Consider the following 45,058-nt stretch of genomic DNA (forward strand, 5'->3'; position numbering starts at 1 on the left):
GTGGTAGTTCAGTTGGTTAGAATACCGGCCTGTCACGCCGGGGGTCGCGGGTTCGAGTCCCGTCCACTCCGCCATTTGATATCATGATTAAAATTAGTAAGTGCATTACCCCATGCACATACCACTGCGGAGTGGTAGTTCAGTTGGTTAGAATACCGGCCTGTCACGCCGGGGGTCGCGGGTTCGAGTCCCGTCCACTCCGCCACTTGTTATTTCCTCAATAACAAGCTTATAAAATCCTTGATTAAATAATTTAGTAAAACATTCTTTGGCTATCAGCTATCAGCTATCAGCTATCAGCTATCAGCTATCAGCTATCAGCTATTAGCTATCAAACACATTCCTTGCACGAACCTGCTAATATTCCTTATTATCCGTATCAATACCTATATCAATCTGCCGATGCTCTGGGTAAATGCTTATGCATTGCGCTGTATCTCTCTTCTCGTAACTTTTACCGCAGTTAGCTTAACGCCAGGTTTAACCCCAATTCGCTTAATTAAGTAATCTATTTTGATGTAAGAAAAGCATGTCGATAATAAGGAATAATTCGTTATTTAGTTGTTTTCGGCAAATGATCCTGCATTGCTCTATCTCCTGCATCCATGCAGTCGTATACCAGAGATTTTTAACACTGCTAGGCAGGCTCTAAGTATTATTGCTAATTGGTATAGTCATTAACTTAATAGTGTTGTACTTGTAGAGCTCTTGAGAGGGTTTAAGTTTTTACAGGAGTATAGAGATGAATTAAGGGTATTTAATCAATACAGAGCTTTTAGGGTTGGTTAGATGTCAGAGCTGCCTGTTATACCAAACTGTATAATTATTTAAACAATCTAACGAATTAAACTACTCCATCACGTTGTTAAAACTTTTTATTGTGCACAAAAAAGCCAGCATGTTATATGCTGGCTTTTGGTCTGTAAATGCTTAGCTTAGTTAAGCTGCATCAGCTTCTTTTTTAACGCTATTACGCGCGGCTTTGCCTGCAAGTAAGTCAGCAGGGTCAAAGTCGTCAACGTTAATAACATCTAAACGAGATTGCTCAACAGCAGCTAGTTTATCAGCCTCTGCTTGGCTTAATATGCCTGCTTCAAGCCCCATTTGCGCTACCTTATCAAGCTGGAAGAATGGCAGTTTAAGGCCTTTCTCTTTACATACTCTTTCGAATAATGGCTCAACGTCTAGGATGTCTTTAAGCGTTTGCTCTTGACGGCCCACAAGGTTAAGCGGCTCATTTTTTAAGTATACGTAGCTTGCTAAACGGTTACGCGTTTCACTAGGTACTTGTAGTAGTTGCGCTAGTTTATGCTCAAGTTGGTCAGTTGGTTTACGAACAGGGCGACCAAACGGGAATAACAATACTTTTAACACGGCACGCAGTGGAGCCGAAGGCATGTTATTAATTAAATCAGCAAGTGCACGTTGGCAATGGTAAAGGTGATCTTGGCAACTCCATTTTACTAGAGCAAAATCTTCTTTTTTACGGCCTTCGTCGTTGTAACGCTTAAGCGTTGCAGACACTAAATATAAGTAACTAAGTAAGTCACCTAAACGTGCTGAAATACGTTCTTTACGTTTTAGTGAACCACCAAATACTGCCATGCTAATGTCTGACATAAGAGCAAGTGATGCACTAAAGCGTGACGCTATACGGTAAAATTCAGCAGTTTCGTCGTTGTATGGCACACTTGTAAAACGAGCGCCGGTAAGTGCAAGCCACTTAGTACGTACAAGGTTCGACATAGTAAAACCAATATGACCCATTAGCGCTTTATCAAATACGTTAAGCGCTTCTTCGCGGTCTTCAATTTCGCACGCACCTAGCTCGGTAAGTACAAATGGATGACAGCGAATTGCACCTTGACCATAAATAATCATATTACGGGTCAAGATGTTTGCACCTTCAACGGTAATGGCAATAGGTGCACCTTGGTAGCCACGACCTAAATAGTTATTTGGCCCAAGCATGATGCCCTTACCGCCAAGTACATCCATTGCATGAATAGTTGCATCACGCATTTGCTCTGTAAGGTGGTATTTAATAATGGCAGAAACTACCGATGGCTTTTCGCCTAAATCAACCGCACCCGTAGACATACTAACCGCAGCATCAGAGCTGTAAGCGTAACCAGCAAGTTTTGCTAGTGACTCTTCAACACCTTCCATTTTACCAATAGGTAAACGGAACTGACGACGAATACGGCTATACGCACCCGTTGCAACGGCAATCATTTTAATGCCACCGGCAGAATTTGACGGCAATGTAATTGCACGACCAACCGATAAACACTCAACCAGCATGCGCCAGCCTTGACCAGCCATATCTGGACCACCAATAATATAATCAAGTGGTACGAAAATATCTTTACCGCGAGTAGGACCATTTTGAAATGGTACGTTTAGCGGGAAATGTCGACGACCAATTTCAACTCCAGGAGTGTCCGTTGGAATAAGTGCACAGGTGATGCCTGGCTCTTTATTGTCGCCAATTAGCCCATCAGGATCTTGTAACTTAAACGCAAGACCAAGTACGGTAGCCACTGGGGCAAGTGTAATGTAACGCTTATTCCACGTTAAACTAACACCCACAACTTCCTCACCATTCCATTGCCCTTTACATACCACACCGTAGTCTGGAATTGAGCTTGCATCAGAACCCGCTTCTGGCGAAGTTAATGCAAAACATGGAATTTCTTGACCGCTCGCTAGGCGCGGTAAGTAATGATCTTTTTGCTCTTTTGTACCATAGTGCTGTAATAATTCACCTGGGCCTAAAGAGTTTGGTACACCAACAATTGACGAAAGTAATGTTGATTTACTTGTTAGTTTTTGAAGTACACAAGACTGTGCAAATGCAGAAAACTCTAAACCGCCATATTCTTTTTTGATGATCATGGCAAAGAATTTATTATCTTTTAGATATTGCCATACATCTTGAGGAAGGTCGGTTAGTTCGTGCGTTGCTTCCCAATCGTCCAACATGCTACATACTACTTCAACAGGGCCATCAACAAAGGCTTGCTCTTCAATAGTAAGTTTAGGAACTGGGTATTGGTGAAGTTTTTTCCAATCTGGGTTACCGCAAAATAAGTCAGCTTCCCACCACGTCGTACCGGCATCAATAGCTGATTTTTCAGTATCAGACATGCTTGGCGTTACTTTTTTAAACGTAGCAAAAATAGGCTTGATGATATATTGCTGACGAAGGCCAGTAACAGAAAGAGGAACCGCGATGATCAAAAAGATCAACCAGCTAATTAAACCAAAAGCACCCGCAAAGGTACCAATTAATAAAGTTATAGCCGAAACACCAAGTGCTGTGTTCCAACTTGCTCTGTGGTAAACCGCAGTGCAAAGCAACGCGATTAGAACCAGTGTAAATATGAGTGTCATTTTTATTCCTTAATAGAGGTCAGACCACCTCACTTAGAGTAGCGCTAGTAACAGTAATTTTCAAGTACATAACGATGTTAAATTGTAGTAGAAAGTAACTTAAATACGATATTTAATTACCCGACAGAGGAACACTCAATAACTATCGTATAGTCAAAGCATTAGCCGTAAGTAGTGTTAACGTAAAAATAAATAAATCTAATAGCAAAATGACACTTTTTAAGTAAGTATAGCCGTTATAGCGGGCTGCAATTTAGTGTACGCTTAATACACAAATATTCGCTATTTATTTTAATGTATGGTTTTTAAGGGTTATTTTATTAATGTGTGAATTACTTGGCATGTCAGCCAATGTGCCTACCGATATTTGTTTTAGTTTTTCAGGCCTTTTAGAGCGTGGTGGTAATACAGGTCCTCATAAAGATGGTTGGGGTATTACATTTTACGAAGGTAAAGGCTGTAGAACCTTTAAAGATCCTGAGCCGAGTTATCAATCTGAAATTGCAAAGCTCGTTAAAGCATACCCCATTAAAAGTGTCTCGGTTATTAGCCATATTCGCCAAGGTAATCGCGGGCGAGTATGCCTTGAAAATACTCATCCTTTTACGCGAGAGTTATGGGGGCGTGAAATTACTTACGCTCATAACGGGCAGCTATCTAATTATCATGATTTAAAACCGCAGTACTATCGCCCAGTGGGTAACACCGATAGCGAACTCGCTTTTTGTTGGTTGCTTGATAAAATTCGCGAAAAATACCCAAAGCGTCCAAGTAATATGGCGTCGGTTTTTAGATACGCGGCTAAGCTTTCGCAAACTCTGCGTGAAAAAGGGGTGTTTAATATGTTATTGACCGATGGGGTGTTTGTTTTAGCGTATTGCACTAATAACTTATACTACATAACGCGCCGTGCGCCATTTGGTAAGGCAACGTTGATTGATGCCGACATGGTGGTTGATTTTCAACAAGAGACCACACCAAACGATGTAGTAACAGTTATAGCTACAAGGCCTTTGACGAATGATGAGCGCTGGCAAAAAATGGAGCCTGGGGAATTTGCATTGTTTAAAATGGGTGAGCTAATTTAGCCCACCTATTTTAAATACTAACTTAACTTAACTTTGGTTTAATTAAATTTAGTTAGCTTCTTGAGGTTGCTCTGCTGTTGCAGGCGCAACAGCTGTAGGCGCAGTAACAGTAAATGAATTCATTTGAACTTCAAACTGCTCCATACCTTTTTCGCCTTTCCACATACGTACCAGCATGTAATCCATTTCTGGCGCAAACCATGCAATTGCTTGGCGTTTATCGTTATCGTATAAACGCTTCACTTTAATGGCTTCTACATTACCGATAGGTAAGGAGATCATCTCTTTTTCAACAACTTCAAAGTTGTAGTCGCGGCGGTTACCTTTTTTGTCTATGAGCGGGAATGAAAAGCTTGTTTCGCCTTTTTTCAATCCTTCGCGCACTTGCACTTGGTACGAAATAGCATCCTGAAATTCATCAGTCCATTCGCATTTAAGTGGGTATTCACTAGCGCTGCTAGTCACTACTTTGTTTGTTGTATCAAAATCAATTTTGTAATCTTTATCTGGGCCTGTACCGGTACGAATCATGTTGTAATGATGCGGGGTAACCTTGCCATCTTTAAAGGTAAACTCTGATGTTTCTTCACGAGAGTCAGAGAAAATCATCCACTCAATATTGCTGTGGTATGTAAGTTCATAAGTATCGTCGCCCGTTTTTTTGAGCTCACGAACAGCCTCACCATGATTTTTACCTTTGCGTAAAATATCGTAATTAGCTTGATACTGGGTCAATTCGCCTGCAATTAGGCTAGTTGGAAGTAAAGCGCCCGCACATAACAACAGGGCACTTATTTTTTTATTGTGGGTAGTGCGCGCCGTGTGCAGGAAGTTGTTTTTTGTCAAGAACTGCATAATCTGCTTCCATAGTAAGTCTGTGTTCACTGAACCACTTGACCACCAAAGGATAAATTATATGCTCTTGCTCATGCACGCGTTTTGCTAATGTTTCTGCTGTATCATCCTTGAGTACAGGTATTTGCGCCTGAAGAATAACGGGACCGCCGTCTAATTCTTCAGTAACAAAGTGAACACTTACGCCATGAACATCGTCTTTTGCATCAATTGCTCTTTGGTGGGTATTCAGCCCCTGATACTTAGGCAACAAAGATGGATGAATGTTCAACATTTTTCCAACATATTTTTGCACTAAGCCAGGAGTAAGAATACGCATAAACCCAGCTAATACAACTAGATTTGGCATAAAAGAGTCGATAACGTTCATTAATTGTGCATCGTATGCTTCGCGCGAGTCAAAATCTTTATGACTGAGCACTTTTGTAGCAATACCTGCTTGTTTTGCACGCTCTAGGCCATAAGCGTCTGCTTTATTACTAATAACAGCCGCTATATGTCCGTTTATCTCGCCACGTTCGCAGGCATCTATGATGGCTTGTAAATTAGAGCCACTACCTGAGATTAAAACTACCAGACGAGTCGGTGCCATTACTTAGCACCACCTACAATTTCAACTTGCTCTTCGCCAGCTGCTGCATCTTGAATTTCACCAAGGTGCCATGCATTTTCGCCCAAGTCTTTTAGCATTGTTAAGCTTTGCTCAAGTTTGTCTGCAGGGACTACTAAAACCATGCCTACACCACAGTTAAATGTACGGTACATTTCGTGTGTAGTAATGTTGCCGTTTTCTTGTAACCAATTAAAAATTGGTGGCCACTGCCAGCTATCACCTTTAACTACAGCTTTTGCCGAAGCGGGTAATACGCGTGGAATGTTTTCCCAAAAACCGCCGCCAGTAATATGCGAAAGCGCATGTACGTCAACGTTTTTGAATAACTCAAGTAAAGGTTTTACGTAAATACGCGTAGGCTCAAGTAGAGTTTCGCCTAATGTTTTACCTTCAAAGTCAGCGCTGGTATCAGCTTTTGACACTTCAAGTACTTTACGAATTAAAGAGAAGCCATTTGAATGAGGACCACTTGAAGCAAGTGCAATAAGCTGATCGCCTGCTGCTACTTTTGTGCCATCAATAATTTTTGATTTTTCTACAACGCCTGTACAAAAGCCTGCCATGTCGTAGTCTTCACCATCATACATACCTGGCATTTCAGCTGTTTCGCCACCAATTAGGGCACAACCTGAAATTTCACAACCTTTGCCAATACCTGTAACTACGTCAGCTGCTGTGTCTACATCTAGTTTACCAGTTGCATAGTAATCTAGAAAAAACAGGGGTTCAGCACCTTGAACAATTAAGTCGTTTACACACATTGCAACTAAATCAATACCAACCGTATCGTGTTTTTTTAAGTCGATTGCTAAACGTAGTTTAGTACCAACGCCATCTGTGCCTGCAACTAATACTGGTTGCTTGTAGCCTTCAGGAATTTCGCAAAGTGCGCCAAAACCACCAATTCCGCCCATTACTTCAGGACGACGAGTTTTTTTAACTACGCCTTTAATACGCTCAACAAGTGCATTACCAGCGTCGATATCTACGCCCGCGTCTTTATAGCTTAGAGACTGTTTTTGTTCGCTCACAGGTTTTCCTCAAAATAGTTGTTTTGGGTTGCTTAGAAACGCGCGTATTTTACAACAATTGCAAGGTCGCGGCTAGCTCAAATGTAATTTTGAAATAATTAACAAGGACACTTGTCCGCTGTTTGTTGTTTAAATAAACAAAAAAACGCCCGTAGGCGTTTTTTTAGTATTAAAGGCGTTAAATTAACAGCTATGCTTTTGCGGTTAATATGGCTCGAAGTGGAGCGGGGTAGCCTTCAATTGTTTTACTTGTATCGTTTGGATCTAAAAAGTCGATTAACGATTCGTTTTCCATCCAGTCGGTTTTGCGTTGCTCTTCAAGCGTGGTAATAGCGCAATCTTTTATTTGCACATCTTTAAAGCCAACGCGTTCCATCCACAGTTTTAATGCTGCAGTACTTGGAATAAACCAAACGTTGCGCATTTTAGCGTAGCGGTCGGTAGGGACTAATACCGTGTTTTCGTCGCCTTCAATTACTAGGGTTTCAAGTACGAGTTCGCCGCCTGGGCGAAGCTGCGCTTTTAACTGCGCTAAAAAGTCGATAGGTGAGCGACGATGATAAAGTACACCCATCGAAAAAACAGTATCAAACGCTTTAAGCTCGGGTAATGCTTCTACGCCTAGTGGCAGTAAATGTACGTTTTCGTCTGGGTTGTAGTGTTTAATTGCCTGAAACTGACATAAAAATAAATCAGATGGATCAATACCCACGACAAACTCTGCGCCTTCACCGCGCATACGCCATAAATGATACCCTGAGCCGCAACCAATATCTAAAACAGTGCGACCTTTTAATGGCTCAATATGAGGAAGGAGTCTGTCCCACTTCCAATCACTGCGCCACTCTGTATCTATTTCAATACCGTGCACACTAAATGGGCCTTTGCGCCATGGCATCATGCGTTTTAATAAATGCATGGCTTGCTTTTGCTCGCCATCACTCATCTCTCCTGGCGCGCCAATTTCTACCTTTGTAGAAATATCAACATGGGAAGTTGCCACCTCAGGCAAGTTTTTAAGTACTTTTTGCCATTTAGGCAAATCACCATGGCTAGCCTCGTTTTGCCAATGTTTTAATTGAGCAGGGAGGGTTTCTAGCCAGTGACTAAGTGGGCTTTGTGCGATAGCTGCGTAAAATTGGTTAAACCATTGAGACATGGATGACTCTCTTTATTTAATTGCTACCATTGAGCAAAAATTAAAACATTGATACCACACTTGAGTTTGGCTAAAACCAATATCCTGTAAGCGAGTAAAGTGAGCGCTTAGTGTATCTGGGCGCATAACGTTTTCGATGGCGGTACGTTTTTGGCTTATTTCAAGCTCAGAGTAGCCATTGTGACGTTTAAAGTCGTGGTGCAAATCAATCAATAAATTGTCGCATTGCTCGTTTTCGGCTTTAATTTTTTCGCTTAGCAGCAATACACCACCAGGTTTTAAATTAGCGTATATTTTTTCAAGTACGGCTTGGCGCTGTGCGTGTGGAATAAATTGCAGTGTAAAGTTCATTGCTACTACTGAGGCGTTTTGAATCTCAAGCTCGTTAATATCGCCCAAAGTAACAGTAACCGGCACATCTGATTTAAAACCTTGTAAATGTACCTTACAACGCTCAACCATAGCTTGAGAGTTATCTACCGCTATTATATGGCAGTTATCGGTGCGAATATTACGGCGCATGCTAAGCGTGACTGCGCCAAGAGAGCAGCCTAAATCATAAAGATTTGAGTTACTTTGTGCGTATTCACCCGCAAGTTTACCCATAGTGCTTACAATGGTGGCATACCCAGGCACAGAGCGCTGGATCATATCTGGAAAAACTTCGACTACATTTTGGTCAAAGCTAAAATCTTTTACTTGTTGCTCAGAGGCATAAATACTGTCTTTTATGGTCACGAAGGCAGTCTCTTTGTAAATAATGGCGCTATTTTAACATTTTATACTGGATAGTCAGTGATAAATTCAGTAGCTTGACTAGAATTATGAATAATAAGTACAAAAGAGAAGATTAAATGAGCAAAAGTAAGGTCATCAGCACAGACGATATATTAGCAACCCTTTGTCATTCAGTGACAGGTGTACTCACATCAGCCAGCGGCAATGGTATTAGCTACTCAGCCATGGTGCAAAAAATAACACGTACATGTATGCGACCAGATATTGGTTGTTTTGTTTTATTTGACGGCGGTTTTACAGGGCTCGTAATTACCAACTTTACCTCGCAAGCGGCGATGGAAATTTATGGCGATTACATGCGCAACATGGGGATGCCAGAAGATGAAATAGCGCATAGCCATTTATCAGACGACGTATCAAACGTACTAGGCGAGTTGATGAATCAAATTGTTGGCGACTTTACGTCTAAAGTGCGTGAGCAATTGCATACCTCTATTACGCAAAACCAGCCAAAAATGATGGCAATAAATAAGCAAGTTCAAATATCGGTAGATACCACAATGGATCGCCCGCAAGCCCGCCGCGTAACATTCACCACAAGTAAGCAAAATATTTTTTACTTGGAATTAGCGATGGATAAAACAGAGTTCATTAAATTACATGACTTTGATATTGCAGAAGCTCTAGACCCAGATGACATAATTGAAAACGAAGCACGTAAAAAAGCGGACAAAGAAAAATCATCTAAAGTAGTAGAACAAGATGATGGCGATGATGATTTTATGGCAGGCCTAGGGCTTTAAGTCTATTTACGTAGGTTGGGTTGAGAGAAACGAAACCCAACGACTGCTCAGCTATTAATCTTTAGTTATGAGTGTTCAGGTTAGTGATTAAAATAAAAGCGCGATTTATATCGCGCTTTTGCGTCATGTTAGCTTTATTTGAATAAGTAAACCTACTCTTTAAACTTATATCCCACACTATAAACCGCTGCTATTGGGTTTAGCCCTGCTTGAATGTCGTTAATCTTTTTTCGTATATTTTTAATATGTGTATCTATGTTGCGATCGGATATGTCGGTTGTATCGCTGTATACGTTATTAATAATATCTTCGCGGGTAAAAACACGCCCTACGTGGCTTATAAATAATAAAAATATTTTAAACTCGACGGCGGTAAAGCCAATGCTTTTGCCGTTTAGGCGTGCTTCGTAATCGTCTTTATGTAATTGAAAATTATTATGATTGATGATGTTGGTTTTAGGCTGGCTGGTCCTTCTTAGTACGGCTTTTATGCGTGCTATAACTTCTTTGGGGCTGAAGGGTTTGCATATGTAGTCATCGGCGCCGATCTCTAAACCCTGCAAGCGGTCTATTTCTTCACTTTTTGCGGTAAGCATAATAATAGGCACACTTGAAAAGGCTCTTATTTGCTTACATAGCTCTATGCCATCAACATCTGGCAGCATTAAATCAAGAAGTATTAAATCTACTGCGTTTTGTTTTACAAAACTAACTACACCTTTGCCACTATTAAAGTGCTCAGTTTCGTAATTTTGTTGCTTAGCATAGGCAATAAGTACCTCTGCAATGTTTTCTTCGTCTTCAACGATAAGTATTTTTTGTGATGCCATTATTTTAACCTAAAAGTGTCAGCGTTATTTTAACTTCTAGCCCACCGAGTGGTGAGTTGTGCAACGATATTTGACCGCCATGTGCTTCTACTATTTGTTTGCAAAGTGCAAGCCCTAAGCCCGAGCCGCCGTGCTCTCGGCTTCGAGATTTTTCAACGCGATAAAAACGCTCAAACAATTTTTGTAAGTCGTTTGGTAAAACACTTGGGGCTGAGTCTTGTAAAATAAGCTCAATGTTATTGTGCGTTTTGTTGGCAAGTATTATTACTTGCCCACCTTTATGCGTGTATCTGCAGGTATTTTCTAACAGGTTTGAAAATAATTGTATAAGGCGTTCTTTATCACCATTTATTATACATTTACCGGCTTTGGCTAAGCTTTTGCTATCTACATTTAATTCACGCTCTTTAAAGCGAGCGGTGTAGTTTTCAATTGATTGCTCAAAAATGTTTATTAAATCAATGTGTGCATTGTTATAGGTTAAATTAACGCTATCTGTTTGTGCTAGTTGGGCTAGGTCGTCAACAATGTGGCTTAAGTTATCTACTTGGTTTATGAGTAAATTAATGCGCTTTGTGTCGGCTGTAAATACACCATCTTGCACAGCTAACAAGTGCGATCGTAGTACGGTAAGCGGGGTTCTTAATTCGTGGGATGTGTCTGACACCCATTGAAACCGCATTTGTTGGTTTTGCTCAAGCGTGTGGGCTAAGGCATTAAAGTTGTTGGATAGGGTACCTAGCTCATCTTTACTAGAGGGAATTATTCTGCTAGCAAAATTTCCTTTTGTTAACTCATCTGTGCCAGTCACTATTTGCTTTATTGGTTTTATTAAATGGCGAGATAACACAATAGCCATAATAAATGCGAGCGCAATAACGAGTAACGTGATCATAAAATAGTTATGAAATTGCGCTGCTAAAAACGCTTTAGCTGGGCTACTTTGCACAAGTTTTGAAGGTACTAAACCTATCCAGCCTATAACGTTATTGTTTAATAAAATTGGCTCTATATGTGGGTTGTCGTTTAAATTCGCTCTACCAACAACAACTTTTTTATTTTGATCATATAAACTTATACGTTGCCCTGTTTTAAGGGAACCCGCAGGTAAGTGTACCCACAATAAAGAGGGCGTTGCTTTACTGCTATTTGGTTTGGGTGGGGTGCTTGTGTGTTTATTAGTTTTAGGTTCACCTGGCTTTTTTTGCGGCTCTACAATAGAGCGCCATAATTGCGTGTTTTGCGTAATAGGTTGCCAACTGCCTAATTCGCTATAAAGCTCAATAAGTTGCTGCTTAACCATTGCGACATGCTTTGTTTCTTCTTGTTCAACAAAGTCGTTAAACCCTGACGAAAAGGTCATGTATATAAACACAAACATAAGCCCAACAAGGGCGATATTAGTGATAAAAAAAGCTAAAAAGAATTTATGTATTAATTTCACTGATTGGCAAATAGTAAAAATCATGTGTTAATGTACCAAGCAGTATTGCATATTGATTATGTGCCTACAATTAGCGTATTTGGGGAGTTGCTTACTAAAATCCTTTTTAAGTAAGCTTTTTAGATATGTTGATATTTGGACTAGAACTTTATTTTTGCGGTATCGCCAGCACCCAGTAACTTATATTGTGGTTTTACAAAGCTTGCGTGTACTGCACCTAAACTTTTAGGGAACGATATGGCAAGCTCATCTACTGTTGTAAATGTGTGCTTCGCTTGAAAAACAATTTCTAGGTCGTGCGCTTCGTTGTTGTTGCTGGTGGTAAAAGCGACGCGTTCAAACACGATAACCTGCTGATTTACACGTAAGCTCGTTTTTTGTTTAAGTGCATTTTTTACAAACTCTTCCTGTTGCTCTGCACTTAAGTTTGTAGGCATAAGCTTATCAATATCGCCCATAAGCCATGCTTGCTCGCTTTGCAGCGCTGAAATTAAATGCTCAGCATTAGTTAATACTTTAACCTCAACTTGCCCGTCTCTTAAAATTACTTGGGCTGTTGTGTTTTTTAATACATGGGCGCTCACTTGAGCGCTCATACTTGTTAAAATACACGCTAGCATTAGCCATTTTGATTTTTTTAAAAAATACATAATTACTACCTTTTATTGAGGCGGTTGACCTTTTTGTTTATTGAGGTTGCTCAATAATTGCTTTACAAATAAGGGTGTTGTCGGTTTCTAAGTCTTCGCCCCATATGAATTTTGCGTTTTCATCCCAGTTAATGTCGTCGTAACCGTCTTTTGGTCCTACATCGGCAAAGTTGTGCTCTACTGCATTAGCCCAATTGGTATCGTCAAAGTTACTTTGCAGCCAGTTAGTTGGTGCTTCTTTTGACATAAACGTACAAACGTCTTCGCCCGCAACTGGGTTTGATTCGCTTTCGCATAATTTGTTGAGCGGCGCTTTGTGAAGTATTTCGCATTTAAAGCTTTTATCGCTTACGGCAACTACTTTATTTGTATCGGTGTCGGTAAGCTGCATAATAAAACCGCCATCACCCATTTGCTGATTTTTAGCGCCGATGTATTCAAGCCCAGTGTCGTTTTGCTTAAAGTCTTTAATTATTAAATTAAGCTCAATAGGGTAGTTTGCAGAAAACGTAATACTTTCGGCATTAAATGAACGCTCTGTGGTTATAGGCACAGAATCTTCAACAAGTAACTGCTCGCCTATGTAGGCTGTAAACCAGTTATCAGCCCATGCTTCTAGCTTTAAGTTATGCTTGCCCGTAATGGCAGGATTTGTATTTTGCTTAGTGACTGTTGGAGTAAGGTGATTTGGTTGCGGACCTCTACAAAATGTACCTGTTTGAACTTTGCCACCATTACTGATGGTTTTTTGTTTAAAGCTATAGCAGTCTTTTCCCTGTGATGCAGGGCTGTAGGTAGTAAAGTAGTTTTCACCTTTGTATGAGTAGCTCATTGTACGGCTGCCGTTTTCAGAGATTGTGTGCGTTAGGTTTTCAACGCCTCCTTGTGGCGGGCGCAAATCGGCTCTTATACCTTGAGTATCGCCACTAAGTGGTGCAACTCTTGGTAATTTAGCTGTATCTACTTCACCTACTAAGCACTGAATAATATACGGCGGCGTAGCTGATGTTTGGTAGCGATAGCCAAATGTGTCGTCGGTTTGCCCGTTACATACATCAAGGTCACCTTTGGCAATTGCACTGCCGTCTGGGTTTTTACTGCCATACAGCGGGTAACCATCGTAAGCCCAACCAATAATGGCATCGCTTGATTGGTTTTTCATTGTGTCAATCATACACGTTGGCGATACATGATAATGGTAGTCATCACCTCGTCCTGCGTGTCCGCCACATATATCTAATTGTCCGAGTGCTAAAGTGTCGTGTTTTTCATCGTAGCTATTTACGTCCAACTCACCTTGCGAAGAATAGTCGTATATTGGTACGCCGTTAACGGCAACACCTACGGCTGCATCAATTGTTGTTATTGTTTTTGCTTTTTTAGGATTTAGCTTTATAGGTGCTACGTAGTCTTTAGCTGGAACAGGTATTTGCTCGTTAGTACCTGTAATACCAGTCATTACTTCATGATCAGGATAAGTAGATGAGGCAATATAAGCATATTGTTCATCGCACGTAACAGATACGCTTTGATCAAACCCTGCATTACTTACTGATTGTGTAATAGCATCGCAACGAGGTGATTTTACGTTAGCGGTTAAATATGATTTATCAGGCTTTGGTTGCTCATTTGGTTTTGGTCTTGTATTAGGTTTGTGTTCGGCGCTACTGGCGCTTCGCGAGTATTTAACCGTCATACTTGCAGTATCGAGCGTAATATCTTTTACAGCAGCGAGTAATGCTGAGCGATCTACTTTTGTATCGCTATTAAAGGTAACCGGTGCAGATAACGCGTACACAGTATAAGTATAGCTTTTTTCACCCGGACCTTTAGAGCAAGGCGGCGCATATTGGTTTAAATCGTTTACGCTATTAGAGCCTACTTCACCGAGAGTTTCGCCCGCTTTAATTCGTGTTTTATCGGCGGCAATATTGTACATGGTCCAATACCAATGCATTCCCTCTGGCGCTTTATGATCCATAATTAATGCATAATATTTGGTTGCCTTAGGTGCTCCACTCCAGTTAAGTGGCGGGCTAATGCTTTGCCCATCGCATGTATAAGTAATAGGCAAATTACCGCCATCACTTACTTTTGAGCTGGTTAGAGTAAAATCATTGAGGTTTGATTGTTCAAGTGATTGGCTGTTTTGCTCGTTGCAGGCACTTAAGGTTAAGCAGCACAGTGCACTGAGTAAAATGGCATGGGTATTTTTCATCATTTAAAAACTCCAAAGATTAAATTAACTTTTAAGAGTGTAGTTCTCAAATGTAGGGCAATTATGTAGTTTTAAACTTTTTTATTTTATTAAGGACGAGGCGTTAAGTTGTGAGCTGCTTACTTGGATAAGAGAAGATATTGGGTATGAGCGTTTGGTTATGAAAGGAAATATTAACTTAAGCATGGCTTTATTTTCACTCAGTTAAATAACGCTAAAATCCTTATTTAAAATAAGGATTTTCTCCCATTGCGACTACCACACAAAAAATTCTTAAATCTAACTCTAGCTGGTGGTAACTCGGCTCCATATGGCAGCAAAGTTGATAAAAACCTTTGTTGTGGTCTTTTTCTTTAAAGTGGGCGAGCTCATGTACCACTAACGCTTTTAATAACGGCTCGGGAGCGCGGAGCAAGTCGCTGTTTATCGCTAAATCGTGTTTACGGGTTTTACCTTGCATTCGATACGTATGTGTACCGAGTGCATTGGTGACCATATCGCCTTGCTTTTTAAACGCCGCACGGCCAAATGGTGGCGCATTTTTTAAATATTGTTTTTTAAGCTCGGTTGCATAGCTATAAAGTAGTTTATCGCTGGTAATAGTGTGTGCTTGCTGATACTTTTTAAGTAAGTAGTCACATACCTTTTTGTTATTTATAAGGCTTAATACTTGCTCAACAATGTTAGCTGGGTAGCCGGTAAAGTAACGTGCGTATTCACTCATTATTATTTCTCTGTCGTTTTACTTTTAAAAAAGTGCTGGCTGGTGGGCTTCTTTTTCGCCAGTAAATGGGTTTAATGCTTTGTGATCATAACCAAGGTCTTTACAAAACTGCCTTGCTAATAATGGCGCTTCTCGGTTATCTGCCGTATGAAAAAACACATAAGGCGTTTTTCCTTCATCAAGCCATTGTTTTACTTTACTCAGCCACGGTTTATAAAAGGGTTTATAGTCGTTTTGTAAATCGGCGATAACAAAGCGCGCCATGGGCTCTGAGCCAGTAGCTATTGCATGTACCGGTAAATGCGGCTTTTTTTGCTGTGCATCTATTAGCGCTTCGGTTGTTGGTTTTACCGCAAATAGGGCGCGAGTATCCATCGATATACGATTTATGTTGTTTGCCATTAATAATTGGTTAAGCGCTATTTCGGCTTCACCCTTTTGAAAAAAAGCAGTATGACGTACCTCTACACCGTAATTAACCTCTTTTGGTAACAGGCTAATAAATTGGGCTAGCTTGGGTAAGTCACCAGGGCCAAATGCTTTAGGTAATTGCAGCATGATTTGCCCGGTTTTTTCTAAAATAGGGGAGAACAAGTTAAGCCAATCAGTAAGCTCGGTTTGAACATTAGTAAGATGCAGCTCGTGGCTAAAGCGACGATTAAACGTAAATTTAAAATCATCGGGTACGCTGTTTGCCCAGCGCAATACGGTACTTGGCGAAGGGTCGGCGTAAAAGCTGGTATTGCCTTCAACTGAGTTAAAATGTTGGGCGTATTGGCTAAGCATATCGGCGTTTTTACATTGGCTTGAAAATAAATTGCCTTTCCATGCGTTGCTCGACCACTGAGGGCATCCAATATATAACATATAAATGGCTGATAAATTACTTCGTGGCGCAAGTGTACCAAATACATGCGGTGGTTGCTGCAAATTAACATTACAAAGCTAAACACACGCCCTAGCATCTTAATGTTAGTTGAGTATAATGCAGGGCTTCATTTGATTATTTTTAGATTGCTAGCGGCTTTATTTGTATTGTGGTGACCTGTTTTTTAAATCACACGCCTTAAAACAAATAAATATAACCGTTTAAGCCTTTTATCTGACAGGAAAACTATGCGCTCTATATATTGCGGACAGCTAAATAAAACTCACGTAGATCAAGAAGTTGAACTATGTGGCTGGATCAACAAACGACGTGACCTTGGTGGACTTATCTTTGTCGATTTACGCGATAGAGAAGGTTTAGTACAAGTTGTATTCGACTCTGACATTGAAGAGTTAATGAGTTCAGCTAACACACTTCGCCAAGAATTTTGTGTTCAGCTAAAAGGTACTGTACGTGCACGCCCTGATAGCCAAGTAAATAAAGATATGGCAACAGGTGAAATTGAAGTTTTAGGTACTGAGCTTACAATTATTAACCGCTCTGAACCGCTTCCACTTGATTTTAACCAAGTAAACTCAGAAGAGCGTCGTTTAAAATACCGCTACTTAGACCTACGTCGTCTAGAAATGAGTGACCGTATTAAATTACGTGCTAAAGCAAGCAGCTTTGTTCGTCGCTTTTTAGATGAAAACGGCTTTTTAGACATCGAAACACCTGTACTTACTAAAGCAACGCCAGAAGGCGCACGCGATTACTTAGTGCCAAGCCGCGTTCATAAAGGTAGTTTTTACGCTTTACCACAGTCTCCACAGTTATTTAAGCAATTGTTGATGATGTCGGGTTTTGACCGTTACTACCAAATTGTTAAATGTTTCCGTGATGAAGATTTACGTGCCGATCGTCAACCAGAATTTACCCAAATAGATATAGAAACCTCGTTCATGAGCTCTGATCAAGTACGTGGTATGACTGAAAAAATGATCCGCGAGATGTGGCAAACATTGTTAAACGTTGATTTAGGCGATTTTCCAATCATGCCTTACAGCGAGGCAATGAGCCTTTACGGTTCTGATAAGCCAGATTTACGTAACCCAATGAAGTTAGTTGATGTTGCAGATTTAGTTAAAGACGTAGAGTTTAATGTTTTCTCAGGTCCAGCTAACGACGAAAAAGGTCGCGTTGCTGTATTAACTGTACCGGGTGGCGCTAAGCTTTCTCGTAAACAGCTTGACGATTACACTAAGTTTATTGGTATTTACGGCGCTAAAGGCATGGCGTGGATGAAAGTAAACGACCACACTGCGGGCGCTGAAGGCGTTCAATCACCAGTGGCTAAGTTTTTAAGCGAAGACGTAATCACAAAATTACTTGAGCGTACTAATGCTCAGTCTGGCGATATTATTTTATTCGGTGCCGATAAGCGTAACACAGTAAACGAAGCAATGGGCGCACTGCGCGTTAAGATTGGTGTTGACTTAGAAATCACTAACCTTAATAGTTGGGCACCACTTTGGGTTGTAGACTTCCCAATGTTTGAAGAAGATGACGAGGGCACATTACATGCTGTGCATCATCCATTCACTGCACCAAAAGATATTACTGCAAGTGAGCTTGAAGCAAACCCTGCTGCGGCTATTTCAGATGCCTACGACATGGTATTGAACGGCTACGAAGTGGGTGGCGGTTCGGTACGTATTCATAATGCAGATATGCAAGAAACTGCATTTAGAATTTTAGGTATTAACGAGCAAGAGCAACAAGACAAGTTTGGCTTTTTACTTGATGCACTTAAATACGGCACACCACCACATGCTGGTTTAGCATTTGGTCTTGACCGTTTAGCAATGCTTTTATGTGGTACCGATAACATTCGTGACGTTATTGCTTTCCCTAAAACAACACAAGCGTCGTGTTTATTAACTAACGCGCCTAGTAAGCCTAATATGGATTCGTTAGCTGAGCTTGCAATTAGTGTTGTGGAAAAAGCGATACCTAGCGAAGAGTAATTTTTATTTAGCTTATTGAGCTAAATTTAAAAACCCTTAAGTTATATGCTTAAGGGTTTTTTTGTGGTTAAATTTGCAGCAGAGTGTATTTTAACCGAACAGACGAAAAAGGAATTATTATGTCGATCAATGCAACCTTATTTGGTGAGTTCTTAGTTTTTTTTATTGTGCTGAGTATTCCTATTTTTGCTGTAATTAGCTACAAAATAGGTAAGCGTAAAAGTACTATGCCTGGGGTTTTAGCTTTTGTGGGTGGCTGTTTAGCGCTATTTCCACTATTTGCTTTGATTTTTATTGCAGTGCTTGCGCTTAAAAAAGATTTACCTAAAAATAGCGTCTATGCCCATTAAAAACTAGGTTAATAGTGTCAATTTCAAATAATAATCACTACTTCGACGAGCAATTTAATGCTTTGCTGCACGAAGAGCAACTAACTGAAAATTCTGAGTTTGAAGAGTGCACATTTACCGATTGCGACTTTTCAGGCGGGCAGTTTAAAAATTGCCGATTTATAGAATGCAGTTTTAAAAACTGTAATTTATCGTCACTTAAATGGAACTACAGCTCGCTTGAAGATGTAAGTTTTAGCCACTGTAAATTAAATAGTCTGCAATGGACTGACGTAGATTGGCCAGCGCTTAGTATTAACGCACCGGTGAGTTTTAATTATTGCGAGCTCAGTAATAGTTCTTTTTTTGAATTAACCCTCAAAGCCCTCAAACTAACACACTGCTTTGCCAAAAATGTTGATTTTAGACATGCTGATTTAAGCGGTAGTGAATTTACAGGAACAGATTTTCGCGATAGTGAGTTTTTTCAAACTAACTTAACAAAATGTGATTTTGTAGGTGCGACAGCGTTTAATATAGATTTGAATAATAATATTTTAGCGAATGCTAAGTTTGATCGCTTCGAAGCACTAAACTTGCTTACCAGCCTTAATATAGAACTATGTGATTAATTTAGTTTAATATGATTACATATCTAGAAGCGGCAGCTTGGCTGGGCTTCTAGATACTGCGTGACTGCGTAATTAACGGCTTGGGCCATTTTTATTACGTGCACTGGCAAGCTGTCTTGCGATTTCTAATAACGCAGGTGAAATATCTTCAGCGCCATCTTTAATTAGTTTTGTAACGTCACCTGACGAAAACAAACCGTCACGTGGTGATTTAATACCTAACTCACGAACAAAATCCTTCGTTTTACCTGTGCTGCCTGTTTCAATAAACTTAAAAATAATACGTTCATTGTTGTTTTTAGCAGGGATTTTTAGTGTTTCGATTTCGTCATGTATTGCAGTTAGTTTGTCTTCTAAAATTTCTATACGTTCTTGAATGCTATTGTATGATTTCATTTATTGGATCTTTTACTAAATATATTTAAACAATGGCGGCTATTATCGCATAGTTTGACAATAGAGAATGCAAACCTATAAAGTAAAAATTATTTTTAATTAAAAACAATAATTTATATAAGTTTACATATGCAAAAAACACTTAAAAAGCTTTTTATATTAAGCGCACTAGCTCTAAGTACATCAGTAATAGGCGCAACAAGCTATGCAAACGATGGTGTTATAACTGATGAAAGCCGTAATCGCACTATTCCTATCAATATCACACTACCAAGTAACAATGCTAAGTGCACTGAACAAGTAAAATGCCCTGTAGCGTTTATTAACGCAGGTTACGGGATTAGCCATAACGGGTATACGTTTGCCAGTAATGCGTTTAGTCAGCGCGGATACTTAACAGTAGCAGTTGCACATGAATTAAAAACCGACCCTGACCTTAATCGTGAGCAGCCTTACTTAACAACTCGCATGAAAAACTGGCATCGTGGCGTAGTAACGCTTAAGTTTTTAGTTAATGAGCTAGCGAGTAAATACCCAGCGTACGACTTTACAAAACTCACCTTATTTGGGCATTCTAATGGCGGTGATATTTCCGCATTATATGGCTCTATTTATCCAAACGAAGTTAGCACTATTATTACGCTCGATCATCGTCGCATGTTGATCCCACGCAATAAAAATATACGCGTACTTACACTTCGCGGTAGTGATTACCCAGCTGATGCAAATGTGCTGTTAAACGATTCAGAGCTGAATAAGTTTCCCGTTACGCAAATAATGATAGAAAAATCGCGTCATAACGATATGTACGATGGCGGGCCAAAATGGCTGGTGGATAGAATGAGTAAAGAAGTAGAGGGATTTTTAGATAGTAAAAGTTAGGTATATAAAAGTTAAATCATAGCGCAGTGTTACCTGCGCTATATTAATTTTACGGCAGTTATTCTACCAGTTCACTAACAATAACAGGGTTATTATGTAGTGTTTTATGCACTGGGCATTTGTCGGCTATTTCGAGTAAACGCTGACGCTCTGGCTCTGTTAAGTCGCCACGTAAGGTGATTTTACGGGTAATTGCTTCAAGGTTACCTGTTTGCTCACAATCGTCGCAATCTTTGTTGTAATCGCGAGTGTGATCAAGCTCTACTTTTACATGCTCCAGTGGTAAGTTTTTACGTGTAGCGTACATACGCAGTGTCATGGCCGTACAGGCACCAAGCCCCGCTAATAAGTGATGATACGGATCGGGGCCTAAGTTTTTACCGCCTACTTTAATTGGCTCATCTGCAAGCCAAGTATGATCTTTTGTACTTACGTGCTGAGTAAATACATGGTCTTTTTCTTCAACAAGTACATTACCACCCGTTAAACTTGCCGTGTATTTAGTTTTGTCGTACTTAACATAACGGTTTGCCCACGTTGCAATTATTTGTGCAGCGTAGTCGGCATCGTTTTTATTTGTTAAAAGGTGATCGGCGTTATCTAGGCTAATAAAGCTTTTAGGATGCTTAGCTGATGCATAAATTTTTTCAGCTTCACTAATATTTACAGTCGCATCAATAGGGGAGTGCATTACTAATAATGCGCGCTTAAGTTTACTTATGTGGCTTTTATCGTACTTGGCTATATCGTCAATAAATTGCTTTTTAATGGTAAATTCACGACCAGCTAAGTTAACTTTAGCTTCACCTGCTGCGTTAATTTCATCAAGATGTGCTTCAAAGTTATGCGCTACGTGCTGCGCATCTGACGGTGCGCCAATGGTTGTAATAGCCGATACTTCAGGAATATGCTCAGCAGCAGCAAGTACCGCAGCGCCGCCTAAACTGTGGCCAATGAGTAGTTGCGGCGGAGCAAAATGTTCACGTAAATGATTTGCCGCAGATACTAAATCTTGAATGTTTGATGAAAAGTTACTGTTAGCAAAATCACCATCACTATTACCTAAACCGGTAAAGTCGAAACGTAGTACGGCGATACCTTGTTGTGTGAGTGCACGGCTAATCCGTGTAGCTGCTGCAATGTCTTTACCGCATGTAAAGCAGTGTGCGAATAGCGCGTAAAACTTAACGTCACCAGAGGGAAGTTCAAGTTGGCCGGCAAGTTCTAAATCGCCGCTTTTAAAAGATACTTTTTGTCGCATGGGGAGCCTTATTTACACAAATAAAATATATTCTAATAGTAGACCAGAGATAGTTACTAAACCTTGCAAATTCAACGTTTTTTTATAAGTTGATCTTGATCAAGCAAAGTGACGGTGACCATGTCTTGAGGACATATGTCCTTATGTTTTTGAGGTCATTTGTCTATCCTCACACAGCGCTATAATGAAGGCTTTGCTACTTTATATAAGTAATTTAGCACTATTAAAAGCAACTCACTTCACACAACCTATTCACTGGAACGTACAATGCAATTACCTACTGTTGATTATAAAGCTCCCGATGCGGCTGCACAATTTGTTGAATCGTTAAGAAATACTGGATTTGGCGTTTTAAAAAACCACCCAATCCCACAGTCTTTAGTTGAGTCTATTTACAAAAATTGGCAAGACTTTTTTAACTCAGAGCAAAAGCACGACTTTTTATTCTCTAAAGAAACTCAAGACGGTTACTTTCCGCCTTCAGTATCAGAAGTAGCGAAAGGCTTTACAATAAAAGACATTAAAGAGTACTTTCATGTGTACCCTAAAGGTCGCGTTCCTGCCCAGCTTGAAGCTGATGTACGTCAATACTACCGTTTAGCAAGTGAATTTGCTGGCACATTGTTAAGCTGGGTTCAGGCTGAAGCACCAGCTGATGTACGTGCTAAGTTTTCAATTGATTTAAAAGACATGATTGCCGATTCTGAGCAAACATTGTTACGTATCCTACATTATCCACCAATGACGGGTGATGAAGAGCCTGGTGCTATTCGCGCAGCAGCCCATGGCGATATTAATTTATTGACTGTATTACCAGCTTCTAATGAGCCTGGTTTACAAGTTCAAAAAACAGATGGCGGTTGGTTAGACGTGCCATGTGATTTTGGCAGCTTAATTATTAATATCGGCGACATGCTACAAGAAGCGTCGGGCGGGTATTTCCCATCGACAATTCACCGTGTAATTAACCCAACGGGTAAAGCATCTACTAAATCGCGTATTTCATTACCGTTATTTTTACACCCGCATCCAGATGTTGTGCTTTCAGAGCGCTACACGGCAGATAGCTACTTGCAAGAACGTTTGCGTGAGTTAGGTGTTAAGTAACTCTAATACTTAGAGTAATTAAGTATAAACAAAAAACGGCCTATGGCCGTTTTTTGCATTTTTAAGCAACTTAATCACAGGTTTAATTTTAATAAACTATGCTCAATTGCCTGCAACGTAAATAATGGCATGCATTCTTAGCTACTACAGGTATAATGCGCGCAACTGGCTAATGTAGCCTTATTTAAAAGAGAGTTTATATGAGTTTTGAAGGTTTAGGTTTATCACAGTCTTTGGTTAATGCGGTTTTAGAAAAGGGCTATGAAACGCCAACGCCGATTCAGGCTCAAGCAATTCCTGCAATTATTGAACGCCGTGACGTTATGGCAGCAGCACAAACAGGTACAGGTAAAACAGCGGGTTTTACATTACCACTTATTGAGCGCTTGTCGTCGGGCCCTAAAGCTAAAAGTAATCACGTACGTGCACTTATTTTAACGCCTACACGTGAACTTGCTTTGCAAGTAAGCGAAAACGTTGAAGAGTACGCTAAGCATTCGGATGTGAGCTCATTTGTAGTTTACGGTGGCGTTAAAATTAACCCACAAATGCAGCGTCTTCGTAAAGGTGTTGATATTTTAGTAGCAACGCCGGGTCGTTTAATCGACTTACATAATCAAAATGCAGTTAAATTTGATAGCGTTGAAGTGCTTGTACTCGATGAAGCTGACCGCATGTTAGACATGGGCTTTATTCACGACATTAAACGCTTAATTGCTAAAATGCCTGCTAAACGTCAAAACTTGATGTTTTCGGCTACATTTTCAGATGAAATTCGTGCATTAGCAAAAGGGTTAATTAATGACCCAGTTGAAATTTCAGTTGCTGCAAAAAATACCACAGCTAAAAGTGTTACTCAGTGCGTTTACGCGGTAGATAAAACACGTAAAACAGCATTGCTAAGCCACTTGATTCGCACTAACGATTGGCAACAAGTATTAGTGTTTAGTCGTACAAAGCACGGTGCTAACCGCTTAGTTAAACAACTTGAACGCGATGACATTGTAGGCGCGGCTATCCATGGCAATAAATCACAAGGCGCACGTGTTAAAGCACTTGATGGTTTTAAAAGTGGTGAAGTACGCGTATTAGTAGCAACAGACATTGTTGCACGTGGCTTAGACATTGTTGAATTACCGCATGTTGTTAACTACGACTTACCAAACGTATATGAAGATTATGTTCATCGTATTGGCCGTACAGGCCGTGCTGGTGCGTCGGGTCATGCGATTTCGTTTGTAACGGTTGATGATGCTGTTGATTTATACGGTATTGAACGCTTTATTGGTGAGCTTATTCCACGTGCTGAAGAAGACGGTTTTGAGCCTATTAACCCAGTAGCTGAACGCGCATTAGATGCTCGCCCACTGCCGGCTAAAAAGCCTAAGAAAAAGCAGCCTTTTAATAAGCCTAAATCTGATAGCAGCAAGCCTAACAGTAAAAAGCCGAACAATGGTGGTAATGGTACCGGCCCACGCCGTGGTGGTTCTAAAAAGCCAGCTGCTAAAACAGATGACAGCGCGCAAAACCCATGGGCAAAGCGTGAATCTGTTGGCGGTAATGGCCAGCGCCGTCGTCGCACAAATAACGATTAATTCATTATTAATGATTATATTGGCGTTTAATTAATTTAGAACTTGGTTAAAGGTTGATACAAAAAACGCGCTCCCTTCTTTAATTTAATAGAAGCAGCGCGTTTTTTATTGCCTGTAATTTGTCCTAGCTGATTAAATAGTTAATGCCCAAGCCTACAAATAAAGTAACACTTACGCTAAGTAGTGTGCCAAGCATAACGTACTCGGTAAGTTTTTTATCTTTGCTTGCACTTAAATCGCCAAACCTAAATACTGACTTTGCCGCAAGTAAAAAACCAAGCCCTGCAAATTGGTCAAGCAATATAAAGCTCAGCATAAGTACGCGTTCCAACATACCTATGCTTTGCCCTGCAAGTGGTAAGCTACCAGTACTTGAAAAGTTACTTGTTAAACGCTCTAACATCATTCTTATAAATACTGCGCTGGGACTCAAAATAATTAAATAACCGCATACCACCCACAGTATGTTGGGATCAGTGAGCATATTATTAATTGCAGCCATAAAGCTACTGTTATCAGTTAGCCAAATACTGAGCGCAATAATAACGAGTATGTGCGCTATTTGATCTAGTAAAAAAGGCACCACGCCTTTATTAGAATACGATTTAGCTATATCAATAAAGTAATGGCTCAGCATAATGCTCGCCGTGGCAATTAAAACACAGCTTAGTTGCTGCCACCCGAATGTGTATTCCCACAGGGTAATAATGAGTGCACTTGTTACACCATGCACTAGTACATGAAAATAAAGCTTACTGGCTTTAAAGTGACGGGTATTTCTGTCGTTTACCCAACTCATAGGTTGCCAGTAAAAATCAGCGAGTAAGTGGCCAATAATAAGCGCGACCAGTAAAAGTGAAAACGCCATTATTCACCTCCTTTAATTATATTTTTTATAACGTGTTGTGTGTGCTTAATAAAGCGCTCTATAAGTTGGTAGTGCGCTAAATTTAGTAGTTTGGTTACATTTTCGCGACTTGTTTTAAGCTCTTTAGCCAGTGCCGCGTGGCTGTTGTCTGGTGATGTTAAATAGACATACAGGGCATTTGCTTGTTTTTGTGTGATTTTAGTGAGCAATACGTCGGCAAAGGCTAAATTAAGATTTAAGCTTTCATCGAGCTGCTGCTCGTTAATATTAAAAACAAAGCGTTGATTGCCTATTTTATCAAGGCCTTGCCCCGAAAGCGTAAAAGCAGAACCGGTTGCTGTTTTTATATCGCTGCGTGGGTTATCTATTTGCCCAAGTGCCAAGCTTTGTCGTAGTTCATAACCTGACGATTTAAGGTGTAAATATACAAGTATGGCATTTTTAAAAAGGAGCTCAGGATTATTAACTTGTAACTGAAAGGCATCGCCTCGGTATATATTCCAAAGGGTTTGCTCACCCGAAATGTTTCGCAAACTTTGCTCTAGTTGATAAAGCATGGCATCGTATTGCTGCTTAGGGATTGTTTGCGATTTAATAATATCGCCGCTGATCACACCAATCATAAAAATCTCAAAATGGTTACTTTTTAATATGTAACCAATATTGGTTACATAAGGGTATGTAACTAATTTAGGTTACTTAAATATAAATTGCAAGGTACACTTATTTTATAACGTTACTTCTATTGCTATTAATCCTCACTAGGACACTAAATGACTTTACAAAACGAGCAGCAAAGCACGAAACCACGGGTCGGTATTTTTGTTGATGTGCAAAATATTTATTACACGTGCCGTGAGAGTTACGGGAAAAATTTTGACTACAATGCGTTTTGGCGAATGATGGAGGCGCAATACAATATTGAGTGTGCTTTTGCGTATGCTATTTATCGAGGAGATGAAAAGCAAAATCAGTTTCAAAATATTTTGCGTGCGATTGGTTTTGAGGTAAAGCTAAAGCCATTTATTCAACGCCGTGATGGAAGTGCTAAAGGCGATTGGGATGTAGGCATAACAATAGACATGTTAGAGCAGGGTAAAAATCTTGATAAAGTTATTTTGCTTTCTGGCGATGGTGACTTTGCTTTGTTACTTGGGCATTTAAAAAATCAATATAATGTACCGTGCGATGTATACGGTGCTGACAGGTTAACTGCTGAGGTATTAAAACAAAGCGCAGAGCAATTTCATTTAATTGATAATACTTTGCTACTTTAACAGTAAAAAATAGTTAAAAAAGTGCAAGCTAAGTGCCTGCAACATGAGAGATTTTAATACAAAGCCGTAATAGATGAATTAAGCCTTATATAGGCTTTTTTTATTACTGTAATCAATTGGGTTTGCTAAATGATTATGGTAATTTTAAAGCATAACGAGTTACCAAGGACTTACATGCTTCATTACAGCAACATGCCACTAGATAGAGGCTCAAATTTTCGTAAAGACCCATCGTGGCTTAAAGCGCAAATGTCGGCGCAAAGTAAATGGGTTTTAGTTAAAAATAATCAAACCCTATTTATTAAAGATACCCCTAAAGTAAGCTATTTAACGTATCAACAAGTGGCACATTTAGATTTAACGAGTGCTATTTTTGTTGGTTTAAACAATGCTAAACATGGTGTGTTTGCATTGGATGTTTCTGATCTGGATGAAAGCGTACTTTCGCCTTTAATAGAGGGCGCTCAGTTTTTTGATATTCGCCAATATGGGCCTCAAGTAACCATTAAATATGCCTCAATAGCCGCCCTTGCGAGAGGGTTATGTTATTGGCACGCCACGCACCGTTTTTGTGGGCGTTGCGGTAGTAAAAACCGTTCAGTGGAAGCCGGCCATTCTCGTGTATGTGAAAACGAAAACTGTAAGCATCCTACATTCCCTCGTACCGATCCTGCGGTAATTATGGTCGTTACTAAAGTCTTTGCTGACGGAGTAGAGCGATGCTTGTTAGGTCGCCAAGCTGCGTGGCCCACAGGTATGTATTCGTCGCTTGCTGGATTTGTAGACCCGGGGGAGACACTGGAACAAGCTGTTGCGCGTGAAGTTAAAGAAGAGGCAGGCATAGAAGTTGATAACGTACGTTATGTTGCATCTCAGCCATGGCCGTTCCCATCGTCAATTATGCTTGGCTTTTTTGCACAGGCGACATCTGAGCAAATTAACGTAGATAAAGAAGAGCTAGACGATGCAAAATGGTTTAGTCGTGAAGACTTAGAGCAATTTGGTAATTGGCACGAAGAAGGCGAGCATTTAAAGCTGCCTAGAACCGATTCTATCTCTCGTTATTTAATTGAGCATTGGCGCACAAACCCTTAAGGATTAACAATGTCGAGTAAAAGTAATAAAAACACTCAGCTGGTATCATCAGGGCGAAAAAAAGCCTATACACATGGCGTAGTAAATCCCGTTGTACAGCGTGCATCTACCATTGTATTTGATACCGTAGCCGATTTAAAAGAAGCAGCTAAAACCCGTGGCGATAAAACGTTATTTTATGGGCGACGAGGAACAACAACACACTTTGCACTGCAAGAAGCGATTACAGGACTTGAAGGCGGCGAAGGGTGTGCATTGTACCCTTGTGGCGCTGCGGCGATCAGCCAAGTATTTTTATCGTTTTTAAAAACCGGTGATCATATTTTAATGGTTGATAACGTATACGAACCAACTCGCGATTTTTGCGATAAAATTTTAGTGGGGCTGGGCATTACAACAACCTATTACCCGCCAACCATTGGCGCAGGTATTAAAGATTACATTCAGCCAAATACTAAAGTGTTGTTTTTAGAATCTCCAGGCTCTATTACGATGGAAGTGCAAGATGTGCCCGCTATGGTAAAAGTAGCCAATGAGCACAACGTAATGACCATGCTTGATAATACCTACGGTAACGGTCTGCATTATCGCCCGTTAGAGCACGGTGTTGATATTAGTATTCAAGCTGCAACAAAGTATATTGTTGGCCATTCAGACGTGATGATGGGGGTGGCTGTTGCTAATAAAAAGTATTGGCCAACCTTGCGCGAAAACTCATACTTACTAGGGCAATGTACCAGTGCCGATGATGCGTATTTAGCACTTAGAGGCCTGCGTACAATGGGTGTGCGTTTAAATCAACATGAAAAAGCAGCAATAGAAGTAGCTAAATGGCTTGAACAACATGAGCTTGTTGATCATATTCGACACCCTGCATTTGAAAGCTGCCCAGGGCATGAGTTCTTTAAACGTGACTTTGATGGCAGTAATGGGTTGTTTTCATTTGTTATGAAAACCGGCAATCAAAAAGCGATTGATGCCTTTTTAGATAGCCTTGAGCATATCAAAATGGGCTTTTCATGGGGCGGTTTTGAAAGTTTGGTAACGGCTAATTTAACCATGAAAGGGCTGCGCTCAAATACAGGTTGGGATTTAGGGCCGGTTATTCGCTTGCACATAGGTCTTGAAGATGTAGAAGATTTAATTAGCGATTTAAGCCAAGCACTTGAGGTTTATAAGCGGCATTTATAATTTATATCGCAATTTATGCTGTTACATTTAAATGTATTGTTACAAAGCTCACCACAGGTGAGCTTTTTTTTGCTGGTAATTCAAGGTGTTTACACTTAGTGTGGATAAATACACAGAAAATAAAAAGTCATTAAGGATAGTCAATGGCAACATCATTACCGATAAACGTAGGGCGATTAACGCAAATAGCGGGATTTGAGCTTGTACGTATGTTTTTAACTAAACGTGGACTTATTGCATTAGCTGCCTTTGCATTGGTGTGGCTAATAATACTGCGCTACCCAATAGGGCAGGCAGTAGGCATTGTAAGTGCCCCCGATTTTGAGCAAATAGCCCGTGATATATCAGGTTCTATTGGTTTAAGTAAATTATTGGATTGGCCTGAGGCCGAATTTGCTATGTACTGGTTAATAGCCCTTTATAGCTTTCCCGTTTTTGGTTTATTTATTTGTAGCGACCAAACGGTAGGCGACAGAGAGCGCGGCACACTAAGGTTTTTATCACTGCGCTCCACTCGCTTTGAAATACTGTTTGGCCGTTTTTTAGGGCAGCTAGGAGTATTAGCCTGCTTAGTGGGTATAACGCTTGTGGCTACACTCGCTGTATTGGGTTTTAGAGAGCCAAGTTTACTGGCTGGTGGTTTTGCCCGTGCGCTTTCTATATTTTTAATATTAGTGATTACTCTGAGCCCATTTGTAGCACTAATGACGTTAATTAATACCTTTGCTCGCTCATCGCGTTTATCTATTGTATTGGCAATTTTATATTTTGCAGCAGGCGGTATTGTAGTTGGTATATTGCAATGGCAAATACCTGCATTAGGCTTGCTTGATTATTTATTTCCGGGTGTGCAAATAGAGCTATTAGCGGGGCAAAATTTACCATTATTGAGCGCTGTGGCTATTCCCCTTGTGCAAACTGCGGTATTACTAAGCGTTGCTCAACGTATTTTTGCAAGGAGCTCACTATGAGACCATTAATTACAGCTAGCGGTTTGAGTAAATCGTATGGTGCAAAACTTGCGCTTAATAATGTGGACTTTGAAATTAACAAAGGCGCGCCAGTGGCACTTGTTGGGCCAAATGGTGCGGGTAAAACTACCTTATTTAGTTTGTTGTGCGGCTATATAGCGCCAAGTAAAGGCAGCCTTGAAATATTAGGGCACAAACCTGGTAGCGCTGCTTTATTTAATAAAGTAAGTGCATTACCGCAAGACGCGCAACTTGACCCCCGTTTTAATATAGATAAGCAACTCGCCTTTTATGCAAAGCTACAAGGTATGGGTGCTAAGCAAAGCCAAACTGAGGCGCTACGTGTACTTGATTTGGTTGGCTTAAAAGAAATTGCAAAGCAGCGTGCGGGGGACTTATCGCACGGTATGCGCAAGCGCGTTACGATAGCGCAAGCACTTATTGGCGCGCCACAAATTGTAATGCTTGATGAAGCAACCGCAGGCCTTGATCCGATTCATGCCAGAGAAGTACGTGAGCTGGTATCAGAATTAAGTGAACAGGCTACATTTATTTTAAGCTCTCACGATTTAACTGAGCTTGAGCGACTATGCTCACAGGTACTTCATTTAGATAAAGGCGTACTAAGCGAGCATCAAACAAAAACTAATAATACAGATAAACACTTTTATACATTAATGCTAAGCGAGGCTTATCAAAATGTTGAGCAACAGCTTCAAGCAATTGCAGGTGTGAGTCGTGTGTATATGAGCCAACATAAAGAATATGTAGTTGAGTATCAGCCAACGAGCGATCCACTTGATATTGCACTACTGAATTTTTGTCATCAACAACACTGGCAGTACCGGCAGTTAGTTAATGGTCATACATTAGAGAACCAAATATTTAAACAGGAGAAAGTATAATGGGTTTACTTAGCGGACTTATGGGTAATGCAAGCGAAGTTGACGATTCTGATTTAGAAAAAATCCTTGCCAATACATTAATTGACGGCGAGCAAGTAGAAAAAGCATATAAAGTAGTACGTGATATGTTTATTTTTACTAATAAGCGCTTAATCTTAATTGATAAGCAAGGTATGACCGGTTCTAAAATGGAAATGGTGAGTATTGCTTACTCTAAAATTACCAAGTTTAGTAAAGAAAGTGCAGGCCACTTTGACTTAGATGCCGAGCTAAAAATATGGGTTGGCTCAGATCCAACACCAATTAGTAAAGAGTTTAAGTCTGGCGATAATATTAACGATGTTTACCGAATTATTAGCCAACACGCGCTTTAATACGGTACATGTTTTAAGTAGTTGTTGACTAGATGTTGCAACTACTTTAATTTTACAGTTTACAACACTTCCTTACAATTAACTTAATAAATACAACTGGTTAGTTAAGTTTTCATTCAGTTTCCTAACGTTAGCATGTGCCTCGACTTTAGCAATACAGCTAGAGCATAAAAAGCAATGTACATAGGGAAGTCTTACAATGAAAAAATTAGCAGTTATTATTTCGAGCATTTTATTATCTAGCACTGCGGCTGCTGCAGACAGCTATAATTCAATTAGTAACCTAAGCTACAAAAATAGCGATAACAACGACACCGTTGCTGTAGATTCTATTTACTACTTATCTCCTAAAAAAACTTTAGGTCCGTACGATCAGTTTGAATACATCAATAAACAAACTAACGTATATGGTGGCTACGCTGATGACGACTTTGGCGATTTAACATCGGTTGGTGGTGAATACTTCATTAATGAATTTGTTGTTGGCGCATCTTACGAAAACCTAGACCCAGATTCAGGTTCTAACAGTGAGCTTTATAAACTGACGGGTGGTTACTTTTTCAACCCTGATTTACTTGCAAAAGTAACACTAGTTGAAAACAAAGACGGCGACGATTACGCATTATTTGATTTAGCTTACAACTACATGCTAAACAGCACAGATTACGTAGGTGTTACACTTACATCAGACGACGATTTTGATTACCGTGCAGTTGCTGCTAAATACTTTATTGATTTACAGCAAGGTAACTACCTAACTTTTGAAGGTAAATACGAAAGCATTGATGACGCAGAAAACCAATGGGTAGCAGAAACTAACTACTACTTCTCAAAAGCAACATCTGTATTTGCTAACTACAACAAGCAAGACACTTACAGCTTTGGTGCTCAGCACTTCATCAATAAAAATATTGGTGTAAAGGTAGGTTACGAAAACAACGCTGATGATTCTGACAACGATGCGTACTTTGCTAACATGCGTTTCCAGTTTTAATTAAGTCCCGTACTTAGTTAATACAAAAGTAATATCAAAAGCCCGCTAAATTTAGCGGGCTTTGTTGTTTATAAACGTTTGATCTTTTACCAATCATAATTACGGCTTTTATTATGCTTATCTAAATAACCCCTTTAAGTTATAAATAGAGTTGCCATAAATGGCTAGATTGTTATTAAAGCCATTAAGTAGAGTCGATGATAATAGCTATAAAATAATCAGTATTGGCGTTTTTTTGCTGGTAAATAATGGTTATTGGGAAAAACAGATAAAAATATGCACTTATACAAACCTATTTTTTATTATAAATTCAGAAATAATGAATTAAATATAGTCATTATTTTGAGAAATTAGAAAAATTTAGTGAGAGGAGGTTATATTGATGAGGTTTATCGAATAATTAAGTTGTGTTTAATTTAGCGACAATTTGTACCTTGTTTGTACCTTATTTGTTACTTTTTGAGTTTAAATGATGACAGACTATTGTTACGTAGATTTTGATGATACCTATTATTTACATTTGCTTGTAATTATTTACATTTCCAGTGGTTTTAATTTGACCCCTCATTCAGTTTTTGTTCATTTTTTTGGCGTTAGGATGCGCCCCGACTTTGGCTAGACAGCTGAGGCATAAAAAGTAATATTTATAGGGAATTTAAAATGAAAAAATTAGCCGTTATCATTTCGAGCATTTTATTATCAAGCGCTGCAACCACTGCAATAGCTGCAGATACTTACCAATCAATCAGCCATGTAGGATACGTGGATGTAGATGGTGATGACACAGTAACTGTTGACTCAACTTATTATTTTTCTCCAAAAGCGACTTTAGGTCCTTACGATCAATTTGAATACATCAATAAGCAAACAAATGTTTATGGTGCATACAGTGATAATGATTTTGGAGATGTTACTAGCATTGGCGGTGAGTATTTTGTAGAAGATTTTGTATTAGGTGCACAGTACAATAATTTCGATAGTGATTTTGGCTCAAGCACGGATGTAATTGAACTTTCAGCTGGTTACTTCTTTAACCCAAACCTTGTATTAAAAGCTACGTTTGTAGATGTTGAAGATGCTGACAATCAGTTTGTGTTTGACCTAGCATATAACCACCAGTTAAACAGCACTGATTATATCGGCTTTACAGTAACAGCAGATGATGAGTTTGACTACCGTGCAGTAGCTGCTAAGTACTTTGTTGATTTACAGCAAGGTAACTATTTGACTGTTGAAGGTAAATTTGAAGATGTTGATGGCGGTTCAAGTAACTGGGAATTAGCATCTAACTACTATTTCAGCAAAGCAACATCGGTTTTTGTTACAGTTAATAAAAATGATGATTACACTCTTGGTGCTCAACACTTTTTCAACAACAATGTTGGTTTAGAAGCAGGTTACGGCAATAACTGGGATGATTCTGATTATGATGCTTACTTTGCAAATTTAAGCTTACAGTTCTAATTTAACTAAAATTAGAATATGAATAAAAAGCCCGCTCATTTGAGCGGGCTTTTTATTCAGCGCTATTTACCAGCCGCAGTTGCGGCCTTCGTTTTGTTTATCTAAATATGTTTGTAATGGTGCAAAGTAATCGAGCATTGCTGTCGCATCCATTTGCGGCTTACCTGTTACAGTTTCAAGCGCTTCTTGCCAAGGGCGAGATGAACCCATTTCAAGCATAGCGTTTAGCCTATCCCCTGCTTCTTTTGAATTATAAATAGAGCAGCGATGAATGGCTTTATCGTTACCGGCAATTTCACATAAGCTGCGATGAAACTCAAATTGTAAAATATGCGCTAAAAAGTAACGTGTATAAGGCGTGTTACCCGGAACGTGGTACTTAGCACCCGGATCAAAGTCGTTTTCGCTACGTGCGATAGGCGCTTGCACTCCTTGGTATTTTTCACGTAGTTCCCACCAAGCTTTATTGTAGTTCTCTGGGGTTACTTCACCTGAAAATACCTGCCAACGCCACTGATCAACCATTAAGCTAAACGGCACAAAGGCTACTTTATCAAGTGCCATTTTCATCAACAAACCGATATCTTTAGATTCATCAGGTACTTGTTCAAGTAAGCCGATTTCTTTTAAGTAACCCGGTGTAACCGATAAGGCAATGGTGTCTCCAATGGCTTCATGAAAACCATCGTTTGCACTTTCTTGATAAAATAAAGGTTGTTTATTATAAGCGCGTTGATAAAAGTTATGACCTAATTCATGGTGAATAACTGAAAACTCTTCGCCTGTGCGCTGAATACACATTTTAATGCGTAAATCGTCTTTGCTATCGATATTCCATGCTGATGCATGACACTGCACATCTCTGTCTTTTGGTTTTACAAACAATGAACGCTCGTAAAATGTTTCTGGTAGTGCATCAAAACCCATTGAGGTAAAAAAGTTTTCAGCCCCTTTGACCATTTTAAGTTCGTCGTAATTATTTTGAGCTAATAACTCGGTTACGTCGTAACCCGGATCGGCGTTTTCTGGTGCAACTACATCGTAAATATTACCCCATGCTTGCGCCCACATATTACCAAGTAAGTGCGCTGGTATTGGCTGATCTTGAGGTACTTTGTCGGTGCCGTACTTTTCACCTAACTTTGCGCGAACATGGCAATGTAGCGAGTTATAAAGTGGTTTAACTTGGCCCCAAATACGGTCAAGCTCAGTGGTAAAGTCATCAGCAGGCATATCGTATTTACTGCGCCACATAGCGCCCGTATCGGCATAACCAAGCTCCTTTGCACCTTCGTTGGTAAGTGCTACTTGTTGCTCGTAAAGTGGGCGCATGGGTTTTGATATTTCACGCCAGCCTTGCCATAAATCAAGTAGTTCGTTGTAATCTCGGCTGGTGGCCATTTTTGAGGTCATGTCGCCAAGGCTCAAACAGCTGCCATCTTCTTTACAGTATTTACCTTTACCATATAGCCCGCCAAGCTCTGCGACAATTTGTGAAAGCTTCGCTGTTTTATCAGCGTCTTGTGGGGCAGGAAGTGTAAGTGCTAGTTTTAGTTTATCAAGCTTACGGCGAGCATCGTAATCAAGCTCTAGTTCGTCGTATTTTGCAGCTTCATTTGCTAAACGCACGACTGTTTCGGTCATTTTACGGTTAACTTCAGCCGATAGAGCCGACGTATCATGAGTAATAAAGTTTGCGTAAATCCATTCTGCACGGCTCGATTCTAAATAAAGTGCACTTAGTTCTTTTTCTGTGTTTGTTATAAATGTATTTGCATCTTTAGCTGTTACAGCTTTTTTAGTGTGTGCTGAATTGGTAGTGTCTATCGTTACTTGCGCATCGCAGGCTGTTAAAGCAAGAGTACTTGCTACCATTAAGGCGCTCATACTTAGTTTAAATCGAAAGGGGGTCATGCTATTCCTTTAATTTATTGTTATTAAAACGTTGATAATAGCAGTGATGTTTAAAACAATAAAATGAATGCGTTAAGGCTCACGACTCGTCGTGCAATGATTGTATTTAAATTAAGATGGGTCATAATTAAGTTACTATTTTCATTCAATGTGTAAGGAATGTGCGCATGTTAATATTTATAATATTGCTGGTCGTGGTGGTGGTTATTTTTGCGGTTAAAGATATTCGCCTAAACTTGATTAGTCGTCCTACGTTTAAAATGTTCAAAAAGGTGCTTCCGCCATTATCGCAAACAGAGCGAGAGGCAATGGAAGCAGGTGATGTTTGGTGGGATGGTGAGTTATTTAGTGGTAACCCAGACTGGCAAAAACTGCACCGCTTTCCTAAACCAGAGCTTAGCGATAAAGAAAACGCATTTATGGCTAACCAAGTAGAAACCTTATTGGCGATGCTTGATGATTATCAAATTGTACAAAAAGACAAAGACTTACCAAAAGAAGTGTGGGATTACCTAAAAACAGAAGGTTTTTTTGCGCTGATCATTCCTGAAAAATTTGGCGGTCGTGAGTTCTCGGCAATTGCTAATTCAACGATAGTGTCAAAAATTTCGACTAAAAGCTTAACAGCCGCAGTCACTGTTATGGTGCCTAATAGCTTAGGTCCGGGCGAGTTACTTCTTCACTATGGTACTAAAGAGCAGCAAGATCGTTGGTTGCCAAGTTTAGCTAATGGTACAGATGTTCCTTGTTTTGCATTAACGGGACCAGAGGCGGGCTCTGATGCTGGCAGCATTCCTGATTCGGGCGTGGTGTGTATGGGTGAGCACAATGGCGAGCAAGTAATGGGCCTGCGTTTAAATTGGTCAAAGCGTTACATTACACTTGCACCAGTGGCTACTGTACTCGGCTTAGCATTTAAAATGTATGACCCTGATGCTTTATTAGGTGATAAGAAAGAGCTAGGCATTACATGTGCTCTAATACCAACCGATCATCCGGGTGTTGAAACGGGTGAGCGTCATTATCCGCTTAATATGGCCTTCATGAATGGTACCACTTACGGTAAAGATGTATTTATACCACTGGACTGGATCATTGGTGGTCAAGAGTGTGCAGGGCGTGGCTGGAGAATGCTTGTTGAGTGTTTAAGTGCAGGGCGTGGTATATCACTACCAGCATTGAGTGCAGCAACTGGGCATTTAGCTTCAAAAATGACATCGGCATATGCCATGGTACGCCAGCAGTTTGGTGTATCTATAGGGCAATTTGAAGGCGTGAAAGAGGCGCTTGCGCGTATTGGTGGTTTAACTTACACACTTGAGTCGTGCAGATTAATGACCGCAGGTGCGATTGATTTAAAATTAAGCCCATCGGTTGTAACTGCGATTGCTAAATACCATATGACTGAAATGGGTCGTACGGTAATGAATGATGCAATGGATATTCATTCAGGTAAAGGAATTCAAGTAGGGCCTAATAACTATTTGGCGCATGGCTATATGGGGATTCCAGTATCAATTACAGTAGAAGGCGCGAATATTCTAACGCGTAATTTAATGATATTTGGTCAAGGTGCAACGCGCTGCCACCCATTTGTTTTAAAAGAAATGGAAGCCGCTGCAATGGCAGATGACGACGCAGCACTTGAACAATTTGATGGTTTATTAATGAACCATATATTATTTGCAGCAAGTAATGCAGGCATGGCATTTGTGCATGGTTTAACACGTAGCTACTTTGCTAAAGCGCCTGTAGGTGGTGAAACGGCTATTTATTATAAACAACTGAGTAGAATGAGCCGAGGCTTAGCTATTTGTACAGACGTTGCAATGTTAATGCTTGGCGGTGAGCTTAAACGTAAAGAAATGATATCAGCGCGTTTGGGTGATGTATTAAGTCATTTGTACTTAGCATCAACTGTTTTAAAACGTTATGAAGATGAAGGGCGCCAACAAGCGGATTTACCATTTGTAAAATATGCAATTGAGAACTCATTATTTGAAATTGGCCAAGCCTTTAATGGCTTCTTTAAAAACTTTTCAAATCCGGTTGTTAATTTTATCCTTAAACGTATCGTGTTCCCGCTCGGAAACCATTACCACAGACCAAGTGATGAAATAGCACAAAGTATTTGCGAGCGTATGACTCAACCTGGTGTATTTAGAAACCGCTTAACGCATTTATGTTATGTAGATGAAAATGCAGGTACAGGGGTCATGGAAAGCGCATTTTTAGCTATGCATGATATGCAAGCGCAGTTTAAAGACTTAAAACAATGGCAGCGTAAGGGCAGTGTGCCTGCAACGCTTGATATTGAAGGTGCTATAAATTATGCGCTTGAAAATAAGTTGTTAGAGCAAACGGATGCTGATGCAATGCATCATGCTAATAAGCTACGTAAGAAAGCCATTGCAGTTGATAACTTTCAACCTGGTGAGCTGTAGCGCAGTACTTTAAATACTAGGGCGTGTTGACCCTTCGTGGTTGAATTTGCAGCAGGCTGTTTGGTTTTTAGGCAAGGCAGAGCCTATGTAGTGTGGTTATTCCCCATAAATCGGCGATAACGCAGCATAAATGCCAAACATGCGCTGCCCTTTGGGTTCTTTCTAGGGACGATTAACTCTTTGTTGCTCGGTTTTTACTTATTCTTACATGGATGTAAGCCAGTAGAATAACGCAGGAGCAGTTATCGAGCCCACTAGGTTACAAACCTCGCGCCGCGATTAAATCGCCCCTAGATTGAACAAACTTCAATCCACAAAGATCAACACGCCCTAGCTAAAGCGAAAAAGGCCTTACGAATGTAAGGCCTTTTTATGTTTAATTCATTTATTTTTAACGAGCGTAAGGGTCGGCAACAATTTTATCTATGTACCATTTTCCCTTTTTACGAAGCATTTTTACACTGCGCATTTCGTCAATTTTATCACCATTTAAATAGCCGGTAAAAATAAGGTTTATTTTAGCGTTATCGCCGTATTGTTCACGGACGCTCATATTGGTCATATCAACTTCAATGGTGACTTCATCGTATTGCATATTTACTAAGTTACGGGAAAACTGTTTAGCGGTGCCGTAGGATTTCATTATACGTGTAAGGTTGGGGGTTGCCATGGTGCTGGCTTTTTGAAGGTCTTGCTGGTTATAAAGCGCATCAAAATAAGCGGTTGCTGTATCGCCAGGAGTGTCGCCAAGTGTTTTGGTATCGTCACCACAGGCTGATAAAAATAAACAGATGACCAAACTTAATAAACTCGTGATTTTTTTCATATTAATTATTATTAATTAGTTTTTTTAAAGTGTGTGGTTTATCTATGCAGATGTAAAGGTATGGCAGGCAATAAATAGAAAATTGGATAATAAATAATAAAAAAGGATGCCTAAAGCATCCTTCTAAAAATCTTAAAATTACTTATTGTACTAGTTCTTGTTCACTAAACTCTTCATCAAACATTGGGCTTGATAAGTAACGCTCAGTTGCACTAGGTAGAATAACAACAATATTTTTATCTGCGTTTTCAGGTTTTTCAGCAATTCGCTTAGCTGCAACAACCGCTGCACCTGACGAAATACCTACTAGAATACCTTCTTTTTTCATTAACTGATGCGCCATTGCAATTGCGTCTTCGTTAGATACAAGCTCTGCGCCATCAATTAAGTCCATATCTAAGTTGCCAGGAATGAAGCCAGCACCAATACCTTGGATTTTATGAGGACCTGGTTTAATTTCTTCACCGGCAAGCGTTTGGGTAATAACTGGAGAGTTAGTTGGCTCAACAGCAATAGACTTAACGTTTAGACCTTTTTCTGTTTTGAGGTAGCGGCTAACACCTGTAATAGTACCACCAGTACCTACACCGGCTACAAAAAAGTCTACTTTGCCGTCAAGCGCATCATAAATTTCAGGGCCTGTTGTTTCAAAGTGAATTTTTGGGTTTGCAGGATTTTCGAATTGTTGTAATAAAATATACTTATCAGGTGCTGTTGCTTGAATTTCTTTTGCTTTTTCAATTGCGCCATTCATACCTTTTGCACCGTCGGTAAGTACTAGATTTGCACCTAATGCTTTTAATAGCTTGCGACGTTCTAGGCTCATGGTGTTTGGCATAGTAAGCGTTAACTTGTAACCACGTGCTGCTGCAACAAATGCAAGTGCAATACCGGTGTTCCCAGATGTTGGTTCAATAAGTTCTTTACCTTCAACAAGCTGACCTGACTTTTCAGCTTCCCAAATCATCGATGCACCAATGCGGCATTTGATACTAAAGCTTGGATTACGAGATTCAACTTTAGCGTATACATTCCCACCTGTAACACGGTTAAGTTTTACCAGCGGTGTATTACCGATGCTTAGTGAGTTATCTTCAAAAATAGTAGACATAATGTTCCTTTGGATGCAATCTGATCAACGTGTTAATAGCCTTTGCTATTAACTATATAAACACACTTTACTGTGAGTTTAAAAAAACTAAAGTAAAGTTTGGCTATAACATATATCTATTGGGCTTATAACCAGTCGAAATAAAAATCAATTATTAGCGGTGCTTTAGTTATTATAGGTGCGGGCTTAATTTAAAATTTAAAGAGTAAAACTTCGTTTAGTCAAAAAATGTTCAAAAGAGTATTGAATTAAGCTGTGTTTGTTCAATATTTGTGCATATGAATGTAACTTGAATAGTTTTATCACACAATGCGTCTAAAACATGATAAAAACACGTATCTAAATTCAATTAAGCAATCACAATGAAATTAATCTTAAAATTAATTGCCGGTATTGTGGCCGGTATCCTAGTTGGACTATATGTACCTATAGCTGGTGTTGAACTTTTATTCACAGTAAAAGAGCTGATTGGTCAAATTATCTCCTTTACCATTCCACTTATTATATTATTTTTTATTGCATCAGGTATTGCAGGCCTACCAAAAGGGTCTGGTCACTTACTTGGTAAAACGGTCGGGTTTGCTTATAGCTCTACAATTATTGCAGGTACGCTTGCATTTTTATTAGTAAGTGCTGTTATCCCTTTTTTAAGCGGTGGTATTACATTCGAGGCAGAAGTTGCTACAGAAATTGGCAGCTTTATTGATTTAGAAATTCCACCTCTGATGGGGGTAATGACCGCATTAGTAACTGCTTTTGTATTTGGTATAGGCATGAGCCAATTAGAGCTGGATACGCTTAAAAAGGTGTCTGATCAGGGCCGTGATGTGATTGACGGGTTATTATCAAAAGTAATTATCCCTGCTTTACCATTTTACATTGCAGGTGTATTTGCCGAAATGACGGTAGCGGGTACTGTGGTAGATACACTGCAAACATTTGGCGTAGTACTAATTGCAGCGCTTGTTATGCACTGGTTATGGTTAAGCGTTTTATATATAGCGACAGGTGTACTATTAAAACGTAATCCAATCGAATTAGTTAAAAATATGCTACCAGCTTACTTTACAGCGTTAGGTACTATGTCAAGTGCAGCAACGATTCCAGTATCGCTTCAATCAAGTAAAGCAAATAACGTAAAAGAAGATGTAGCAAACTTTACCGTACCACTGTGTGCAACCATTCACTTATCTGGCTCAACTATCACCATAGTAACCTGTGCAATGGCTGTTATGTTTTTATCGCCAAGCATGGAAGTCCCTTCATTAATGGGTATGCTACCGTTTATTATGATGTTAGGTGTAGTAATGATTGCAGCACCAGGTGCTCCAGGTGGCGCAGTTATGTCGGCGCTTGGTCTATTAACAAGCATGCTTGGGTTTAATGAAGGCGCGGTTGCATTAATGATTGCACTTTATTTGGCACAAGATAGCTTTGGTACTGCGTGTAATGTAACGGGTGATGGTATCATTGCGTTATGGGTTGACAGATTTAGCGAAAAATCGTCATCTTAAACTATTAGGGCGAGGCAATAATATTAGTTATTGTTTCGCTTTATGTATGTTACTGTGGCAAATTAATTTAATTAAATTGCATGTTGTTAGGTAAGTGAGGATGTTCCATTGATTAATGTACTTTTAGTTGATGACCATGAACTTGTACGAACAGGAATAAAGCGTATTCTTGATGATGTACGAGGGTTTAAAGTAATTGGTGAAGCTAAAACTGGCGAAGAGGCTGTACAGTTTTGTCGTCAGCATGCGCCAAACATAGTATTAATGGATATGAATATGCCAGGCATGGGCGGATTAGAAGCGACTAAAAAGATTTGTCGTTACTGCCCTGATGTAAAAATTATTGTGCTTACCGTTAACTGTGAAGACCCGTTTCCGAGTAAAGTAATGCAAATTGGTGCACATGGCTTTTTAACTAAAGGTGCAGGTTCTGACGAAATGGTGCGTGCCATTCGTTGTGTTCATGCCGGTCAGCGTTATATTGCCCCTGAAATTGCACAGCAAATAGCACTTGCGCAAGTGACAGGTCGCACAGACGAAAATCCTTTTCAGAGCTTATCTGAACGCGAACTGCAAATTATGCTTATGATCACTAAAGGTGAAAAAGCACAAAATATAGCTGAGCGTTTAAACCTAAGTTCAAAAACAGTAAATAGCTATCGCTATCGTATGTTTGAAAAGCTAAATGTAGGTGGTGATGTTGAGCTTACCCATTTAGCAATCCGTCATAAAATGATTGATATAGACGTTTCGTACTAAATATAATTTATGTCTGAATTTGATCACGTACATTTTCTCAAAACGCTATCAAGTGAGCCGGGTGTATATCGCATGCTTGATAGTGACAACCAAGTTATTTATGTTGGTAAAGCTAAGCATTTAAAAAAGCGTGTGAGCAGTTACTTTAGAAGTAACATAACCGATAGCAAAACACGCGTTTTAGTGAGTAATATTTGTGACATCGAAGTCACACTCACTAATACTGAAACAGAAGCGCTGCTGCTTGAAAATAATCTAATAAAAAAATACCAGCCTCGCTACAACATATTATTACGCGACGATAAGTCGTATCCCTATATTTTATTAACTAGCCATAAACACCCTCGTTTAGCGTTTCATCGTGGCAGTCGTAAAATTAAAGGTGAGTACTTTGGGCCTTTTCCGAGCGCGGGAGCGGTATCTGAAAGCTTGCGCTTAATGCAAAAAATATTTCCTGTTCGTCAATGTGAAGATGCTTATTACCGCGCAAGAAGTCGCCCGTGTCTGCAATATCAGCTTAAGCGTTGCTCAGCTCCGTGTGTGAATAAAGTTACGGATGATGATTACAGCGAGCAAGTTGACTATGTCCGTAAGTTTTTAACGGGTAAATCTCACGAAGTTATTGCTGATTTAATAAAAAAAATGGAAGCAGCCAGCCTACAATTAAATTTTGAACTGGCGGCAAAAGTTCGCGACCAAATAATGCTACTTCGTAAAATGCAGGAGCAACAGTCTATATCAGGTAATTTTGCTGAAATGGACGTAGTTGGTTTTGCTCATTTAAATGGTTTAAATGGTATTCATTTATTAATGATCCGCGATCACAAAGTATTGGGTAGTAAAACGTATTTTCCAAAAGTACCTAAAGATTCAAGCGAGCAAGAAATATTGACCTCATTTTTAGGACAGTACTATTTAGCGCCAGGAGCAACAGGGCGTATTGCAAAAGAAATCATATTACCTTTTGAAATAGAAGAAAGCGGGGCACTCGGTGAAGCACTCACACAAATAAGTGAGCGCAAAGTAACACTTAAAGTAGTTACCCGTGGTGAGCGTGCTCAATACTTACAACTGGCCAATAAAAATGCATTAAACAGTATTGCAGTTAAGCAAAGTACCCAAGACTCTATTAATAAACGTTATGCACAATTAAAAGCAACATTGCGACTTGATGATATTACCCGAATGGAGTGTTTTGATATAAGCCACACTATGGGGGAGAACACTGTTGCAAGTTGTGTTGTATTTGACTCACAAGGCCCAAATACAAAAGAGTATAGGCGCTATAATGTAACGGGTATAACCGGTGGTGATGATTATGCTGCAATGGAGTTTGCACTTAATAAGCGTTACAACAAATTAGTAGATGAAGACAAAATTCCAGACGTTATCTTTATTGATGGTGGTAAGGGGCAACTGGGGCGCGCGGAGCAGTACTTTTCTAACTGGCCACATACAAAAATGCCTTTGTTAGTAGGTGTTGCTAAAGGTACTAGCCGTAAGCCTGGCCTTGAAACACTATTGATTGACGGTGGTCGAAAAACCATTCCTATGGATTCAGATGCACCTGCGCTACATTTAATACAGCATATACGTGATGAATCTCATCGTTTTGCAATTGCTGGGCATCGTAATAAGCGCCAAAAACAACGTACGCAATCACTACTAGAAGAAATAAATGGAGTCGGCTCTAAGCGTCGGCAAACATTATTAAAATATTTAGGGGGCATGCAGGGAGTAAAAGCTGCTAATATAGAACAGTTAAAGAAAGTTCCTGGGATCAGCCCTGACATGGCTGAGAAGATATTTAACCATTTGCATGACAAGGGCTAGCCCTACATGCGAATATAGCAAAAAAGACATATCCAAGTAGTTATGTGGAATATTCCAAACACACTCACAACATTTAGACTTTTTCTTATCCCCGTTTTTTTGGTGATATTTTATTTGCCTTATAGCTGGGCTTTTTTTGCTGCCGCCTTTATTTTTTGGCTTGCATCAATCACCGATATACTAGACGGTTATTTAGCAAGAAAGCTTGAGCAATCAACCCCTTTTGGTGCTTTTTTAGATCCTGTTGCTGATAAAGTAATGGTATGTGCCGCACTTGTAGCGTTATCTGATCAGTACCAGTCAATGTACATGACTATACCTGCTCTTATTATAATAAGCCGTGAAATTATCATATCTGCACTTCGTGAATGGATGGCAGAGCAGGGTAAGCGTGGTAATGTCGCTGTATCAAACATGGGTAAAATTAAGACGGCTGCACAAATGTTAGCCATTATTGGTTTGATTTGGCAATATGATACATGGATGAACTATTTAAGTTTTGGACTACTGTACATTGCGACCTTTTTAACCTTGAGTTCTATGATGCAATATTTACGTGCAGCATGGGGTGAATTGACTAAAAATTAACTCTAAATGTATAATAACGCACCGTTTTAGATAAAAAACAAGCAAACAGTTCAAAACTAGCATTTTTTGTATTGACGCGTTTAATAATCTCTGTAGAATGCGTCCGTGTTGAGAGGGCATAGCCCCCGAGATAAACGAAACGGTAATTAATCAGTTACCTGAATGTTCACATAAATCATCATGTGCTAATTCAAATAACTGATAAATAAAATGCGGTACTAGCTCAGTTGGTAGAGCGCGACCTTGCCAAGGTCGAGGTCACGAGTTCGAGCCTCGTGTACCGC

The 45,058-nt window shown here is 39.8% G+C and carries 40 protein-coding genes and 2 tRNA genes; 23 read left to right on the forward strand and 19 right to left on the reverse strand.

What is annotated here, in order from left to right; all coding sequences use genetic code 11:
• Positions 1–128 precede the first annotated feature (128 nt).
• Positions 129–205 (forward strand) — tRNA-Asp (locus tag QMA08_RS06275).
• Positions 206–939: 734 nt separating this feature from the next.
• Here the strand turns inward: QMA08_RS06275 and fadE are convergent.
• A complete protein-coding gene (fadE, locus tag QMA08_RS06280; protein WP_002960075.1) occupies positions 940–3,396 on the reverse strand; it encodes an acyl-CoA dehydrogenase FadE in 2,457 nt (818 codons plus the stop codon).
• Between the two features lie 323 nt (positions 3,397–3,719).
• Here fadE and QMA08_RS06285 point away from each other — a divergent pair, with 323 nt between their 5' ends.
• Positions 3,720–4,484 carry a class II glutamine amidotransferase gene (locus QMA08_RS06285; RefSeq protein WP_290173967.1) on the forward strand — a complete coding sequence of 255 codons (765 nt, stop codon included), beginning with the start codon at positions 3,720–3,722 and terminating at the stop codon, positions 4,482–4,484.
• A gap of 48 nt (positions 4,485–4,532) precedes the next feature.
• Here QMA08_RS06285 and QMA08_RS06290 read toward each other — a convergent pair whose 3' ends face one another.
• The 5 genes from QMA08_RS06290 to cmoA form a co-directional block, all read right to left on the reverse strand.
• Complete coding sequence (locus QMA08_RS06290) at positions 4,533–5,267, reverse strand: DUF3108 domain-containing protein (protein WP_290173984.1); 735 nt, start codon at positions 5,265–5,267, stop codon at positions 4,533–4,535.
• 16 nt (positions 5,268–5,283) lie between these two features.
• On the reverse strand, positions 5,284–5,931 hold the full coding sequence (purN, locus tag QMA08_RS06295; protein ID WP_002959994.1) for a phosphoribosylglycinamide formyltransferase: 648 nt from the start codon (positions 5,929–5,931) through the stop codon (positions 5,284–5,286).
• A complete protein-coding gene (purM, locus tag QMA08_RS06300; RefSeq protein ID WP_002959993.1) occupies positions 5,931–6,983 on the reverse strand; it encodes a phosphoribosylformylglycinamidine cyclo-ligase in 1,053 nt (350 codons plus the stop codon). Before purM ends, purN begins: the two co-directional genes overlap by 1 nt.
• Before the next feature lie 190 nt (positions 6,984–7,173).
• The gene (gene cmoB / locus QMA08_RS06305; protein ID WP_039488533.1) at positions 7,174–8,142 is read right to left on the reverse strand and encodes a tRNA 5-methoxyuridine(34)/uridine 5-oxyacetic acid(34) synthase CmoB; all 969 of its coding nucleotides are present in this window, start codon (positions 8,140–8,142) and stop codon (positions 7,174–7,176) included.
• Positions 8,143–8,154: 12 nt separating this feature from the next.
• Positions 8,155–8,880 carry a carboxy-S-adenosyl-L-methionine synthase CmoA gene (gene cmoA, locus QMA08_RS06310; RefSeq protein WP_007378000.1) on the reverse strand — a complete coding sequence of 242 codons (726 nt, stop codon included), beginning with the start codon at positions 8,878–8,880 and terminating at the stop codon, positions 8,155–8,157.
• A 116-nt stretch (positions 8,881–8,996) separates the two neighbouring features.
• On the opposite strand from cmoA, the gene QMA08_RS06315 reads away from it, so the two are divergent.
• The gene (locus QMA08_RS06315) at positions 8,997–9,683 is read left to right on the forward strand and encodes a DUF3334 family protein (RefSeq protein WP_193226706.1); all 687 of its coding nucleotides are present in this window, start codon (positions 8,997–8,999) and stop codon (positions 9,681–9,683) included.
• A 152-nt stretch (positions 9,684–9,835) separates the two neighbouring features.
• On the opposite strand, the gene QMA08_RS06320 is transcribed toward QMA08_RS06315, so the two are convergent.
• From QMA08_RS06320 to QMA08_RS06345, 6 genes are all read right to left on the reverse strand, one after another.
• Positions 9,836–10,513, reverse strand: a complete 678-nt coding sequence (locus QMA08_RS06320) for a response regulator (RefSeq protein WP_188162305.1) — start codon at positions 10,511–10,513, stop codon at positions 9,836–9,838.
• 4 nt (positions 10,514–10,517) lie between these two features.
• Complete coding sequence (locus QMA08_RS06325) at positions 10,518–11,894, reverse strand: ATP-binding protein (RefSeq protein ID WP_290173968.1); 1,377 nt, start codon at positions 11,892–11,894, stop codon at positions 10,518–10,520.
• Positions 11,895–12,097: 203 nt separating this feature from the next.
• Positions 12,098–12,607 carry a hypothetical protein gene (locus QMA08_RS06330; RefSeq protein WP_188162307.1) on the reverse strand — a complete coding sequence of 170 codons (510 nt, stop codon included), beginning with the start codon at positions 12,605–12,607 and terminating at the stop codon, positions 12,098–12,100.
• Positions 12,608–12,644: 37 nt separating this feature from the next.
• The gene (locus QMA08_RS06335) at positions 12,645–14,828 is read right to left on the reverse strand and encodes a YHYH protein (protein ID WP_290173969.1); all 2,184 of its coding nucleotides are present in this window, start codon (positions 14,826–14,828) and stop codon (positions 12,645–12,647) included.
• Between the two features lie 220 nt (positions 14,829–15,048).
• Positions 15,049–15,549 carry a YgjP-like metallopeptidase domain-containing protein gene (locus QMA08_RS06340; RefSeq protein WP_290173970.1) on the reverse strand — a complete coding sequence of 167 codons (501 nt, stop codon included), beginning with the start codon at positions 15,547–15,549 and terminating at the stop codon, positions 15,049–15,051.
• A gap of 24 nt (positions 15,550–15,573) precedes the next feature.
• Positions 15,574–16,416 (reverse strand): DUF72 domain-containing protein, encoded by an 843-nt coding sequence (locus tag QMA08_RS06345; RefSeq protein WP_290173985.1) that lies wholly within the window; start codon positions 16,414–16,416, stop codon positions 15,574–15,576.
• 249 nt (positions 16,417–16,665) lie between these two features.
• Between QMA08_RS06345 and aspS the strand changes: the two genes are divergently transcribed.
• The 3 genes from aspS (at position 16,666) to QMA08_RS06360 (ending at position 19,405) form a co-directional block, all read left to right on the forward strand.
• Positions 16,666–18,444 carry an aspartate--tRNA ligase gene (gene aspS / locus QMA08_RS06350; protein WP_182675658.1) on the forward strand — a complete coding sequence of 593 codons (1,779 nt, stop codon included), beginning with the start codon at positions 16,666–16,668 and terminating at the stop codon, positions 18,442–18,444.
• Positions 18,445–18,563: 119 nt separating this feature from the next.
• Entirely contained in the window at positions 18,564–18,794 is a 231-nt protein-coding gene (locus QMA08_RS06355) for a hypothetical protein (RefSeq protein WP_002959972.1), read from the forward strand.
• Between the two features lie 14 nt (positions 18,795–18,808).
• Positions 18,809–19,405, forward strand: coding sequence for a pentapeptide repeat-containing protein (locus tag QMA08_RS06360; RefSeq protein WP_290173971.1), 597 nt, complete (start codon positions 18,809–18,811; stop codon positions 19,403–19,405).
• 72 nt (positions 19,406–19,477) lie between these two features.
• Here QMA08_RS06360 and QMA08_RS06365 read toward each other — a convergent pair whose 3' ends face one another.
• A complete protein-coding gene (locus QMA08_RS06365) occupies positions 19,478–19,801 on the reverse strand; it encodes a hypothetical protein (protein ID WP_290173972.1) in 324 nt (107 codons plus the stop codon).
• A gap of 129 nt (positions 19,802–19,930) precedes the next feature.
• On the opposite strand from QMA08_RS06365, the gene QMA08_RS06370 reads away from it, so the two are divergent.
• On the forward strand, positions 19,931–20,683 hold the full coding sequence (locus QMA08_RS06370) for an alpha/beta hydrolase (protein ID WP_290173973.1): 753 nt from the start codon (positions 19,931–19,933) through the stop codon (positions 20,681–20,683).
• Positions 20,684–20,741: 58 nt separating this feature from the next.
• On the opposite strand, the gene QMA08_RS06375 is transcribed toward QMA08_RS06370, so the two are convergent.
• On the reverse strand, positions 20,742–21,944 hold the full coding sequence (locus QMA08_RS06375) for a bifunctional alpha/beta hydrolase/OsmC family protein (protein WP_033040721.1): 1,203 nt from the start codon (positions 21,942–21,944) through the stop codon (positions 20,742–20,744).
• Positions 21,945–22,211: 267 nt separating this feature from the next.
• On the opposite strand from QMA08_RS06375, the gene QMA08_RS06380 reads away from it, so the two are divergent.
• Together QMA08_RS06380 and QMA08_RS06385 are read left to right on the forward strand one after the other, a co-directional pair.
• Positions 22,212–23,051, forward strand: a complete 840-nt coding sequence (locus QMA08_RS06380; protein WP_197102624.1) for an isopenicillin N synthase family oxygenase — start codon at positions 22,212–22,214, stop codon at positions 23,049–23,051.
• Positions 23,052–23,251: 200 nt separating this feature from the next.
• Complete coding sequence (locus tag QMA08_RS06385; RefSeq protein WP_024595752.1) at positions 23,252–24,646, forward strand: DEAD/DEAH box helicase; 1,395 nt, start codon at positions 23,252–23,254, stop codon at positions 24,644–24,646.
• Between the two features lie 124 nt (positions 24,647–24,770).
• Here QMA08_RS06385 and QMA08_RS06390 read toward each other — a convergent pair whose 3' ends face one another.
• Positions 24,771–25,514, reverse strand: coding sequence for a DUF3307 domain-containing protein (locus QMA08_RS06390; RefSeq protein ID WP_290173974.1), 744 nt, complete (start codon positions 25,512–25,514; stop codon positions 24,771–24,773).
• Positions 25,514–26,137 (reverse strand): hypothetical protein, encoded by a 624-nt coding sequence (locus QMA08_RS06395; RefSeq protein WP_007586990.1) that lies wholly within the window; start codon positions 26,135–26,137, stop codon positions 25,514–25,516. Before QMA08_RS06395 ends, QMA08_RS06390 begins: the two co-directional genes overlap by 1 nt.
• A 150-nt stretch (positions 26,138–26,287) precedes the next feature.
• Between QMA08_RS06395 and QMA08_RS06400 the strand changes: the two genes are divergently transcribed.
• The 8 genes from QMA08_RS06400 to QMA08_RS06435 all read left to right on the forward strand — a co-directional run bounded on the left by QMA08_RS06400 (position 26,288) and on the right by QMA08_RS06435 (position 33,785).
• Positions 26,288–26,791 carry an NYN domain-containing protein gene (locus QMA08_RS06400; RefSeq protein ID WP_002962844.1) on the forward strand — a complete coding sequence of 168 codons (504 nt, stop codon included), beginning with the start codon at positions 26,288–26,290 and terminating at the stop codon, positions 26,789–26,791.
• Positions 26,792–26,965: 174 nt separating this feature from the next.
• Positions 26,966–27,886: an NAD(+) diphosphatase gene (nudC, locus tag QMA08_RS06405; protein ID WP_002962842.1), complete on the forward strand. Its 921-nt coding sequence runs from the start codon at positions 26,966–26,968 to the stop codon at positions 27,884–27,886.
• A gap of 9 nt (positions 27,887–27,895) precedes the next feature.
• Entirely contained in the window at positions 27,896–29,077 is a 1,182-nt protein-coding gene (locus QMA08_RS06410) for a cystathionine beta-lyase (protein WP_290173975.1), read from the forward strand.
• A 143-nt stretch (positions 29,078–29,220) separates the two neighbouring features.
• A complete protein-coding gene (locus QMA08_RS06415) occupies positions 29,221–30,048 on the forward strand; it encodes an ABC transporter permease subunit (protein ID WP_039488524.1) in 828 nt (275 codons plus the stop codon).
• A complete protein-coding gene (locus QMA08_RS06420) occupies positions 30,045–30,953 on the forward strand; it encodes an ABC transporter ATP-binding protein (RefSeq protein ID WP_007377980.1) in 909 nt (302 codons plus the stop codon). Before QMA08_RS06415 ends, QMA08_RS06420 begins: the two co-directional genes overlap by 4 nt.
• A complete protein-coding gene (locus tag QMA08_RS06425; protein ID WP_007377979.1) occupies positions 30,953–31,327 on the forward strand; it encodes a PH domain-containing protein in 375 nt (124 codons plus the stop codon). The genes QMA08_RS06420 and QMA08_RS06425 overlap by 1 nt, the downstream gene beginning before the upstream one ends.
• Before the next feature lie 199 nt (positions 31,328–31,526).
• Complete coding sequence (locus QMA08_RS06430) at positions 31,527–32,321, forward strand: putative porin (RefSeq protein ID WP_002962833.1); 795 nt, start codon at positions 31,527–31,529, stop codon at positions 32,319–32,321.
• Positions 32,322–32,981: 660 nt separating this feature from the next.
• A complete protein-coding gene (locus tag QMA08_RS06435) occupies positions 32,982–33,785 on the forward strand; it encodes a putative porin (RefSeq protein ID WP_165724185.1) in 804 nt (267 codons plus the stop codon).
• A 66-nt stretch (positions 33,786–33,851) separates the two neighbouring features.
• On the opposite strand, the gene QMA08_RS06440 is transcribed toward QMA08_RS06435, so the two are convergent.
• Positions 33,852–35,699, reverse strand: a complete 1,848-nt coding sequence (locus tag QMA08_RS06440) for a M2 family metallopeptidase (RefSeq protein WP_290173976.1) — start codon at positions 35,697–35,699, stop codon at positions 33,852–33,854.
• Between the two features lie 167 nt (positions 35,700–35,866).
• Between QMA08_RS06440 and QMA08_RS06445 the strand changes: the two genes are divergently transcribed.
• Positions 35,867–38,143, forward strand: coding sequence for an acyl-CoA dehydrogenase (locus QMA08_RS06445; RefSeq protein WP_290173977.1), 2,277 nt, complete (start codon positions 35,867–35,869; stop codon positions 38,141–38,143).
• A 391-nt stretch (positions 38,144–38,534) separates the two neighbouring features.
• Here the strand turns inward: QMA08_RS06445 and QMA08_RS06450 are convergent, their stop codons facing one another.
• Together QMA08_RS06450 and cysK are read right to left on the reverse strand one after the other, a co-directional pair.
• On the reverse strand, positions 38,535–38,969 hold the full coding sequence (locus tag QMA08_RS06450; RefSeq protein WP_002963139.1) for a hypothetical protein: 435 nt from the start codon (positions 38,967–38,969) through the stop codon (positions 38,535–38,537).
• 142 nt (positions 38,970–39,111) lie between these two features.
• Complete coding sequence (gene cysK, locus QMA08_RS06455; RefSeq protein ID WP_290173978.1) at positions 39,112–40,080, reverse strand: cysteine synthase A; 969 nt, start codon at positions 40,078–40,080, stop codon at positions 39,112–39,114.
• Between the two features lie 362 nt (positions 40,081–40,442).
• Here cysK and QMA08_RS06460 point away from each other — a divergent pair, with 362 nt between their 5' ends.
• The 5 genes from QMA08_RS06460 to QMA08_RS06480 all read left to right on the forward strand — a co-directional run bounded on the left by QMA08_RS06460 (position 40,443) and on the right by QMA08_RS06480 (position 45,058).
• Complete coding sequence (locus QMA08_RS06460) at positions 40,443–41,594, forward strand: dicarboxylate/amino acid:cation symporter (RefSeq protein ID WP_290173979.1); 1,152 nt, start codon at positions 40,443–40,445, stop codon at positions 41,592–41,594.
• Positions 41,595–41,702: 108 nt separating this feature from the next.
• Positions 41,703–42,353 (forward strand): UvrY/SirA/GacA family response regulator transcription factor, encoded by a 651-nt coding sequence (uvrY, locus tag QMA08_RS06465; protein ID WP_002963136.1) that lies wholly within the window; start codon positions 41,703–41,705, stop codon positions 42,351–42,353.
• A gap of 9 nt (positions 42,354–42,362) precedes the next feature.
• Positions 42,363–44,186 (forward strand): excinuclease ABC subunit UvrC, encoded by a 1,824-nt coding sequence (gene uvrC, locus QMA08_RS06470; RefSeq protein WP_039488521.1) that lies wholly within the window; start codon positions 42,363–42,365, stop codon positions 44,184–44,186.
• A 42-nt stretch (positions 44,187–44,228) separates the two neighbouring features.
• Positions 44,229–44,774 carry a CDP-diacylglycerol--glycerol-3-phosphate 3-phosphatidyltransferase gene (pgsA, locus tag QMA08_RS06475; RefSeq protein WP_032827134.1) on the forward strand — a complete coding sequence of 182 codons (546 nt, stop codon included), beginning with the start codon at positions 44,229–44,231 and terminating at the stop codon, positions 44,772–44,774.
• A gap of 212 nt (positions 44,775–44,986) precedes the next feature.
• Positions 44,987–45,058, forward strand: a tRNA-Gly gene (locus tag QMA08_RS06480).

Origin of the sequence: Pseudoalteromonas sp. APC 3355 (genome assembly GCF_030407615.1) — a bacterium.
Lineage (GTDB): Bacteria > Pseudomonadota > Gammaproteobacteria > Enterobacterales > Alteromonadaceae > Pseudoalteromonas > Pseudoalteromonas distincta.

What these genes read in the sequence shown, in the direction of transcription:
- pgsA (WP_032827134.1), top strand. Translation starts at nt 44,229, where the DNA reads ATGTGGAATATTCCAAACACACTCACAACATTTAGACTTTTTCTTATC.
- QMA08_RS06340 (WP_290173970.1), bottom strand. Translation starts at nt 15,549, where the DNA reads ATGAGTGAATACGCACGTTACTTTACCGGCTACCCAGCTAACATTGTT.
- QMA08_RS06435 (WP_165724185.1), top strand. Translation starts at nt 32,982, where the DNA reads ATGAAAAAATTAGCCGTTATCATTTCGAGCATTTTATTATCAAGCGCT.
- QMA08_RS06365 (WP_290173972.1), bottom strand. Translation starts at nt 19,801, where the DNA reads ATGAAATCATACAATAGCATTCAAGAACGTATAGAAATTTTAGAAGAC.
- QMA08_RS06380 (WP_197102624.1), top strand. Translation starts at nt 22,212, where the DNA reads ATGCAATTACCTACTGTTGATTATAAAGCTCCCGATGCGGCTGCACAA.
- QMA08_RS06420 (WP_007377980.1), top strand. Translation starts at nt 30,045, where the DNA reads ATGAGACCATTAATTACAGCTAGCGGTTTGAGTAAATCGTATGGTGCA.
- QMA08_RS06400 (WP_002962844.1), top strand. Translation starts at nt 26,288, where the DNA reads ATGACTTTACAAAACGAGCAGCAAAGCACGAAACCACGGGTCGGTATT.
- QMA08_RS06460 (WP_290173979.1), top strand. Translation starts at nt 40,443, where the DNA reads ATGAAATTAATCTTAAAATTAATTGCCGGTATTGTGGCCGGTATCCTA.
- QMA08_RS06330 (WP_188162307.1), bottom strand. Translation starts at nt 12,607, where the DNA reads ATGTATTTTTTAAAAAAATCAAAATGGCTAATGCTAGCGTGTATTTTA.
- QMA08_RS06390 (WP_290173974.1), bottom strand. Translation starts at nt 25,514, where the DNA reads ATGGCGTTTTCACTTTTACTGGTCGCGCTTATTATTGGCCACTTACTC.
- QMA08_RS06355 (WP_002959972.1), top strand. Translation starts at nt 18,564, where the DNA reads ATGTCGATCAATGCAACCTTATTTGGTGAGTTCTTAGTTTTTTTTATT.
- purN (WP_002959994.1), bottom strand. Translation starts at nt 5,931, where the DNA reads ATGGCACCGACTCGTCTGGTAGTTTTAATCTCAGGTAGTGGCTCTAAT.
- QMA08_RS06285 (WP_290173967.1), top strand. Translation starts at nt 3,720, where the DNA reads ATGTGTGAATTACTTGGCATGTCAGCCAATGTGCCTACCGATATTTGT.
- QMA08_RS06450 (WP_002963139.1), bottom strand. Translation starts at nt 38,969, where the DNA reads ATGAAAAAAATCACGAGTTTATTAAGTTTGGTCATCTGTTTATTTTTA.
- QMA08_RS06445 (WP_290173977.1), top strand. Translation starts at nt 35,867, where the DNA reads ATGTTAATATTTATAATATTGCTGGTCGTGGTGGTGGTTATTTTTGCG.
- aspS (WP_182675658.1), top strand. Translation starts at nt 16,666, where the DNA reads ATGCGCTCTATATATTGCGGACAGCTAAATAAAACTCACGTAGATCAA.
- QMA08_RS06385 (WP_024595752.1), top strand. Translation starts at nt 23,252, where the DNA reads ATGAGTTTTGAAGGTTTAGGTTTATCACAGTCTTTGGTTAATGCGGTT.
- QMA08_RS06395 (WP_007586990.1), bottom strand. Translation starts at nt 26,137, where the DNA reads ATGATTGGTGTGATCAGCGGCGATATTATTAAATCGCAAACAATCCCT.
- QMA08_RS06335 (WP_290173969.1), bottom strand. Translation starts at nt 14,828, where the DNA reads ATGATGAAAAATACCCATGCCATTTTACTCAGTGCACTGTGCTGCTTA.
- fadE (WP_002960075.1), bottom strand. Translation starts at nt 3,396, where the DNA reads ATGACACTCATATTTACACTGGTTCTAATCGCGTTGCTTTGCACTGCG.
- cysK (WP_290173978.1), bottom strand. Translation starts at nt 40,080, where the DNA reads ATGTCTACTATTTTTGAAGATAACTCACTAAGCATCGGTAATACACCG.
- uvrC (WP_039488521.1), top strand. Translation starts at nt 42,363, where the DNA reads ATGTCTGAATTTGATCACGTACATTTTCTCAAAACGCTATCAAGTGAG.
- QMA08_RS06325 (WP_290173968.1), bottom strand. Translation starts at nt 11,894, where the DNA reads ATGTTTGTGTTTATATACATGACCTTTTCGTCAGGGTTTAACGACTTT.
- QMA08_RS06430 (WP_002962833.1), top strand. Translation starts at nt 31,527, where the DNA reads ATGAAAAAATTAGCAGTTATTATTTCGAGCATTTTATTATCTAGCACT.
- QMA08_RS06375 (WP_033040721.1), bottom strand. Translation starts at nt 21,944, where the DNA reads ATGCGACAAAAAGTATCTTTTAAAAGCGGCGATTTAGAACTTGCCGGC.
- QMA08_RS06425 (WP_007377979.1), top strand. Translation starts at nt 30,953, where the DNA reads ATGGGTTTACTTAGCGGACTTATGGGTAATGCAAGCGAAGTTGACGAT.
- QMA08_RS06370 (WP_290173973.1), top strand. Translation starts at nt 19,931, where the DNA reads ATGCAAAAAACACTTAAAAAGCTTTTTATATTAAGCGCACTAGCTCTA.
- QMA08_RS06440 (WP_290173976.1), bottom strand. Translation starts at nt 35,699, where the DNA reads ATGACCCCCTTTCGATTTAAACTAAGTATGAGCGCCTTAATGGTAGCA.
- QMA08_RS06315 (WP_193226706.1), top strand. Translation starts at nt 8,997, where the DNA reads ATGAGCAAAAGTAAGGTCATCAGCACAGACGATATATTAGCAACCCTT.
- QMA08_RS06415 (WP_039488524.1), top strand. Translation starts at nt 29,221, where the DNA reads ATGGCAACATCATTACCGATAAACGTAGGGCGATTAACGCAAATAGCG.
- QMA08_RS06345 (WP_290173985.1), bottom strand. Translation starts at nt 16,416, where the DNA reads ATGTTATATATTGGATGCCCTCAGTGGTCGAGCAACGCATGGAAAGGC.
- QMA08_RS06410 (WP_290173975.1), top strand. Translation starts at nt 27,896, where the DNA reads ATGTCGAGTAAAAGTAATAAAAACACTCAGCTGGTATCATCAGGGCGA.
- cmoB (WP_039488533.1), bottom strand. Translation starts at nt 8,142, where the DNA reads ATGTCTCAATGGTTTAACCAATTTTACGCAGCTATCGCACAAAGCCCA.
- QMA08_RS06320 (WP_188162305.1), bottom strand. Translation starts at nt 10,513, where the DNA reads ATGGCATCACAAAAAATACTTATCGTTGAAGACGAAGAAAACATTGCA.
- nudC (WP_002962842.1), top strand. Translation starts at nt 26,966, where the DNA reads ATGCTTCATTACAGCAACATGCCACTAGATAGAGGCTCAAATTTTCGT.